The organism is Pseudomonas sp. CJQ_9, from assembly GCF_043106615.1.
GTDB lineage: Bacteria > Pseudomonadota > Gammaproteobacteria > Pseudomonadales > Pseudomonadaceae > Aquipseudomonas > Aquipseudomonas juntendi.
In genome coordinates, this window is the sequence record NZ_JBICMS010000062.1 from 1 (window position 1) to 57,671 (window position 57,671).

Genomic DNA, 57,671 nt, shown 5'->3' on the forward strand with positions numbered 1-57,671 from the left:
CTGTTCGGGGCTGTTTGCGGCGCAGGGCAGGTATTACTGCTGGCGCAGAATGCACGCCAGCAACCCCGGGAAGCGGGCCTCCAGCATTTCGCTGCGCAGCGAATTCATATGGGTAGTGCCCACATTGCGGGTATGCACCAATCCTGCATCACGCAAGACGCGAAAGTGGTGGGACATGCTCGACTTGGGCCGGCCGCCGTCCAGTTCGCCGCACGTGGCTTCGGCCACACCGGCCAGCTGGCGCACGATGCCCATGCGCACAGGGTCGCTCAGGGCGTACAGCAGGCGCTCCAGCACCAGGTCTTCAGGGTTGGGATGTTTATAGGCTCGCATGCTGCACATGATACCGGGGGTTTCCATTATTGCCATAGTTCGATTATGATCGAACAATCGTATCCATATAGCCCGGGAGTTTCCCATGTCCGCGTTGTTCCAACCTTACACCCTCAAGGACGTCACCCTGCGCAACCGCATTGCCATTCCGCCAATGTGCCAGTACATGGCCGAGGACGGCATGATCAACGACTGGCACCATGTGCACCTGGCCGGCATGGCCCGGGGCGGTGCCGGCTTGCTGGTGGTCGAAGCCACGGCGGTGGCACCGGAAGGCCGCATCACCCCCGGCTGCGCTGGCATCTGGAGCGACGCCCATGCCCAGGCGTTCGTACCGGTGGTACAGGCGATCAAGGCAGCAGGTTCCGTACCGGGCATTCAGATCGCCCACGCCGGGCGCAAGGCCAGCGCCAACCGGCCCTGGGAAGGTGACGACCATATTGCCGCCGACGATGCCCGCGGCTGGGAAACCATTGCCCCGTCGGCCATTGCCTTTGGTGCACACCTGCCCAAAGTGCCGCGTGCCATGACCCTGGACGACATCGCCCGGGTCAAGCAGGACTTCGTCGATGCCGCCCGCCGTGCACGCGATGCCGGCTTCGAGTGGATCGAGCTGCACTTTGCCCACGGCTACCTGGGGCAGAGCTTCTTTTCCGAGCATTCCAACAAGCGTACCGATGCCTACGGTGGCAGTTTCGACAACCGCAGCCGCTTCCTGCTGGAAACCCTGGCGGCAGTACGTGAAGTGTGGCCAGAAAACCTGCCGCTGACGGCGCGTTTTGGCGTGCTGGAATACGACGGCCGTGATGAGCAGACCCTGGAAGAGTCGATCGAGTTGGCGCGGCGGTTCAAGGCTGGTGGCCTGGACCTGCTGAGCGTGAGTGTCGGCTTTACCATCCCTGATACCAACATCCCATGGGGCCCGGCGTTCATGGGGCCGATTGCCGAACGTGTGCGCCGTGAGGCCAAGCTGCCGGTGACGTCGGCGTGGGGTTTCGGTACCCCGCAGCTGGCCGAAGCGGCATTGCAGGCCAACCAGCTGGACCTGGTGTCGGTAGGCCGCGCGCACTTGGCCGACCCGCACTGGGCCTACTTTGCGGCCAAGGAGTTGGGGGTGGAAAAAGCCTCCTGGACCTTGCCAGCGCCTTATGCGCACTGGCTTGAGCGTTATCGCTGAGACACGCTCTGTGCGGGCTGCGTGGCGGCTGGGCCGCCCAGCGGCCCGCTGGGCCTAAAAACGGCCCAGCCGGTAAGCCGCCAGCTCGGCCCCGCCAGCCCGCTCAGCCAAACGCCCCACCCATTGCGCCGTGACCGCCGCCTGGGTCAACCCCAGGTGTTGGTGCCCGAAGGCCAACAGCACCCGCCCGTCACACACACGGTCGATCACCGGCAGTGAATCCGGCAGCGAAGGCCGAAAGCCCATCCACGGCGTGGCGCCTTCAACACTCAGCTCCTGCTGAAACAAGCCTTTGCTCAAGCGGTGCAACTGCCACGCCCGCTGCATGCTCGGCGGCGCCTCCAGCCCGGCGAACTCTACCGTGCCAGCCAGGCGCAGGCCTTCGGCCATGGGGGTCATGATGAACTTGCGCTCCAGCGAAGTGACCGCAAAGGGCAGGCGCTGGTGTTCGCCAGGCAGCATCAGGTGGTAGCCACGCTCGGTGTCCAGCGGCACCCGTCTGCCGGTCAGGGCCGCGGTGAGCCGTGCCGAATGCGCACCGCAACTGAGCAGCACCTGGCGGGCGTTGAACGTGCCCTGGGCGCTGGCCAGGCTGACCCCGCCGCTGTGCAGGTGGCCACCCTCCACCTGCGCTTGTACAAAGCGCACGCCGCTGGCCTTGGCCGCCTCGAACAACGCGCAGACCACCCGGTAGGGGTCGATGAAATGCCCGGTGTTGGGGAAAAACAACCCGCCAAGCAACGCCTGGCTCAACTGGGGCGCGGCTGCGCGTACGGCGTGTGCCGACCAGTAGTCCACGGGCACGGCCTGCTGTTGCAGGCGCGCCTGCAACGCCGCCAGCGCCTGCCGTGACTCGGGGCGCTCGAACACCAGCAGCGAGCCTGCTTCGTGGAACAGCTCGCTGCGCCCGATCGAGCCCAGCAGCTGTTGCCAGGCCCCCAGGCTGGCTTCGTTCAACCGGCGAATGCCGGCCACGCTGCGCTGGAACGGCGCCGGGCGCAGGTTCAGCAGCAGCCGGGTAAACCACGGCATGGCCTTGGGCAGGTACTTCCAGTCCAGCCGCAGCGGGCCCATGGGGTCGAGCAGCATGCGTGGCAGGCGCTTGAGGATCGACAGGTCGGCAATCGGGAACACTTGCTCGGTCGCCAGGTGCCCGGCATTGCCGAACGAGGCGCCATGGCCGGGCGCCTGGCGGTCGAGCAAGGTGACCCGGCGGCCCTGACGGGCCAGTTGCAGGGCGCAGGCGACGCCGACGATGCCGGCGCCCACCACGGCGATATCGGTTTCAGCGGTTTCGTGCATGTTCAGCCTTCCCGTTTACCGTCCAGCAGGCGCCGCAGTTGCAGCGGGTTGGCCTGTTGCAGGGCCTGTGGCAGCAGCGCATCGGGGAAGTCCTGGTAGCACACTGGGCGCAGGAAACGCAGGATCGCCGCTGTACCCACCGAAGTGGTGCGCGCATCGGTGGTGGCCGGGAACGGGCCGCCATGCACCATTGCGTCACACACCTCGACACCGGTCGGCCAGCCGTTGACCAGGATGCGCCCGGCCTTGCGCTCAAGGGTTGGCAGCAGCGCGCGGGCGCTGGCGATGTCGGCCTCATCCAGTTGCAGGGTGGCGGTCAGCTGGCCTTCCAGGTGTTCGGCCACCTGGCGTACCTGCTCATCGCTGGCGCAGGCCACGACCAACGATGCCGCGCCGAACACTTCGGCTTGCAACGCAGGGTCGGCCAGGAACGCTTCGGCCTGGGTGACGAACAGATGCGCCTGGCACTGGTTGGGGCCCTGGCCGACCTGGCCGTTGGCGGCCGCCTGCGCGTTGGGGTTGTGTGCCAGGGCGTCGACACCGTTCTGGTAGGCGCTGAAGATGCCTGCTGTGAGCATGGTCTGCGCTGCGGCTTGGTGCACGTGCTCGCTGGCGGCGCTGATAAAACGCTGCAGTGCCGGCCCCTGGCGGGCGATCACCAGGCCGGGGTTGGTGCAGAACTGGCCTGCACCCTGGGTCAGCGAGGCGACGAAACCTTGCGCCAGTGCCTCGGCGCGCGCCTGCAGCGCGGCATCGAACAGGAATACCGGGTTGATCGAACTCATCTCGGCGTACACCGGGATGGGTTCCGGGCGCGCCTGTGCCGCCTGGCACAAGGCCACCCCACCGCTGCGCGAGCCGGTGAAGCCAACCGCCTTGATGCGCGGGTCGCTGACCAGTGCGATGCCGACTTCGCGGCCAGCACCGTACAGCAACGAGAACACCCCGGCCGGCAGGCCACACAACTTCACCGCTTGTGCCACCGCCTGGCCGACCAGCTCGCTGGTGCCGGGGTGAGCGCCGTGGGCCTTGACCACTACCGGGCAGCCAGCGGCCAGGGCCGAGGCGGTATCGCCACCGGCCACCGAGAACGCCAGCGGGAAATTGCTGGCGCCGAACACAGCCACCGGCCCCAGGGCCACCTGGCGCTGGCGCAGGTCGGCGCGTGGCAACGGCTGGCGTTCGGGCAGGGCGTTGTCGACCCGCACGTCCAGCCATTCGCCGGCCCGAACCACGCGGGCGAAGGTGCGCAGCTGGGTGCAGGTTCGGCCGCGTTCGCCCTGGATGCGAGCCTTGGGCAGGCCGGTTTCGGCCACGGCCCGGTCGATCAGGGCATCGCCCAGCGCTTCGATCTGCGCGGCGATGGTTTCGAGAAAGTGGGCCCGTTGTTCGAGCGAGGTTTCGCGGTAGGCATCGAACGCCGCCCAGGCCAGGGCACAGGCCTGGGCTACGTGTTCGCCGGTGCCGCCGAGGTAGGCGGGTTGCAGTACCTGGCCGGTGGCCGGGTTGACCGCCTGGATGGCTTCGCGGCTGCCGGTTACCGGCGTCTGGCCGATGAGCAGGTTGCCTGTCAGGGTCATGGAGCCTCCTTGGGAAATCACATGCAATAGCAAGGGTGTACTGCTTACCCTGTGGGAGCGGCCGCGCCCGCGAACACCGGCGAAGCCGGTGCCATGCACCGCGGCGTTTACTTCGCGGGCATGCCCGCTCCCACAGGGGCCGCTGGATCAGGCCAGGTTCTGCTCGGCCGACCAGCTGGCGTACCAGGTGCGGAACAGGGCGTACTGCTGCTCGGCATAGTTGCGCTGGGCGTCGGTCAGGGCGTCGGTCTCGTTGAAATGCAGGCTGTATTCGCGATCGCCGTTGAGCACCATCAAATGCTTGTAGTACAGCACCAGGTCGCAGCCTTCATCGAACGACGACAGCACCGCCAACGCCGCTTCCAGCTCACGCGCCAGGCGGCGGGCGCGGGCGTCGCCCTTGGCCGCCTGCTTGCTCAGGCTGACCAGTTGCAGCACTTCACGCGGCAGGGCGTTGCCGATGCCGGTGATGGCACCGGTGGCGTTGCAGTTGACGAAGCCATGCACCACCTGGGTATCGACGCCGACCATCAGGGTCACGTCGTCGTCCTTGGAGGTGATGTGTTCGGCGGCGTAGCGCAGGTCGGCGCCACCGCCGAACTCTTTGAAACCGATCAGGTTGGGGTATGCGCTGCGCAGTTCGAAGAACAGGTCGGCGCGGGTGGCAAAGCCGTAGTAGGGGCTGTTGTAGATCACGGCCGGCAGCTTCGGTGCCGCGGCGAGAATGGCCGAGAAGTGGTGTTTTTGCGCGATCAGCGAGGCGCCGCGGCTAAGCACGCGGGGGATGACCATCAGCCCGGCGGCGCCAACCTTGGCGGCGTGGGCGGCATGCGCCACCGCCTCGCGGGTGTTCACCGCGCCAGTGCCGACGATGGTCGGGATGCCGGCGCCCACAAGGCGAGCCACGCCTTCCTGGCGCTCGGCCTCGGTCAGCAGCGGCCAGTCGCCCATCGAGCCGCAGTACACCACGGCGCTCATGCCGGCCTCAATCAGTTCACGGCCTTTGCGCACCAGCGCGTCGAAGTCCGGCTTGCGCTCGGCGGTGCACGGGGTCATCAGGGCGGGCATGGTGCCGGTGAAGATGTTGTTGTTCATGCAAGTTACTCCTGGCGAAATTCGGGTGGGTCAAAAGCCGGGGGCTCAGATGCCCCAGGCGAATGGGTCCTGTTCGTCGATCAGCAGGATGCTGTCGGCGGTCATGTAGGCGCGGCCGGTGATGAACGGGCGAATCCGCTCGCCGTCGCGCTGGTAGCGGCCCTGGAACTGGCTGCCGGTGATGCTGGCCTGCACCCAGGTCTGGCCCTCGGCCAGCTTGCCGTCGGCCGCCAGGCAGGCCAGCTTGGCGCTGGTGCCGGTGCCGCAGGGCGAGCGGTCGTAGGCCTTGCCGGGGCACATCACGAAGTTGCGGCTGTCGGCGTTGGCGTCGTCGGCAAACAGCTCGACGTGGTCGATGGGCGCGCCATGCTCGCCGGTAATGCCTTGCGCTTGCAGGGCGTTGAGCATGGCCCAGGTGTACGCGGTCAGGGCCTCGCGGTTATCCAGTTCAATGCGCTGGCCGTGTTCGGCAACCAGGAAGAACCAGTTGCCACCCCAGGCGATGTCGCCATGCACCACGCCGTGCCCGGGCACGTCCACCGCCACGTGCTGGCGGTAGCGGTAGGCGGGCACGTTGGCGACAGTGACGGCGCCGTCTTCATGCAAGGTGGCGCTGACCTGGCCGACCGGGGTGTCGATCTTGTGCACGCCGGGTGCGATCAGGCCCAGGTGCTGCAGCGAAGCGACCAGGCCGATGGTGCCGTGGCCGCACATGTTCAGGTAACCGGCGTTGTTGAAGAAGATCACCCCGCAGGTGGCGTCGGCAGACACTGGCGGGCAGTACAGCGCGCCCACCAGCACATCGTTGCCGCGTGGCTCCAGCAGGCAGGCGCGGCGCCACGGGTCGTGCAGCTCGCGCAGTTCGTCGCGCTGCTCGGCCATGCTGCGGCCGTACAATTGCGGGAAACCTTTCATCACCAGGCGGGTAGGTTCGCCGCCGGTGTGGGAGTCGATGACGTGAATCTGTTTCATGGGCTCGTCCATTCTTTGATCTGCAGGGTCTTGTGCTGTATAGGCTGGCCTCATCGCCGGCAAGCCAGCTCCCACAGGTATTGCATTGGCCTCTGGGGTATTGCTATTGCATGCGCCTCAAGGGCAGCGCAGCCCCTGTGGGAGCTGGCTTGCCGGCGATAGGGCCAGTAGCCTTCACCGAGCCAGCGCGGCCGGGCGTTGGCCTGCCAGCGGCTCTTGGATGGCTTCGCTTTCGTCCTCGCCTTCCAGGCGTACCAGGTGGGCAGGCACACCGGTAGCGGCACCCCAGTAGTAGATGCCCAGCGCACTCACAGCCACCGCCACCGTGTCGAGTGGGTGGCCAAGCACGCCCAGGCCGCCGAAGCTGCCCAGCCAGGACAGCAGGATGGTCACCGCGTAGAAGCCGATCAGCCACGCCGAGCTGCGCACTTGCTGGGCCAGGGTCAGGTGCTGGGTCGGTACGAAGCGTTTGCACACCAGGTACAGCACGAACATCACGATTTGCAGGGCCAGCAGCCAGGACACGGTGTTCCAGCCCGACCAGTACACGATCAGTGCGGCGATGATGAACGACAGGGGGCCCAGCACCGCCATGCCCTTGACCCGGAACGGGCGCGGCATCGCGGGGGCGTTGCGGCGCAGCGCGGCGACACTGATCGGGGCCACGGCATAGCTCAGCACCAGGGCTGCGGACACCACGTTGATCAGCGCCTCCCACGACGGGAAGGGCAGGGTCCAGAACACCGACAGCGCGAAGGTCAGCCACAGCGCCGGGCGCGGGATGCCGGACTCGGCGTCGATACGGGTGAAGTAGCGGAAGAAGGTGCCGGTTTGCGCCCAGCCATAGATCACCCGTGGGGTGGCGTTCATGTAGATGTTGCCGCAGCCACTGGGCGAGATCACGGCGTCGGCCACCACCAGGTAGGCCAGCCAGCCCACCCCCAGTGCCAGGGCGATATCACGGTAGGGCAGGGCCAGTTCCTTGGTTACGCTGGCCCAGCCGTTGGCCAGCATTTCGGTGGGTACGCTGCCGAGGAAGGCCAGTTGCAGCAGGGCGTAGATGGCGGTGGACAGCAGCACCGACAGGATCAGCGCAATCGGAATGGTGCGCTGCGGGTTCTTCACTTCGCTGGCCACTGAAATGATCGGTGTCAGGCCCAGGTAGGCGAAGATGATGCCACCGGCCGACACAGCCATCTCCACACCAGACAACCCGAACGGGGCAAAGCCTTGCACGGTGAAGTTCTGCGGCTTGAAGAAGGTGAACAGCACGCCGATCACCAGCAGCGGCACGATGAACTTGAACACGCTGATCAGGTTGTTGGCCTTGGCAAAGGTTTTCACGCTGCGGTAGTTGAGGAAGAAGAACAGCCCCAGCAAGGCGAACTGCACCAGCCAGCCAAGCACGGTGGGGTCACTGGAGCCGGCCTTGGTCAGTTCGGGAAACCAGGCGGCAGCATATTGGCGCGAAGCGACCACCTCGATGGCGATCAGGCTGGAGAAGGCGATCAGGGTGATGAAGCCCATCAGGTAGCCCAGCAGCGGGCCGTGCGAGTACACCGGGTAGCGCACCACGCCACCGGCGCGGGGCAGGGCGGCGCCCAGTTCGCAGTACACGATGCCCAGCAGCAGCACGGCGAAGCCGCCGAGGAACCAGGAGAGGATGCCGGCCGGGCCGGCGATGGCCGAAACGTGGCTGGCGGCGAACAGCCAGCCGGAGCCGAAAATGGCGCCGAGGCCGATGAAGGTGAGGTCCAGCAGCGATAACTGTTTCTTGAATTTGCCTGACATGGGTTCGCCTTTTTGTTGGTTATTGGATAGGCAGGTCTGATGTCACCAGGTGCGGCTTTCGGGCCGCGTTCTTGTAGGGCTTGGGCGGCTTGCGTGGGGCATAGAGTGGACCGATCGGGGCGGCGGTTCTTGATGGTTTTCTGCAAGGGGTATGACGAAATCGGCACAGTTGGGAAAAAGCAGTGGTCAGCCACAAGGGTGGGGAATAGGCTGTAGGCCATACCGTATAAGGGCTGTATGTATGTGTGAGTAGTGCCGGCCTCTTCGCGGGCTCGCCCGCTCCCACAGGTACAGCACAGGATTCGGGATTTGTGAGGTACCTGTGGGAGCGGGCATGCCCGCGAAAGGGCCGACAAAGCCAACAGAGATCGAGCAGATGACCGACACCCCCCTGGCACCCCTCTACCACTCCCTGGGCCAGCACCGTCCCGCCTCCCTCGAGGCCCTGCTGGCTGGTGTCTCGCTGTTGCTGCCGATCCTCGACGCCATCCCCAACGCTGCGATCTTCATCAAGGACCCGGCTGCCCGCTACGTGCTGGCCAACAACACCTTGGTCCAGCGCTGTGGCCTGAAGCGCCTGCAACCGTTGCTGGGCAAGACCAGCGCCGAAGTGTTTCCGGCGCAGCTCGGCCCCGGCTACACCGAACAGGACCGCCGTGTGCTCAAGGAGGGCCTGGTGCTGGAAGACCAGCTGGAGCTGCACTTGTACGGCAGCCGCGAGCCAGGCTGGTGCCTGACCCACAAACGCCCGTTGTACAACCAGGCGGGCGAGATCATTGGCCTGGTCGGCATCTCGGTCGACCTGCAGTCAGCGGCCGACAGCCACCCTGCGTACCAGCGCCTGGCCGCGGTGGACGAACATATCCGCCAGCATTTTCACCAGCCCATAAGCATGCGCGAGCTGACCCGCATCGCGGGCATTTCGGTGGCCCAGCTGGAGCGCTATTGCAAACGGGTATTCCACCTCACGCCACGGCAGATGATCCACAAGGCGCGCCTGGAGCACGCGCATCGCCTACTGCATTCAGAATTGCCGATCACTGAGGTTGCCATGTGCTGCGGCTACACCGACCACAGCGCCTTCAGCCGCCAGTTCAAGCAACTGACCGGCTTCACGCCGCGCCAATACCGCCAGGCGACCAGCGATCAGCCCGCCTGAAACAGTGCCTGCGCCTCGGCAAAGCACTGCTCGGCAATGGCCGAACGTGGCTCGCTGCGGCGCAGCAGCAGGCCGACCGGGCTGTGGATGGCGGCGTCGGCCACCGGCAGGATGCGCAGGTGCTCGCTGAGGTCTTCCAGGCCGCAGTCCAGTGGCATGATCGCGCAGCACATGCCGGTGTTGATGGCCTGGATCAGTTGGAAGCTCGAATCGCTTTCCAGCACCGCGTTGGGCTCCAGGCCACGGCTGCGAAAGCTCAGGTCCAGTGACTGGCGGTAGTGCATGCCTTTGCTCAGCAGCCCCAGGGGGATGTCGCCCAGCTCGGCCCAGCGCAAGGTGTCGCTGGCGAAGCGGAAGTGCCGGGTGTCGTGCAAAAGGCCCATGGTGGTGGTGCCCAGTTCGATCACTTCGAAGAAGCGGGTGTTGACCTGGTCCAGGTAACAGATACCCAGGTCGAGCTGGTTCCGGCTAAGGCCGTCGATGACCTGTTCCGAGCTCAGCGAACTGAGCTGGAAGTGCAGCTCCGGGTATTTTTCCCGCAGCGGCAGCAGCAGGTGCATGGGGTTGAAGCTGGCCAGCGGTACCGTGCCCAGGCGCAGGCTGCCGACCACCTGGCCGCGGCAGCTGGCCGCCTCGGCCTGCAGGCCGTCGTGCGCGGCGAGCAGGGTGCGGGCCCAGGCCAGAATGCGCTCGCCGGCTTCGGTAAAGCCTTCAAAGCGCTGGCCACGTTTGACCAGCACCAGGTCCAGTTCGTCCTCCAGGTTGCGCAGGCGCATGGAAAGCGTCGGCTGGGTGATATGGCACAGCGCCGCCGCCTGGCCGAAATGGCGGGTCTGGTCGAGGGCGATGAGGAACTTGAGCTGCTTGATGTCCATGGAAATGCCTGGCGTGCGGGGTGTGTTGACCTTAACCAACTCTGCGGTGGCTGGCCATTGTTTGATGGTGCCTGTGCGGGCCCTGTCGCTGGCAAGCCAGCTTCCGCTGGGATCGCGTCAGGGCTGACAGGTGTTTGTTACAAGAAATGCAGGGCCTGTGAGATCGAGCGCCGCCCGCGCGGCGCTTCGCGGGTAAACCCGCTCCGTTTGTTTCGGGCCAGTATTGCCTGTGCCGGACGCGCGCGACCGCCTTGTTTTTACGACGCGATATCGTGGCGGGCGCCAAGGCGTTCGCGCGAAAATCCCCCAGGCATAATTGGCCCGAAACAAACGTAGGAGCGGGTTTACCCGCGAAGCGCCGCGTGGGCGGCGCTCGATCTCACAGGCGCTGAAGATGCTGCGGCTACCTCCAGGCAGCGATAGAGCCTGTCGATGGAACGGTTCGCCATATCGATTGGACGCCCTCGGAGCATCCCCTTAGCGTGGCGAAAAGGCCATTCAAGGAGTTCCTGTTGTGCGCGTCCAACCCGATGCGGTCTTCGTACCGCTGAACATCGCCGTGCTGACTGTCAGCGATACCCGCACCTTCGACAACGACACCTCCGGCGAACTGCTGGCCAGCCGTTCGGTAGAGGTCGGCCACCGCCTGGTGGCACGGGCGCTGCTCAAGGACGACCTGTACAAGATCCGCGCCCAGGTGGCCACCTGGATTGCCGATGACCAGGTGCAGGCGGTGCTGATCACCGGCGGTACCGGTTTTACCGGCCGCGACAGCACGCCAGAGGCGGTCGGGTGCCTGCTGGACAAACGCATCGATGGCTTTGGCGAGCTGTTCCGCGCGTTGTCGATTCTGGATATCGGCAGCTCGACCGTGCAGAGCCGGGCGCTGGCCGGGCTGGCCAACCGCACGCTGGTGTGCTGCCTGCCGGGGTCTACCGGGGCTTGCCGTACAGCGTGGGAGGGGATCCTGGCCGAGCAGCTGGATGCCCGGCACCGGCCGTGCAACTTCGTCAAGCACCTGCTGCCTATCGAGGCCTGTGCAAGCCGGGGCTGATCGTTCGCCTGTACCGGCCCTATCGCCGGCAAGCCGGCTCCCACAGGTATTGCACAGGTTCTGAAATCTGTGTGGTCCCTGTGGGAGCTGGCTTGCCGGCGATAGGGCCCTTAGCTCAGCACATGCCCCGCCGGCAACAACGCCGGCGGCAACTGCTGTTCCCCCAACCCCGCCAGTACATCCCGCTCCACGGTCCGCACCAGGGCATCGGTCGGCAGGTCGTTTTCATCCCGCCCGAACGGGTCTTCCAGTTCGTTGCCAATCGCATCCAGGCCAAAGAACGTGTAGCCGACGAGGGTGGTGAACAGCGGCGCCAGCCAGCCCAGCGGCTCGGCCAGGGCAAACGGCAACAACAGGCAGAAGATGTAGATGGTGCGGTGCAACAACAGCGTGTAGGGAAACGGCAGTGGCGTGCCCTTGATGCGCTCGCAGGTGGCCTGCACCTCGGTCAGCCCCACCAGCCGCTGCTCCAGCAGGCTGTAACGCCAGTCAGTGATCTGTTGTCGCTCGGCCAGCCGCGAGCATTGGCTGCCTACCTCACGCAGGATACCGTCGCACACATTGTGCGGGCTGATCGCCTCGGGCCGGGGCAACCATGGGCGGGCGGCAGCCAGGTCGTCTTCGTTGCGCAACCGCGCATTCAGCGCATGGGCAAACCCGCACAGGCTGCGCAGCAGCTCTTGGCGTAGTGCTTCATCGCCGATCACCACGCTCTCACGCACGAACGAGCGGGTTTCGATGATGAGCTTGCCCCAGGCCTTGCGCCCTTCCCACCAACGGTCATAGCAGGCGTTGTTGCGAAAGCTCATGAAGATCGACAGCGACAGGCCCAGCAAGGTGAATGGGGTGGCGCTGACCGGGTAGAAAAACGCCGGGTAATGCCGCTCGACCAGCACGATCAATGCGGCCAGCAGGGTGACCGTCAGGCAGCGCAGGGCAATGCGCTTGATGATCGAACCCTTGAGGGTGAACAACACGCGCAACACATCGGGTGCGGGGTGGACGATCATGGCAATCCAGAGGCAGCTGCTCAGCCGCCGGTCATGTTCATGAAACGCAGGATCTGTACGTCACCACCGACTTCGAAGTGATGGCGGTAGGGCTTGAGGTGCAGCGAGTCGCGGATGGCCTTTTCCAGGCGGTCGGGGTCGCCCGGGTGGGCGCGCAGCACGTGCTTGAGGTCTACCGAATGCTCGTTGCCCAGGCACAGCAGCAGCCGGCCCTCGACGGTCAGGCGCACGCGGTTGCAGGTGGCGCAGAAGTTGTGGCTGTGCGGCGAAATGAAGCCGACCCGGGTGTTGGCCGCTTCGGCCAGGCGCCAGTAACGGGCCGGCCCCTGCGACGTTTCGGTAGACTCGACCAGGGTGAACTGTTCAGCCAGCAGCGCCCGTACTTCATCGCTGGAGCAGAACGACTCGCCACGTTCATGCTCGCTGATAACCCCCAGGGGCATTTCTTCGATGAAGGTGATGTCCAGCTCGCGGTCGATGGCAAAGCGCACCAGGTCGACCAGTTCATGGTCGTTGCGGCCCTTGAGCACCACGCAGTTGAGTTTGGTGCGCTTGAAGCCGGCCTGCCGGGCTGCGTCGATGCCGGCAATGACCTGGTGCAGGTCGCCGGTGCGGGTCAGTTGTTTGAAGCGGTCGGCGTCCAGGCTGTCGAGGCTGATGTTCAGGCGTGTAACGCCGGCGTCGAACAGCGGCTGGGCCAGGCGGCCAAGCTGCGAGCCGTTGCTGGTCAGGCACAGTTCGCGCAGGCCGGGCAGGGCGGCGATGCGCCCGCATAAGTCGACGATGCCCTGGCGCACCAGGGGTTCGCCACCGGTCAGGCGGATTTTGCGGGTGCCGAGGGCGACGAAACGCTCGGCCACCTGGAACAGTTCCTCCAGGCTGAGAATCTGCTGGCGCGGCAGGAACTGCATGTCTTCGGCCATGCAGTACACGCAACGGAAGTCGCAGCGGTCGGTGACCGACATCCGCAGGTAGTCGATTTTCCGGTTGAAGCCGTCGATCAGGGCCCGGCTGTTCTGTTCCACGTTCGCGCTCGCGTCTGGGAAGGGGGGGCATTTCTGTCCAAGCTATAACCTGGGCGCAGGGCCGTCAAATTGCTTTGTCCGACTGCATGATCGACGGTCTCTATCATGCGGCCTGGCAGCTCGTCGCCTGCCTGCCGTGATCGAAAGCGCTTATCACGCCGTAAGATCTTTCGATTGGACGCCCCGCCCCACGCTCCATAGGCTGAAACAAAGCACCGAAGCGTGAGGATTCACCGCATGAGCCAGGACGAACACATCAGGGACTACAAAGGCGCCGCCGCCGGCTGGGGGGCGCTGAAAAGCGTGACCAAGAGCTGGCTGGGCAGTGACAACGCCTTCAAGAACCTGCGGGCCATGCTCAAGACCAACCAGAACGGCGGCTTCGACTGCCCAGGCTGTGCCTGGGGCGAGTCGCCGGAAAGCGACATGGTCAAGTTCTGCGAAAACGGCGCCAAGGCGGTCAACTGGGAAGCCACCGGCCGCTCGGTGGACCCGGTCTTCTTTGCCAAGTACAGCGTCAGCGCGTTGAAGCAACAGACCGACTATTGGCTTGAATACCAAGGCCGCCTGACGCACCCGATGCGCTATGACGCAGCCACCGACCATTACGTGGAAACCACCTGGGCAGAAGCGTTCGAGCTGGTTGCCCGGCACCTGCGCGCACTGCAATCGCCGGACGAAGCCGAATTCTACACCTCGGGCCGGGCCAGCAATGAAGCGGCGTTTCTCTACCAGCTGTTCGTGCGTGCCTATGGCACCAACAATTTCCCGGACTGCTCCAACATGTGCCACGAAGCCAGCGGCTCGGGCATGTCGGAAACCCTGGGGGTGGGCAAAGGCACCGTGGTGTTTCACGACCTGGAACTGGCCGATGCCATTTTCGTGATTGGCCAGAACCCCGGCACCAACCACCCGCGCATGCTCGAACCGCTGCGTGAAGCGGTCAAGCGCGGTGCCCAGGTGGTGTGCTTCAACCCGCTCAAAGAGCGTGGCCTGGAGCGCTTCCAGCACCCGCAGCACCCGTTCGAAATGCTCAGCAATGGCTCTGAGCCGACTTCCAGCGCGTACTTCCGCCCAGCCTTGGGGGGCGACATGGCGGCCATGCGCGGTATTGCCAAGTTCCTTTTGCAGTGGGAACGCGAGGCCCAGGCCAAGGGCGAACCGCCGGTGTTCGACCACGCCTTCATCGCCGAGCATACCAGCGGTATCGATGGCTACCTGGCGGCGGTCGACGCCACGGCGTGGGAACACATCGTTGAGCAGTCTGGCCTGACCCTGGCCGAGATCGAACTGGCCGCGCGTATGTACCGCAAGGCCGAGCGGGTCATCATGTGCTGGGCCATGGGCGTGACGCAGCACCGCCATTCGGTGGCAACCGTGCAGGAAATCGTCAACCTGCAGCTTCTGCGCGGCAACGTCGGCAAGCCCGGCGCTGGCCTGTCGCCGGTGCGCGGCCACAGCAACGTGCAGGGCGACCGCACCATGGGCATTGACGAGAAGCCCCGGGCAGCACTGCTCGACGCCCTGGAAAAACGCTTCCGCTTCCGTGTGCCGCGTGCCCACGGGCACAATGCGGTGCTGGCGATAAAGGCCATGGAGGAGGGGCGGGCCAAGGTGTTCGTCGCCCTGGGCGGCAACTTTGCCCAAGCCACCCCGGATACGCCGCGTACCCATGCCGCGCTGCAAAAGTGTGCGCTGACTGTGCAGATTTCCACCAAGCTCAACCGCTCGCACCTGGTCACCGGCCGCGACGCGCTGATCCTGCCATGCCTGGGCCGCACCGAAATCGACCTGCAGGCCGCAGGGCCGCAGGGCGTGACCGTGGAAGACACCTTCAGCATGGTGCACCTCTCCCATGGCCAGTTGCGCCCGCGCTCGCCGCACATGCGTTCGGAGCCATGGATCATCGCCGGCATGGCCAAGGCCACGCTGGGCAATCAGCCGATCGACTGGGCCTATGCGGTGGCCGACTACAACCGCATCCGCGACATGATTGCCGACGTCATCCCCGGCTTCGCGCGTTTCAATGAACGCCTGAACAGCCCTGGCGGGTTCCACCTGGGTAACCACGCTGCCGAGCGCAACTTCCGCACGGCCACCGGCAAGGCGCGCTTCATGCCCCACACGCTGCCCGAGGCATTGGTCAACGCCAAGGTGCTGGCCCGCGGGGACAAGCCCGACCTGATCTTGCAGACCCTGCGTTCGCACGACCAGTACAACACCACCCTGTATGGCCTGGACGACCGCTACCGTGGGGTGTTCGGCCTGCGCGAAGTGGTGTTCGTCAACGAGGCCGATATCAGCCGCCTGGGCTTCGAACCGGGTGAGCACGTGGACCTGGTGTCGCTGTGGGAGGATGGTGTGGAGCGGCGGGTGTCGGGGTTCCGCCTGGTGGCGTATGACGTGCCGCAAGGGCAGGCGGCGGCTTACTACCCCGAGACCAACCCGCTGGTGCCGCTGGAGAGTTATGGCGAGGGGACGTACACCCCGACCTCGAAGTTTGTGGCGATCAAGCTGGAGAAGGCCGAGGCCGGGAACCGGATTGCGGCGGTGCTGGCTTCGGATTGACGGGCGCCTGCAAGGGCCCTGCGGCGGGCCCCGGAAGGCGCAGCATCTTCAGCGCCTGCGAGATCGAGCGCCGCCCGCGCGGCGCTTCGCGGGTAAACCCGCTCCTACGCTTGTTTCGGGCCAATTATTCCCGTGGGATTTGCGCGCGAACGCCTTGGCGCCCACCTCAATATCGCGCCGTACAAACAAGGCGGTCGCGCGCGCCTGGCACAGGATGGACTGGCCCGAAACAAACGGAGCGGGTTTACCCGCGAAGCGCCGCGCGGGCGGCGCTCGATCTCACAGGCGCTGCATATCTTCTGGCAACCACCTGTCAGCCCTGATGCAATCCCTGTGCGCCTTGCCGGCAATATGCCCCACAGCCATCAGCCACGGTTCACCGGTAAAGCCGTGGTGTACTTCATCTGCTCCATGGCAAAACTGGAGGTAATGTTCGACAACCCCTCGGTGCTGGTAATCAGCTTTTTGTAAAACCGGTCATACGCCGCAATATCCCCCACCACCACCCGCAGCATGTAGTCCCAGTCGCCAGACATGCGGTAGCACTCCATCACCTCCTCGAACCCGGTCACGGTCGCGGCAAACTGTGCCAGCCAGGCGCTGTCGTGGCGCTGGGTCTTGAGCTGGACGAACACCGTCAGCCCCAGCCCTAGCCGTTCAGGGGCCAGCAGGGCGACACGGCCGAGTATGTAGCCTTCTTCTTCCAGGCGCTTGACCCGCTTCCAGCACGGGGTGGTGGACAGGTTGACGGCTTCGGCCAAGTCCTTGAGCGACATCGAGGCATCGCGCTGAAGCAGGGTAAGAATGTGCTGGTCGAAGCTGTCCATATCGCGCGCTGGCCGTGCCGGAAAATATTTCACAGGTTACCCCAAGGCCAGGCGATTTGGCTTGTGCCATAGTGGCAGCTTTCATTCTGCCAATGGGCCTGACCATGTCCGACAAGCCGCGCAATTTCGCCACCCGTGCCATTCACGCTGGCGAGCAGTTCAGTGTTGCCGACAATGCCATTTTCCCGGCCATCGTCACCGCCAGCTCGTTCACCAAACGCAGCCTCGACGACAAGCCGGAGTACTCCTACAGCCGCGTCGGCAACCCTACCCGGCATGCCTACGAAACCTGCGTAGCGGCGCTGGAAGAGGGCGTGGGTGCCGTGGCCTGCGCCTCGGGGGTGAATGCCACCGCCACGGTACTGGAGCTGCTGCCCAAGGATGCCCACGTGGTCGTGATGAACGGCGTGTACGGGGGCACCTTCCGCATCCTCGAAGACTACCGCAGCCATACTTCAGGCCTGACCACCACCTATGTCGACCTCAACGACCTGGGCGCGGTGGCCGCGGCGATCAAGCCCGAAACCCAGTTGATCTGGATCGAGTCGCCGACCAACCCGTTGTTGCACCTGGTCGACATCAAGGCGGTGTGCGACCTGGCGCGGGCCAAGGGCATCCTCACCTGCATCGACAACACCTTCTGCTCGCCGTGGAACCAGCGCCCGATCAACTTGGGGGTGGACCTGGTGATGCACTCGGCCAGCAAATACATTGGCGGCCACTCTGACCTGACTGGCGGTGTGGTGGTCGCGGCCAATGACGCGCTGCTGGCGCGCCTGCGCCGCATCAGCATGGCCATCGGCGCGGTGCAAGGGCCGTTCGACTGTTACCTGGCCCTGCGCGGCCTCAAGACCCTGGATGTGCGCATGGAGCGCCAGTGCGCCAATGCCCTGCAGGTGGCGCGCTTTCTGGAAACCCACGCGCAGGTCGAGCAGGTGTATTACCCCGGGCTGGAAAGCCACCCGCAGCATGAACTGTGCAAGCGCCAGATGCGCAGTGGCGGCGCGGTGGTGGCGATGAAGGTCAAGGGCGACCGCGCCGCGCTCAACCGCCTGGTCGAGGCGCTGCAGATCTTTGTATTGGCCGACTCGCTGGGCGGGGTGGAGAGCATGATCAACCACTCGTGGAGCATGTCGCACTGCTCGCTGAGCCCGGAGCAGAAGGGTGTGATGGGCATCAGCGAGAACCTGCTGCGGCTGTCGGTGGGGATCGAGGATTACCGCGACCTGATCGAAGACCTGGATGGGGCGTTGAAAGCGCTGGTTGCTGTGTAAGGGCTTGCGGCCCTATCGCCGGCAAGCCAGCTCCCACAGGTGCATCACAGGTTCGCAGTACTGTGGGGCCCCTGTGGGAGCTGGCTTGCCGGCGATAGGGCCGGTCAATTCAAAGAAAATGGTCAGTCAGGATTTGGGCGGATGAATGATCCGTTCGATCTTGTCCTTGATCAGCAACCGCTCCTTGCGCAGGCGGTTGACGGCGTCGTCGTTGGTGCCGTTGCCTTCGGCGGCCACCACCTCCTTGTCTTTGGCGTTGTATTCCTTGTGCAGTGCATGCAGCGCCTGGTCGTTGTCCATCAGTGCCTGGAACTTCTCAGCGGTAATGTGCAGGTCAGCGAGCAGATCATGCGGAACTGGCATTTCTTCACCTCTGTCAGGGATTGGCGATTGGTCTTGACCACTGAGGATAGTCGTCTTTGCGCAGGTAGGGGACTTGGGTAGTCTGTCGCCTCTCTCCAGTGACCCGGAACCTGCGCCATGCCTCATCTGAACCTGGAATACAGCGACAACCTGCGCGAGTTGAACGTCGATACTTTGCTGCTACGCCTGAACCATGCCCTGGTCGGCAGTGTCCAGTTCTCCGACGAGGCCGACATCAAGAGCCGCGCCCAGGCCTTCGGCCAGTTTCGCGTCGGTACTGCGCCTGATGAGCGCGCCTTTGCCCAGGTGCGTCTGGCCATCCTCAGCGGGCGCTCGCCGGAGGTGAAGTGAAGACGAACTGTCCGACAGTCTGCTGAACGTGCTGCGTGAAGCCATCCCCGAGCAGCCCGGGCTGGACATCCAGTTGTGCGTGGAAGTGCTGGGCATTGATCGTGAGCCGTACGCCAAGGCCAGAATTCTCCCGACCCAGGCCTGACTTTCAGCGAGCCGACCAGAATTCTGCCAGGTCCGGCCGTCCAACCCGATTGCATCCACATAGGTCAGAATTTCGTTATCTAGGGATGCTCCGATCAACTCGCCGTGCGGAGGCGGTAAGTTGATATTTCCCCCATCACGCAGAGCTATCTATCGAAAAAGCGCTCGATGCGTCATGTTTTCAGGGGCTTTTCGCCGAGATTTCCCTTTTAAGCGCGCAGTTCACCCATACTCATCAGCTGTTTTCGAGCCATCCACAGGTTCGACAGGGCGAACAGTGTGGTCAACTGAGCTGTGTTTTTCATCAGCCCACGAAAACGCACTTTCACGTAACCGAACTGGCGCTTGATCACCCGAAACGGATGCTCGACCTTGGCACGTGTCTGAGCTTTGCAGTACTCGATCTTGCGCCTGGCCTTGTAGAGCACGCTGCGTTTGCTCAGCCTGGAATACGTGCTGCGCCGCGCTGCAATTTGCCAGATTACGTTACGGTGCTCATGCTCTTCATGCTTTAGCGTCTGCATACACCGCGTTTTCTTCGCCATGGAGCAGTTCGGCGGCCTGCGTGACATCGGCCACATTGGCAGCGGTGCCATGGGCGTGGTGAACCAGGCCGGACTCGACATCGGCACCGATGTGAGCCTTCATCCCGAATAAAAACTGGCCACCTTCCTTGGTCTGGTGCATCTCGGGATCGCGCTTGCCTTCTTCAGTCTTCGTCGAACTGGGGGCATGAACAATGGTGGCGTCGACGATGGTGCCTTAGCGCAGTGACAGGCCTTTTTCCTGTAAATAACCGTTGATGACCGCAAGGATCGCAGGTACCAACTGATGCTTTTCCAGCAAGTGCCGGATGTTCATGATCGTGGTGTCTTCGGGGATTGGAGCGCTCAGTGTCAGGCGTGCGAACTGGCGCATGGGCGTGATTTCGTAGAGTGCTTCTTCCATGGCTGGATCGCTCAGAGAGAACCAGTTCTGCAGCAGGTGGATGCGCAGCATGGTTTCCAGAGGATAGGGTTTTCTACCGCCTTCGGCCTTGGGGTAGACCGGCTCGATCAGCCCCAGCAGGCCCGCCCAGGGCACGACCTGATCCATTTCCAGCAAGGACGCGTTCGCGGCGGGTTTGCTTACGCTTGCTTGCGTACTCGAAGTCGGTATAGCTCATCTGGCTCATAGGCGGCTCGGATCAGGTGGTGCGGCGATTTTCGCATAACCTGGGGCAAATTCGGAGATTCCCTAAAGTGCATTTACTAATTGCTGTGATCATCGGCGGGCCTTTCTTAATTTTCCTCGAATATGTGTTTTAAGGGACGAGCTGCTAGCCGGGCCGGAGGCGTGGCTGCGAGCTGGGCTAAAGATAAATTCGGCGATTAGCTTTCCCCACCACGGGCCACTCGATTTTTTGTCTATCCAAAATTCAACAAGCTTTTGATGTTCGATAAACGAATAAAAATTGGCCTGGAATTATTTCTTGCTTATATGGCAAGAAAATTCTTACGTCGTATGGTGGGTGCTTCCTACAGGCGCTTCCCAAATATAAGTGTCTAGAGATAAATGTGTTGATCTATCGCATCGCTCGACGGTTACATAGGGGTATGGCGTTCCGGTGTGTGCGAGTGCGGAGTGATGTCAATGGCTCTGATTGCTCATTAAGTTAATTTTCGTGTTTCTGATGATTGGGCGGTGGTCAGGCTATTTCGGCGATCGTCATCTCGGGAAGCAGTTTCTGCGGAGTCATGGATGCAAAGCTTTTTTGAAACGCTTTATAGACGAGCTCACGATAGCCCTGATGCAGTCGCTTTTCGCTTTTTTGAGGGGGGGCAAGACATTTGTACGGAATTGACTTTTGGGCAGGTATACAGTCGGGTGTTGTTCCTGGCTGCACGCTTGGAACATCTGCAGCTACAAGGTGAGCGTATATTGCTTACCTGCAAATCGCAGCATTTCTTTGTGCTTGGTTTTTTGGCTTGCTTATTGGCAGGAAGCGTGGCTGTTCCAGCACCGCCCCCCACTCGTAAAGGGCACGCAGCGCGGCTCATGATGCTTATGGATGCTGCGGGTGTGCGAGCAGTTATCGGTGATATTGATCACTGTAATTTCAATCGGAATATTATTTATATTGATATTCAAGATGTGGTATTTTTTGATCATGTTGAGTGCGATGGCTTCGCTAGTTTGGGAGGTGATAAGGAAGCTATCGCGCTTTTACAGTTTACATCTGGATCTACATCGGATCCCAAAGGTGTGATGGTTACAGTTGGAGGTTTGATTCATAATTGTGAGGCTATTGCTGGCTCTATGGGTATCACCCCTGAGTCTTCAGTTCTTACAGCACTTCCCTTGTTTCATGATATGGGGTTGATAGGAGGAGTGCTGGTGCCAGTGTTCATCGGATGTGTAGGTAATTTTATGCAGCCTATGGAGTTTGTTCAGTTTCCAGAGCGGTGGCTACAGTATATATCTGACTATGGCATCACTATTAGTGGTGGCCCTAACTTTATCTACGAATTGGCCGTGCGCGGCATTTCCAATGAAAAATTTGTGCGCTGTGATTTGTCGCGCTGGCGTGTTGCATTCTGTGGTGCTGAACCCATACGACCAGGCACCATTGACCGCTTCTCCGCACGATTTGCCAGCGTCGGCTTTCGACCAGAGGCATTTTATCCCTGCTATGGAATGGCTGAGTCCACGTTGTTTGTCACTGGAAAACCTCTCGGTGCACTACCTGAGGTTTGCAATCTGCAAGGTCGGGTGTTGGTTAATTGTGGCGTGGCAAGAGGGGACACGCAGATTCGAATCGTCGATCCGCAAACGCAATTGTGTCTGCCGGACCAGCAGGTGGGCGAAATCTGGGTATCAAGTCCAAGTGTGGCAGCTGGATATTGGCAGCTGCCAGACTTGAGTGCGGAGGTTTTTCATGCGCGGCTTCGCGGGGACTCGCACAAATACCTGCGCACTGGCGATTTGGGGTTTTTGAAGGATCAAGCGCTATACCTGGTTGGGCGGCTGAAGGATCAACTGGTCGTGTACGGTAAGAAGTACGCGCCGAATGATCTTGAGGCAGAAGCACAGGCTAGCCATGAAGCACTTCGCGCAGATGGGGGGGCGGCCTTCGTGCTCAACGAAGAAGATGGCGACAAGGTGTTGCTTGTCTTCGAGCTTAAACGTGCCTGGCTGCGGCGTCCCGATGAGTGGCCGAAAGTTGACCGTGCCGTACGGCATGTAATCAGCAATGTTTTCGGATTGGCGCTGGAGGAACTGGTGCTGATCAGGCCTGGCAGTTTACCACGTACATCCAGTGGCAAAGTTCGGCGGCATCAATGCCGTCACGATTACAAGATAGGAGCACTGGAACGCGTTATCTAAGCAGGTCGTACAGACGGCCATCAATCCATCGGTCAACAGGGAATGTCATGAGTGCACTTGAGTTACTTCTGCGCGATGCGCTGGCCTCGCTGCTGGAAACAGAGCCAGCCAGCATCGGTTTTTCCAAACCATTCGACGAGCTCGGCGTGGACTCGCTCATCGCTCTGCGACTAGTGCGCCAGGTGGTTGAGCTTACGGGTATTGATATAGACATCGAATGCATTCTTGACTACTCATCAATCGAACAGTTGGCGCGTCACTTGACCGCGTGCCGTGGTGTCGACGGGATCGAACCGGTCTGACTGAGAGGCATAAGCTGTGAACGCACTGCCCGTTGCTGAAAACTGGTTTCCTCTTTCCTGTGCCCAGCGCAGTCGCTGGTTCATTTATCGCTTGGATCCCGGCATGAGGGGATGCCAGAACAATGGGCTCTCCGCTCGGGTGGAGGGCCACTTAGCGCTCGATGCCTTGCGTGAGGCCGTTATGCAACTGGTGGCTCGCCATCCCGCACTGCGGACTTGCTACCGAGAGCGTAATGGCGAGCCTCAGCAATGTGTTGCGCAAGACCTGCCAGTGACTGTGAGCGAACGATGGTTTGGAGCCGGGGACACTGCTGCGCTCGAACGTGAGATCGCCGCCGAGTTCGTCAAGCCGTTCGAGCTTGGCAGTGAGGCGTTGATACGCGCTACGCTCTATCACACTGATATGTGTTATTCGGTTTTGACCGTGGTATACGACCATATTGCGGTGGACGGCTGGTCCTACTGGCAACTTTTCGAGGAGCTGGGGCAACTATTGCAAGCTGGTGGTAAGGCGCAGCTGGCCCCTGTGTCCGCAAGCTACCGAGATTACGTGCATTGGCAGCGCAATTGGCTCACAAGCGACGAGGCGCAGGCTCAGTTCCGTTATTGGCAAGCGCAGTTAGTTGCACCGCTACCAACTTTGACGTTTCCTAGTGGGTACCATAAAGCCCGGAAGCACGGTAGCCAGCAGCAACGAACAAGCATTGAACTCCCCGGTGAGCTCAGCGAGTCGCTACGATCATTCTCGGTAGCTCATGCGTGCACCTTGCATGTTACCTTGTTGGCGGCCTATGCGCTTTTACTGCAACGTTATTTCGGCGCGGACGATCTAGTGATTGGTTGTCCCATGCCCGGTAGAACCGAGCCGACTTGGGATAAGGTGGTGGGTGATTTCGTAAACCCGCTGCCTTTACGCATTTGCCCAGTGCCTCATGCCACTGTCAGCCAGTTCATGAGTCAGGTACGTCGTACGGCGATGGGAGCGTTGGCCAACCAGGACTATCCGTTCTCGAGTTTGGTCGATCATTTTTGTTCTGAGCGTATTACGGGGCAACATCCGCTCTTTCAAACCACGTTCACGTTTCAGAAAGCCCGCCATGGACAAGCCGCGGCCGCCCTGATGACTTTGGGAAGCGGCAAGAGAGCAGAGCCGTGGGGAGGCGTTGCATTATCGTCTTTCCCGGTACAGCAGTCGGGCATAGGCGTAGCCTTTCCCCTGGCCTTGGAGACGCTCGAAGTCCCCTTCGGTATCCGTTTTGATTTCAAGTATTCGTCAGGGCATTTCGATAGCGAAGCCATGACCCGCTTGGCGGCGCACTTCGTTTGCTTGCTGCAGTCGCTGGTCAATTGCCCTGATCGGCCTATTGGTGAACTCGACATGTTGACGGAGGCTCAGTTCCAGCGCTTGCGTGACGGATGGATCGGCGTTAGAACGGCGCCGGCAAATGCATCTATCGCCCAGTTGTTCGACGCTCAGGCCAAGCGCACCCCTGACCGGCTGGCGCTGCGGTATGGGGACAATGGGTTGACTTACGCACAGCTCGACTGTCAGGCCAATCAATTGGCTCATCATCTCACTGAGTTGGGAGTGGTATCCGAGGATCTGGTTGGGTTATGCATTGACCGAGGGCTGTCAATGCTCGTGAGTGTGTTTGGCATCCTCAAAGCCGGAGCAGCCTATTTGCCATTGGATCCGGCCTATCCTGCAGATCGACTTGCATACATGATCGAGGATGGGCGCCCCCGGGTGGTGCTGACCTCCGCGCTGCTGCGCAAAACCTTGGCCACGCTCGAGGGATGTCCCGCGCTAGTGTGTCTTGACACGCTGGCCGATACTTTGCGCCGTTACCCGGCGCACGCTCCGCAATCTATTCAAGCACCAGCCAGTCTTGCCTATGTGATCTACACATCTGGATCCACGGGTAAACCGAAGGGCGTTGCGATCCCCCAAGCTGGCGCCGTGAACCTGATGGAAGCATTGCATGAGTATGTAGCCGACGTGGTGGGGCATACGGACGAACTACGTGTCGGCATGAATGCCTCGATCTCATTCGATGCATCCGTGCAGCAGTGGCTCATGCTGCTCAAGGGCGCTACCGTACATATGCTTCCTGCGGACATTCGTCACGACCCAGAGCAAATGGCATCGGTCGTCAATCCTATGGAGCTCGATGTATTGGACTGCACGCCGGCACAGTTGCCAGTGATCCTGGCTGCCATCGACCGTATGCCGCTCGCCCGCTGCCTATTCATTGGCGGTGAGGCGATTAATCAACGAAACTGGTCTCACCTGCGCGCTCGCAGCATGTTACGCAGTTTCAACCTCTATGGACTGACCGAGTCTACGGTCGATACGTTGATCTGCGACATTCAGGCTGCCAGTGAATCGCCCACTCTGGGGCGACCGATTCGAAATACTCGTGTATACGTGCTGGATCAAACTTTGAATCCGGTACCGGTCGGTGTTATTGGGGAGCTCTACATCGGTGGCGTAGGGCTGGCGCGCGGTTACGTGAGGCGTCCAGGGCTGAGTGCCGAACGTTTCATTGCCGACCCATTCAGTGAAGTCGCTGGAGCGAGAATGTACCGCACCGGTGACCTCGGCCGTTACCGTATCGATGGCGAGCTTGAGTACCTAGGGCGTATCGACCATCAAGTGAAGTTGCGTGGTCATCGTCTTGAGCTCGGCGAGATAGAGGCTGCATTGGCAGCGTTGCCGGAAATGAGTCAGGTCTGTGTGGCTGTCAGAGAAGACCAGCGGTGATCCTCAATTGGTTGCTTACTTGGTACCGGTTGCCGGTCGCACCTTGCCATCTCTAGTAGAGCTGCGTGCATCGCTTCTGAGCAAGCTCCCTGCGTTCATGGTTCCGGCCCGTTTCGTCGAGCTCTCGACCTTGCCCTTGTCGACCAACGGCAAGGTCAACAAGAAGGCTTTGCCTGCCCCAATACTGTGCGAGCTGCAGACTTGCCACGTAGAGCCGTCGACTGCAACCGAGAAGCTATTGGCGGCTATCTGGGAGGAGGTACTCAATCGCGAGCGCGTTGGCCGCGACGACGATTTTTTCGAGTTGGGCGGGCACTCACTGCATACAACCCAGGTGGCTGCGAGGGTGCATGAGGTACTCGGCATTGAGCCTACGTTGCGTGCATTGTTCGAGAATTCACGTCTCTGTGTCCAAGCTGCTGTTCTCGACAAGCTTGTTGACCCTAGTCTGCAGGCTTCAACACCAGAGCTGCAGGCGGGGCCGCGCCCCGCCAGGTTGCCATTGTCGTACGCGCAAGAGCGCTTATGGCTGCTGGAACAGATCGAAAATCTGGGGGCTGCTTACAATATCAGTGGTGCGCTACGGATTGCGGGGGCGTTGGACTTTCACGCCTTTGAACGAGCTATCAATGAGATCGTTCGGCGGCATGAGTCATTGCGCACTCTCATCATTGCCGATGATGAGACGATCAGGCAAGTCATCGCGCCAGCTCAAAGGTTCACCTTGGGTTACCAGAACCTGACAGGCTTGCCGGAGGCATTGCTTCGTGAGGAGGTTACCAAGCGAATACGGGAAGTGGCGCAACGAAGTTTCGATCTGGAGCATGGGCTGCCATTTCGTGTAGAACTGATCCAGTCACACGTTGATGAATATATCGCCGTAGTCAGCATGCACCATATCGTTTCGGACGGCTGGTCGCTGAGGATACTGTTCCGCGAGCTGGCTGTTCTGTATACGGCATTCGATCAAGGGCGTCCCTCCCCCTTGGCCGAGTTGTCCGTACAGTACGCGGATTTCGCGTTATGGCAACGCTCGAGGATGCGCGATCAGCACCTTGTTGGTCAGCTCGACTTCTGGAAGTCAAAGCTGTGTGGTATGCCCGCCACGCTGAATCTACCTCTGGACAGGCCCAGGCCGGCAATGCAGAGCTTTCGGGGGGCCAAGCATGTTTTCCAGATTGGTACGGAACTGACTCAGCGTTTAACAGTACTGGCACATGCGCACAATGCCACGCTGTTCATGCTCCTGCTGGCTGGGTTCCAGCATGTCCTGGCACGTTGGAGCGGCCAGGAAGATATTGTGGTTGGTACTCCGATGGCGGGTCGTACCCATCGCAGGATCGAAGCGTTGGTTGGTTTCTTCGTCAATGTTGTGGTGCTGCGCACGGATTTGTCTGGTGCACCGAGTCTGCGACAGTTGCTCCTGCGTACGAAGGAGACGGCCTTGCAGGCATACAGCCATCAGGATGTGCCATTCGAGCGACTTGTCGAGGAACTTAACCCCCGTCGCGACCTGTCGCGGCCACCGCTCGTCCAGGTCATGATCAACTCGATTCCAGCCACTGACAGCGCAGAGAGCATGAGTCTACCTGGCTTGAGCATCGAAGTGCTGCCTGCGGGTGAGGTCAGCGCCCGCTACGAGTTGATGTTACGCATTCAGGAGAAGAGCGATCAGGTTGAATGCTCCTTTGAATATGCAACCGATTTGTTCGATGCCTCTACCGTCGATTGGTTGGCCAAGCACTACTGCTCGATCCTCGAGCAGGGTGTAGCAGAGCCGGATCGCCCGTTGAGCGACTTAGAGCTGCCAGGCAGTGATCTCCAGTGCATGATCTTGTCCACTTCATGCCATGAGCCTGTGCAGAGTCTTGTCGAAGTTTTTTCCAGGCAGGTCAGGCGTGACCCGGCGGCTATTGCCTGTGAGCACCGCCAGGGCGGGGTGCGCTACGACAATCTGGATGCATGGGCCAGACGAATTACTCATAGCCTGCGGCGCAGTGGCGTTGCTCCTACGCAGGTAGTCGGCCTGCTGATGCATCCCGACCCGCTTGTGATCGCCGCGCTGCTGGGCATTTTCAGGTTGGGTGCGATATGCCTGCCTCTGGACCCTGGCCACACCAACGAACATCTGATGCAGCTCGCCGGTCAAGGCAAAGCGGTATTACTGATGGGTATTGATGAACGCGTGGTGGACCTCGCGCAGGAAGAGCGTCCAGCATCAGTGCTCAAGCAGGTGATCTTGCAAGCAGGCCTGGAAACGTTCGATCGGTTCCCTGCTCCGGATGTCGATGCGGTGTGTTTCCTGCTGCCAACCTGGAGCGAGCAGGGCCATCTCCGGTTACTGACCTTGACTCAGAGGATGATGATGCAGCGGCTGGTGGCAATGGCGCAGGCAGGCGCTCAGCGCGATGGTATGTCCTGCGTCGACGGCATCGCCTCGCTGTGCGACATGCTGATGCCACTACTTTCAGGAGGGTGCCTGTACCTGCATGAGCGGCACCAACGAGACTCAGCGAGGCAGGTCGTGTCCCTTGGCCTAGTTCGCCAGTTCGATCCGGCACTTTCTCCTGCAGACACGACGGTGCCCACCAGTGGGATTAATGGCGGACGGATCTATGTGCTGGACCATCAGATGGCTCCTCTGCCGCCCTACTTGGTGGGTGACCTCTACGCCGATACCACCTCTTGGACTCAGGGGTATCACGGGGACGACGACCGCGAGCTTTTGACCAGCCCGGCATTGCCGGGAGTACTCCTTCTGAGCATGGGCGTGCGTGGTCGTTGGCGGGCTGACGGTCAATTGGAAAGTCTCGACAAGTCGGGTCCGGCATGGCTGGATGGGGGCCCTTTTGACCCCGCACAGGTCGAAATGGCGCTGTGCGCTCAACCACAGATCCAAGAGGCCATGGTCCTCCTTGGTGAAAACACGGGGGGGTTGCGTCTAGTAGCTTACGTGACGCTTCGCGACAGGGCGGTGAACTGGCAGGTTGAGCTGGCATGGCGGGAATCAATCAAGCATCTCCTTCCTGCAGATCTGATGTCTGCCGAGTTGATAGTGGTAGAGCAACTGCCGCATAGGATGGATGAATCCCTCGAGATACTGGGGTCTACGAACCCAGAGCAAAGCAGGGCGACAATTACGCCTCCCCAGACCTCCGTTGAACGTAAGCTGGCCAAGTTGTGGAGTGATGTACTTGGCATTGATCAGGTAGGAGGCGAGGACAACTTCTTCAACCTGGGAGGCCATTCATTATTGGCAACGGTGGTCTTGTCGCGCATCCGCCAAGTATTCGGGGTCGAGTTGCCACTGCGTGCGCTTTTCGAGTCGGCCAGCCTGAGCGCGCTGGCCTTGCTTCTTACGCAGTCCCTAGAAGGCCTGGAGCGGGTCATTGAGGACAACGCCGACGAAGAAGTGGGCACCTTATAAGGAGCCCTCTTGCCACGCACCTGGTTTGAAATGGAGGAATCGCGAGATGGACACCCTTCGATCGACTGTCCCCACGGTTCGGTTGCATACCGAAGCTCGTAGGTATCTTGCAGTAAATTCAAGTCAAAGGCTTATTGCCCGCACGACCTTGTCACAAGTTCTGGCCAATATGAAAGACATGGATTTGGCGAAGGCTGCGTTGACCGTCTATGAAGGCGAAGTCTTGATCCGGTCATACAGCTATGCCGAGCTGCTCCAGCAGATCAGCCTCCTAGCTTGCTGGTTCGTTCGGGAGCAAGGAGTGACGCGCGGTGATCGGGTCATGGTGATGTCAAGCAATAGCGACCAGTCCTACGTCGCTCATTTGGCATTGATGTCCATAGGCGCGATAACTGTTCCGGTGAGTAATACCGAATCACCCGAGGTATTGCAGATCATCATCGATAAAGTCCGCCCATGTTTGTTGGTCACGGGGCGTGATGTTCGATCTGAGCTGACGCAGTTGGACGGAGACTTGACGCACGCCTTGCCCATGTTGCCGTTGGCAGTAGTAGAGAGCTGGGCGAGCGTTAACTGGCCTTTGATGGCAATCCAGCCTGATGACCCTGCAGTGATTCTGTTTACCTCCGGAACGACTTCATCGCCCAAAGGGGTATGCCTTAGCCACTACAACCTGCTGCTGAACGCTGAAGGCCTGAGCCGTGTTCACAACCTTGCCGACCGGTCCGTGCACATGTGCGTGTTGCCATTGTTTCACGCCAACGCATTTGGCTTCTCGATGGTTGCCTCGCTCTATGCTGCCAGTCACGTGGTGCTATGCGCCGGTCTGCCGGGGGCTGCGGTGTGGTCGATCCTGCGCGAGCACCGCGTCAATGTCATTTCGCTGGTGCCGGAGATCATCCGTGTACTGGCAAGCTGCCCTGAACCCCGGACCTCGCTACCTGACTTGCAATACGTGGTATCGGCAGCGGCGCCGCTTCCCCAGACGGTAGCCCACAGTTTTATGGGTAACACTGGCATAGACATCCATCAAGGCTATGGCATGAGCGAATGTGTGAACTTCGCGGCTTCGGTACCTTGGCATGTCAGTCCGGAAGATTTTTCCCGGGCCTGCAGACATTGGCAGGTGCTGAGCATCGGACCGGCAGTTTTCGGTTGCGAGATCAGGATCGTGCGAGCCGATGGCAGTCCGGCGAATGAAGAAGAGGAAGGAGAGATCGTCGTTAACGGCCATACGGTCATGCTTGGCTATTGGGGCGAGCCGGCCGCCACAGAAGCAGCCATGGGTGACGGTTACCTGCGTACAGGCGACTTGGGTTTTTTCGCCGCCTTGGACGGGCAGCGCTACATGTTCATCACCGGGCGTAAAAAGGAAATCATCATTCGCTACGGCGAGAATCTGTCGCCGTTGGTTATCGAAGCACAGCTCAATGCCTTGCGACACTTTGGGCGCTACGCGGTGACTGGGTTTGCCAATGAAATGGCAGGCGAAGAAATCGGCCTGTACCTGCACTGCGAGCCAACGGCTCAATTACAGCAGAGGGTCTTGGAATGCGTGCGCGCCTGTTCCCCTCGCTACCGGCCGAGGGTTGTCCTGTTGGGACGCGAGGCGATTCCCGCGACGCCCACCGGCAAGGTCAAGCGAGCGTTGTTGGCGGCAAGGTTTGCCGCCTATGAAAAACGTGTCTGCGCCAACGAGCCGAATGTTGTGATGATGGCATGAGCGCGATGAGTTTACCCACCGAGGAAGATGAAATGGAAAACAATCCCGGCTTTATTCCCTATCCGCTGGCTCATGGCTTGCTGTCGAGCATGGAGGATGATGAGTACCCCACGCAGCTATGGGGATGTACTTATGATCGTCTGCAGTTGCCTGACAGCGGAACACATTTTGGCTATGTCTACGAAGGAAAATTGACACTGCAGCATGCTTCCGGCACGTTCGGCATTCAGGCAGGCATGTATTTCGCCGCTCCCGGTCATGCGCAACTGCACGGTGAGGGGTCGGGGATTGCGATTACCCGGCTTGGCTTCAACGGGTTCTTCAATATCGGTGGTCCGGTCGAGGCACAAGGACGATTGAAGTACATCGATGGCTGTACCGACTCGCTTCTGTTACCGCCTGTAATGATGGGCGATAGCTGTTTGAATTTGCTGTATTTCCCTGCGGGTATCGACCAAACGCTGCACACTCATCCCTCTATGAGGGTTGGCATGGTCATACGCGGAAAAGGTGAGTGCATCACGCCCGATCGCGTCATCGCCCTGGAGCCTGGGCGAGTTTTCGTCATCCCGGCCGAGGGCAAGCATGGGTTTCGTACTCGTGAGAGCGAAATGTCGGTTATTGCTTACCACCCAGACAGCGACTTCGGCCCCACCCATGAATTTCATCCAATGATCAATCGCACCATTGTAGATGGTGTATCAGCAAACGCCATCGAAGCGATCAAGACCAAATAGACCAGTTATTAAACAGGTGTGTCTGTTCGACAGGCTGGCGAGCCTGTCGTTTCGGAGTGATGAGCAATGAAAGTAACCCCGTTACGTAACGACTTTGGCGTCATGATCAAACCGCAGCCAATGAGTGAGCGATGGCGCGATCTGGATCAGGCCCACCTCCAACAGTTGATCAAGACCAAAGGTGTTGTCCTGTTGCGAGGTTTTGATTTCGAGATCGCCGATTACGAGGCCTTCACTTTGAGGTTCGCGCAGAAGATGATTCCCAACCGAGAGACATTCGCGATACCCAACGGTAGCTACCGGGATCGCGAGGATGTGAGTGGAGATAGCCTCACCGCAACCGTAAACCTGCACAAGGGACCTATTGGATGGCACAGCGAAGACTGCCACTTGCCCACTAGTCCCCATTTGCTATTTCTGTATTGCGAAAGTCCGCCTCTGCGTGGTGGAGCTACATTGCTCACAGATGGAATTGAAATTTTTTCTCAATGTGACGAGAACATTCGCGACTTTTTAACCCGTCATGCTCATTTGCACACTTGGACACTGCCGTCCGCCTCGGTTGCCAGGATGTTGGGCGTTGCGCTGCAGAACGTGGAGGAAGCGATCTGTCGCCTGGTTGAAAGTCTTCCGACGGGGCAGAAACTGGAAATCGAGTTCACCACCGAGCACATCATCGCCAGGTTCACCGAGCCCTTGGCGCGGATCACGCGATGGTCGCAGCACAAAGCTTTTTGCAATCGCCTATTGCTTTATCGTGTATTGCGTCAGGCCAAGTTGCGTGAGGGTGCGGCATCGAGTGTGGTCGACCCGACGCCAAGCGAAGATTTCGAGGACGTGTTGCGCGTCATCGATAGCCTGGCTTACCTCAGTGCTTACCATGTGCACTGGCAGTCTAGGGATTTGGTGGTATTTGATAACACACGGATCATGCATGCCCGCGCGCCGATTCTGGATGAGCAGCGCAGGATTCTTATACGTAGTTGCATTGCGAACTTTTAGGAGTGTTGCAGCATGATCATCCGGGAAACTGAAACTCAGGATTGGGAAATACTGAGGTCCATTCGACTGCAGGCATTATCAGCCTCGCCCACTGCATTCGGTGTCCGCTATGAGGATGCCGCCAACAATAGCGACGAGCGCTGGAAGGTTCTGGCCTCATCACAACATCCCCCCTATTTCTGGTTGGCGCTTGAGCAGGAAATGCCTGTCGGCATGGTAGGTGCCAGCCTTGATGAGCAGCGGCGTTTCACTCTGATCGGCATGTGGGTAAACCCTCAATGGCGGGGCACTGATATTGCGCAGCGCCTGGTGCAGCAAGTCAAGGCGCGGGCGACGAAGCTTGGCTTTGCGCACATCGTCCTAGGCGTTTCTCCCGAGAACGCTCGCGCAGTGCGCTTCTACCAGCGTCAAGGATTTGCCTTCATTGAGGAATACGAGTGGCTGAACAGCCATCCGTACATAAGGCTGCAACTGATGAAATGTGCAGACAGGGGAATGCTCTGAATCAGTGTGGACACGCCTCTAGTGGGTAAGGAATGTCCTCTTAATCGAACATAAACGCTTGGATGCAGTTTACCGATGATCAACACAATATTTGCGTTGCTGGCTGAACGAGGTATTCGCCTGTGGTTGAACAATGATGATCTCAACTACAAAGCCCCCAAAGGGGCGCTGACCGACTCGCTGAAAACGCTGATCGTCCAGCACAAGGCCGATCTGATCCAGTTTCTCAAGCAACAGGATGACGATGGGCCCCGGAGGTATTTGCCTGTTGGCAGGCGCGGCGTCAACAGCACCCATCCGCTGTCTTTCGGTCAACAGCGGTTATGGTTGCTGGATCGAATGAACAACGGCAGCGCGCACTACAACATGCCGTGCGCATTGCGCCTAACCGGCAAGTTGGATATTGACGCGCTCGGCCATGCCTTCACACGCATTCTTGAGCGTCATGAAAGCCTGCGCACCTGCTTCGTGGCCGATAGCGACGATGAGCCTCGCCAGGTCTTCATGCCGGCGACGACGTTTCAGGTGCGCCAGCGTGACCTATGCTGCGTTGCCGTCAACGACGTTGCGGCTGTCGTCGATGAAATGATGTTGGATGAGGCCAGCAAGCCTTTCGACCTGAGCACGGATATCATGCTTCGCGTCATGTTGCTCGTTTTAGGCAATGACGAACATGTGTTGCTTGTCACGCTGCACCATATTGCGTGCGATGGATGGTCGATAAGACTGTTGGTCAAGGAGTTCTGTACGCTTTACAGTGCCCGTGTGCAAGAGTTCGACGATTTGCTCGAGTCGCTGCCGATCCAGTATGCCGACTATGCCGATTGGCAACGAAGCGGATTGCAGGCGGTTGTTCTGGATCAACAACTTGAATACTGGAAGCATAAGCTGGCGGGACTGCCTGCTGTGCACAACCTGCCGCTCGACCATCCGCGGCCGGTCAGCCAGACCTTCCTCGGCAGTACCTGTGAGTGCCATCTCAACTCTATTGCGTTGGCGCGTCTGCGCGATTTCTGCCGATTATCTGGCGCAACCCTGTTCATGGGGCTGCATGCGGCGTTTGCTGCTTTGTTGTCTCGCTATAGCAACGAAACGGATATCGTGATCGGCACGCCCATCGCCAATCGTGAACAGCCCGAAGTGGCGAACCTGATAGGTTTTTTCGTCAATACCTTAGTATTGCGTAGCGACCTGTCCGGTGAAATGTCGTTTGCTGCGTTGATGGAACAGAGTAAGCGCTTGTTGCTGGAAGCCTATGAGCATCAGCAAGTACCGTTCGAACGGATTGTGGAATGTCTTCAACCCGAGCGCAGTCTCAGTCACTCGACATTGTTCCAGGTCATGCTGGTACTGCACAACGATGAACAAGCCGCATTGGGGTTGCCGGAACTGCAGCTTGAAATCATGCCGCCATCACAAGTGACCACCAAGTACGATCTCACGCTGAAGGTGGGGGAAGATGTCCGCGGGCTCTCGTTGACCTGGGAGTACAACACCGATTTGTTCGAAGATGCAACCATTGGCCGAATGGCGCGGCATTTTGAACATCTGCTGGACAGCATGCTGGAATGTCCGACTGCGCCGGTGTTCAGCCTGGACCTGCTTGATGAGTGCGAGCGACGGCAACTACTGCTCGATTGGAACTGCACAACCGTGCCGATGAACATGGGTGAGCAATTGCATCGTCTATTCGAGGCACAAGTGGTCAAACATCCTGAGCGCAGAGCGATATTCGATGCCTGCAATAGCCTTGGGTATGCGGCATTGAACAGGGCAGCCAATGGCTTGGCCCACATCTTGATCGAGTCGGGCATCCGTCCTGGCGATCCGGTGCCGCTGATGATGACCGGCGGTTGTGTCGTTCCCTTGGCGATGCTGGCAGTGATGAAAGCAGGTGGAATGTTCGCACCGATCGATATGCGCTGGCCCGAGCAGCGGGTTCGTTCTGTGATGCAGCAACTATCTCCCCGTGTCGTGCTGCAGGACGCACTGGTGGGGAATCGCTTCGGTACAACCTGGCCCGTCATTGTGGTCGATCTGCAGCGGCTGCCCGATCGAGCTGACAATCCGTGCGTGAACCTGTCCCCTGACGCTCCAATCTATGTGATTCACACCTCCGGTTCGACCGGGGAACCTAAAGGTGCCATCAATCGGCATGTCGGTATTGTCAACCGTCTGCGTTTCATGAACCGCTACTTCGCTGCCTGTGATGAGGTAGTGATGCAAACCACTCACCACTGTTTCGACTCCAGTGTCTGGCAGTTTTTCTGGCCTCTGTTGAGTGGTGGCAGCTGCTTTATTCCTGACCCTGACGAGGATTTTGACGCTGTAGGCTTGCAGACTGCCATTGCTCGGCATCAGGTGACGGTAACGGACTTCACTCCTTCGTTGTTTGCAGCATTTGTCGAGGGTCTTGAAGCAGAAAACTGGCCACGAGCGCCGCTGGCAACGCTAAAGGCTCTCGTGGTGGGTGGTGAAGCTATTGTCGTTGAGCCCGCCAGGCGCTTTGGGCAAGCCTACCCCGATGTCGATCTGATCAATGCGTACGGCCCGACCGAAACTGCCATAGGTGTCGTGTTCTACAGGATTCCGGCCCAGGCCCCTGAGCGGATCCCCATTGGCAAACCTATCGACAACGTCCAGGTTTATGTTCTCGACCGCAACTGCTCACCGGTTCCGGTGGGTGTTCCCGGCGAGCTTTACATTGCGGGGGCGTGCATGGGGGCAGGTTACTGGAATGCAGCCGAACAGACAGAATTCGCATTCGTGGCGAATCCGTTCCACATTTCGGCAGACCCTTCGAGCAGTTCACGCATGTATCGTACGGGCGATCTCGTCCGTTGGCTGGCCGATGGCAATCTGGACTATCTCGGGCGAATGGATAAGCAGGTCAAGATACGAGGGATGCGTATCGAACCGGCTGAGATCGAGAAGCAGCTTGTTGCGCAGCCTGGCGTCGTTCAGACCGTGGTCACGGTCCGCCAGTCGAGTGACAAGCTCCTGGTTGCTTTCATCGTGCTCGATGATAGGGGCCCGTTGACGAAGGCGAACGCATCGCAAGTGTTACGTCAGCAGCTACAGAGAGTCTTGCCCGACTACATGGTGCCAGCCGCTATCACAGTGGTAGAAAGCCTGCCGCTGTCAGCCAGTGGCAAAGTCGATCACAAAGCATTGGCGTTGATAGACGACTATACATCGCAGCTTGAACATGTTGCGCCACGTACTTACCTCGAGCGGATCATATGCGACATCTGGCAGGAGCTGCTGGGGGCGGAGAGGGTGGGGGTATACGACAACTTCTTCGAGCTGGGCGGGCACTCTCTGACTGCCACGCGTTTGGTGTCCCGTCTGGGTAAGACGCTTGGTGTCAAATTGCCGCTCAGGACAGTGTTCAGCGACCAGACACCCGAAGCGTTAGCACACACATTGAGCATGCTTGATGGGGGAGCACGCCAGCCGTCCTTGCGCGCCGTAGTGACGGGTGACAGGGTTCCGTTGTCGTTTGCGCAGCAACGTCTTTGGTTGCTGGACCATATCGATGGTGGCAGCGAACACTACAACATGCCCTGCGCGCTCAGGTTATCGGGGAAGCCCGATTTCGATGCGCTTACATGCGCGTTTCATGCGTTGATCGAACGCCATGAAAGCCTGCGCACCTGTTTTCATGCCGATGCACTAGGGCAGCCATACCAAGTCGTACAGCCAATAACCGAATTCTCGGTATGCCAGACTGACCTGAGTTCCTTCGATGAGTCGACCATGCAAAGCTGCGTCGATGAACTGATCCGGGATGAAGCGAGCAGTTCATTCGCCTTGGATCGCGATCTGATGATTCGGGCTCATCTGATCACCCTGGCCACTGACCAGTTCATTCTGTTGGTCACCCTGCATCACATCGCGTCCGATGGTTGGTCAACTGCGATCCTGGTTCAGGATTTGGCGCGACTGTACAGTGCTTTTGCTCAAGGTCTCGACAACCCTCTACTGCCACTGCAGGTGCAATACAGCGATTATGCGCAGTGGCAGCGCAACTACCTGCAAGGGGAGGTACTTGATGCGCAACTGAACTATTGGCGCCGGCAACTGGCCAATCTACCGATTGCCCACAGCGTGGCGCTCGACCATCCACGCCCCCATGTTCAGAGCTTTAAAGGTGCGACCCTGCGTACGCGCATTAGTGCTTCGGTTGCAAAGGCAATCAGCCGCCTTTGTCATGCCCAAGGTGCGACGCTGTTCATGGGGTTGCATTCGATATTCTCGGTGCTGCTATCGCGCTACAGTGGGGAAACCGACGTCATCGTCGGAACGCCGATCGCAAACCGTGAGCAAGTGGAGATCGCCTCGCTGATTGGTTGTTTCGTCAATACATTGGTATTGCGTAGCGACTTGTCCGGGGACCCGACGTTCTCCGAGTTGCTGAGGCGGAACAGAGAAATGCTGCTGGATTCCTACACCCATCAGCAGCTGCCATTCGAGCAGATCGTTGAAGCACTCCAACCTGATCGGCATATGAATCATGCAACCTTATTCCAGTTCATGCTGGTCTTGCAGAACAATGATGGTGCTCGCCTAGATTTGCCTGGCATGACGCTTGAGACGCTGGAACAGGATACCGGTATCGCCAAATACGATCTGACGCTCTTCGTGACTGAACGCCTCGGTGGGTTGGATCTCGCTTGGGAATACAACATCGATATATTCAACTCTCGGACAATTGACGGTTTTGCGCGTCATTTTGCGGTGCTTCTGGAATCGTTCAGCCATGACCCGCACCAATCGATAGCGAACGTGCCGCTGATGAGCGAGAACGAGCGACAGGAGCTGTGGAATCTGGGAGCGACTGGAATTCCTCTGGATGTGGCTTTCACTCCCCGGTTGCTGCCGTCGCGGTTTATTGAGCAGGCGAAGCGCCAAGGTGACAGGATCGCAGTCAAGATGGCGGATAAGGCACTGAGCTATCAGTCACTGGAAGTGCTCAGCGCGTGTTTGGGGCGACGCCTTATAGCGGCAGGTTGTAGGCCGAACGCACTGGTTGCGATCGTCATGGAAAAAGGCTGGGAGCAAATAGTGGGAGTGCTCGGTATCTTGCGCTCCGGCGCTGCTTACTTGCCTGTGGACGCGAAATTGCCGGTCGAACGTATACATTTGTTGCTGGAACTGGGGGAAATCCGTCATGTTGTCGCGACCCATGAGCAGGCTCGCAGATTGTTCAGAAACTGCGACCGGTCTGTCATTTGCGTCGATGAGGATTTGTCAGAGCACGATATCCTTGGCAGCGGGGATGAGTTGGACCGCCGTGCCGGTGTGGATGATCTTGCCTATGTGATTTTTACCTCAGGGTCGACGGGCGCTCCCAAAGGCGTGATGATTACGCACCGCGGAGCATCCAATACCATTGATGATCTTTGTGTGCGTTTTGCTATCAATGACAGTGACAGTGTGCTGGCGCTATCGAACTTGAGTTTTGACCTTTCGGTTTTCGATATCTTCGGGTTGTTATCGGTGGGCGGTACAGTGGTGCTACCGCAAGTGCACGAGGCCAAGGATGCTGTTGCCTGGAGCCGTTACCTGGAACAGGAGTCGATCACGATCTGGAATACCGTTCCAGCTTACATGCAGCTGCTGACAAAGATCGAGTCGTCTGCGCTCAATCCATCATTACGACTGATCATGATGGCAGGAGATCGGATTGCCATTGATTTGCCGGCACGCATCGCCGAACGCTTTCCCAACGCCCGTCAGATCAACCTGGGGGGCAATACCGAGGCTTCGATTTTCTCTTGCGTCTATTACATCGACGATGTCAACTACTTTGGCAAGAGCGTGCCCTACGGCAAGGCGCTGACCAATCAGCACATTTTCGTTTTCGGTAGTGACTTGCTTCCGGCTCCCTACGGCGTAGCAGGTGAAATCTACATCGGTGGAGCAGGGGTTTCGCCTGGCTATTGGCGGGATGCGGCGAAAACCGTCAGCAGCTTCATCGAACATCCGTTGACGGGAGAGCGGATGTACAAGACGGGGGATATGGGGCGTCTGTTACGCGACGGCAACATAGAGTTCATTGGCCGTAAGGATTTCCAAGTCAAAGTGCGCGGATACCGTATCGAGCTGGGGGAGATCGATAATGCTCTGCTCGAGCACGCATGTATCAAGGACGCAGTGACAGCAACCTACCAACGTGCAGACGATGACTGCCGGTTGGTAATTTATGTCGTACCGCATGCCCATATCGCCGGGACATGGACCGCAGAGCAACTGATCAACGAATTGCGTCTGCATCTGAGCAGAAGTTTGCCCGATTACATGCAGCCTTCTGCGTTCATGCTTCTGGCAGGATTGCCGTTATCAGCCAATGGCAAGGTTGACCGCAAGGCATTACCAGACCCTGACCTTGGGCTTGTACGGCAGCAGCTATCGGCACCTAGTACGAGCATGGAGAAACGGCTTTGTGAAATATGGCAAACCGTACTGGGTATTGACCATATTGGTACGAACGAAAACTTCTTTGAGCTGGGAGGACACTCTTTACTGGTGATGCAGGTGATCGCCAGCCTGCAGCAACATGGTATCACCGCTACAGCTCGGCAAGTCTTTACTGCACATACGCTGGCACATCTGGCCGCATTGCTCCAGGAATCTGAAATGACGCGCGGATTCGTAGCACCAATCAATGCGATTCCTGTGGGGTGCACTCAACTGACCCCCGCGATGCTGCCTTTGGTTGAACTGGACAACGAAGCGCTTGGGCGTCTGATGGCGCAGGTGCCGGGCGGAGCGATGAACATCCAGGATATCTACCCGCTGGGGCCGTTGCAGGAAGGCATGCTTTTCCATAACCAGTTGAGCCCTGAGTCAGATCCTTATGTTGTTACCACGCTGATCAAGCTGGCGGGTAGCGCAAATCTCGAGATGTTCATCGAAGCGGTTCAGCAGTTGGTCGATCGTCATGATGTACTGCGCTCGGCATTTTTGTGGAAAAGCTTGCCGCAACCTGTACAGGTCGTGTTGCGTCAGGTCACGCTGCCCGTATTCGCCGTCGAACTGGACAGTGAGCAAGAGACGCTGGAATACATGTACCAGCTGGCTGGGCCACAAAATCAGAGAATGAACCTGGAGGCTGCTCCGCTGCTTACATTGCATGTGGCGCCCCAAGAGAACAGTTATCTGATATTGGTTCGCCTGCATCACATCATTTTCGATCATGTGGGCATGGAAATCCTCCTGCGAGAGCTGCAGTTGTTACGCGAAGGTCACGCGGATCGGCTCGCTCCGACGCTCCCCTATCGCGAGTTCATCGCCCATTTGGGTCATCATGATCATGATCAAGCCTTGGCTTATTTCCGGCGTACGCTGGGCGACGTTCGCAGCCCGACGATTGCTTTTGGCCTGAGCGATACGCATGGTGATGGAAGCACGATTGTAGAACTGCGAGAGTCCGTTGCGCAGGGCATGGATGAGCGTCTGCGTAGCCTGGCCAGACAGATGCAAGTTACCCCTGCAACACTTTTCCATGTCGCCTGGGCCTTGGTACTGGCGGATGCGTGCGAACAAGAGGATGTGGTGTTCGGCTCAGTGGTATCCGGACGCTTGCAAGGAACCTGTGGAGTGGACGGTACGCTTGGGTTGTTCATCAACAGCTTGCCGGTTCGCATCGGCTTGGTTGGCCTAGATGCATCGCAACTGGTCAGGCACACCCATCAGGTTCTGCTCGACTTGTTCCCCCATGAGCATGCCTCGCTTGCCCAGGTTCAGCAGTGCGCTGTGCTGGCCAATGCAGGCCCGCTATTCAACACCTTGCTCAATTGCCGCCATTCCAACAGAGATCCGTCATTCGAGGTGCTGGCAGGGCAGGAGCGCACCAGCTATCCCGTGTATCTGGGCGTCGATGATTATGCTGATGAGTTCGTTTTGGACTTGCAGATTGATGGGTCGATCGATGGCCAGCATTTGATGGATTGTATGCAGTGCGCCCTACTCAGGCTTGTGGAAGCACTGGAAACTCGCTCGTGCAAGCCTGTGGCGCAGATGAAATTCATTGATGAGTCCAGGCGTGCCAGTTGGCCAACGCCCCACTCGCCTGCTGTTCAGCCGTCGGCTCCCGATCTGCCTGCCTTGGTGGATCCATCGTTGATGGCAAGTTTAGCAGGGATCTGGGCTCAGTTACTGGAAATCGAACCGCCAAAAGCTGATGACGACTTTTTCGAGTTGGGTGGTAATTCGCTTCTTGTCATGCGTCTGGTGGCGCGGGTGGCAATGGTTTGGGGCGTCGAGCTACCCATGCCGCAGGTTTTCGCTACACCGACCTTGGCTGCGCTTGCCCAGCATGTCGTCTTTCTGCGCCGCCAGGCATGAGGTGCCCGCCCCATTCTGTAACCGAGGCCAATATGCGTGCTACGCAATTACACTTGAAAGGCGTCGTATCAAATTCCAAGGAGAAGGAAGCCAGATGATAGCAAGCCGCAATACCCTCGAGCTCTCACTGCGACTAGGCTGTGCCAACGATCAGTTGGACGCCTGGATCGCCTTCTGCTGGAGACGATACTGACATCATGAATTTTCTGTCTTATTTATACGGACGTTCATGGTCACTTCTGCTGGCATCCTGCGTTGCAAGTCTGATCGCCGGTGCAAGCGGCGTGGCACTCGTCGCCTTGATGACCCGAACCCATGCGAGTGCGGCGGCACAAGTGGCCGAACTGTTTTTCAGCGTCTGTGTGCTGCATCTGTTCGCTCGCACGCTTACCCAGATCATCCTGCTCAAGCTGACCCAGAGTTCGATCCTGAACATCCGTCTGGACATGAGTGGCAAGCTATTGTCCGCGCGTCTCGCTCAACTCAACCAACAAGGCAAGGCGGAATTGCTGACGATCCTGACCCGGGATATCGAATCACTGATCGCGGCCATGACCTTGATTCCGATGGTCTTGACGTATTCGGCAATTCTTATCGGGTGTCTGGCTTATATGGCCTGGCTGGCTTGGGATCTGTTTCTGGTATTTCTAGCGTCCCTCTTGCTCGGCGCTATAACTTATTACTATCTTAAACTTCCTGTGTTGAACCGTCTGGTAAATCTGCGTAGGGAAGTGGGGCGGCTATATGGTCACTTTCATGACCTGGTCGAAGGACGGCGCGAGCTGCAACTCAATATCAATCGTGGGCGTCGCTTCATTGAAGAAGTGTTGCAGGCCGATGCCATAAGTCTCAAGAAGTCGCATGTCGATACTTATTCCAGGTTGGCATTGGTTGCTAATTTTGGTGATGTTCTATTCTATTTGGTGATTGGCGGGCTGTTATTCATTGTTCCGCAATTTCTTGAGTATGAAGCTTCAGTGCTTACAGCGTTCTCAATAGTTGTGCTGTATCTGATGGGCCCGTTGAGCACGATCATGAACGCGATACCTGTGATTACTGAGGGCACGGTTGCTTACCACCAGTTGTACAAGCTCAATGCCACTCTGTGCAGTGATGTACAGCCGGAAAGCACACTCACCAATCCATTCCCAGGCCCAGGCTTCGTTTCACTTGTTCTGCAGGGGGTTACCCATCATTATCCCAGCGATAGTGAGGATGAGCGTTTCCCTCTCGGGCCGCTGAACCTCAAAATCGAGGCAGGCGAGATCCTCTTCATTGTGGGTGGCAACGGCAGTGGAAAAACGACACTGGCGATGTTACTGCTTGGCCTGTATCAGCCCGAACAAGGCAGTATGTGGCTTAATGGGATGTCTGTTACAAGTCACAATCTACAGGCTTATCGTCAGCACTTCTCCGTTGTGTTTGCAGACTTTCATCTGCTTCGCCATCTGTTGCTGGAACCCAACGACAAACTCAACGCGCGCGCTCAGCACTACCTGCGCAGACTTGGACTGGAGAACAAGGTAAGGCTATCCAACGGCCGGTTCTCCACTGTGGCTTTGTCCTCGGGGCAACGTAAGCGACTGGCATTGGTATGCGCCTATCTGGAAGATCGAGATGTCTATCTCTTCGATGAATGGGCTTCTGACCAAGACCCTGTATTCAAACGCGTGTTCTATTATGAGCTGCTTCCCGAGCTGCGCGCCACCGGTAAGACTGTCATCGTTATCAGTCATGATGATGCCTATTTCGCCCTAGCTGATCGAATCGTTCAGCTACAAGATGGGTGCCTGACAAATTCATATACGGATTGCCAAGGCGCCATTGCTAAGGAGCAAAGACAATGACCCCTATCTTCGATCGGGACGACATCCTTTTTGAGGTCTTGATAAATCACCACGGTCAATATTCCCTTTGGCCCGCTTACAAGACCCTTCCAGTGGGTTGGTGTGCCGTCGGTAAAGGTGGCCCGAAATCGGAGTGCCTTGCTTATGTGGAAGCGGTCTGCAGTGACGTGCAGTCAGCTACGTTGCGCATAATGTCAGACTGACGTGTGATGGGATTTTTAACTTCATAATGTGTTCTGTTTAAGTGAGCATTGGCATGACCCTCTTGAACCTGCTTTGCCTGCCATATTCCGGTGCCAGTGCCATGGTATACACCCGCTGGCGTAGCGGGTTACCTGCTTGGATACGCGTCTGTCCTGTTGAGCTGCCAGGTCACGGTGCTCGCATGGGGGAGGTATTGCAAACCGAGTTATGCCCATTGGTGCGGCAGTTGGCCCTCGAGCAATGTCAGGCTGCCACCGTTCCCTATGCGCTGTTCGGGCATAGTGTGGGAGCGTTGCTGGCTTTCGAACTGGTTCATGAGCTTCGGCATCTTGGGTGCCCTGAACCCTTGGCTCTGTTCGTTTCCGGTATGGCGGCACCAACCCGGCGCGAGGACTACCACGCAGACGCGTGGCGTGAGCCGCGCAGCGATTGTGAACTGATCGCAGATTTGCGATCACTCGACGGTACCGCAGATGATCTGCTGGCCAATCAGGACTTGATGAATCTAATGCTACCGATCGTCCGAGCTGATTTTTTGCTGTGCGGACGCTATGTCTATCTCGAACGCAAGCCACTGGCTTGTGCCTTGCATGTATTGGCCGGTCAAGATGATCGTGCCACCGGAGACCAATTGCAGGCTTGGCGTCAAGAGACAACCGGCGATTTTTCAATGCGTACATTCCCTGGGAAGCATTTCTTCATCCATCACTACGAACGGTCGATATTGGATCATATCAGCGAGGTGCTGGCATCTGAGCGGGTGGAGGAGAGGGCGGGTAACTGAACGTAAGCTGAAAAAATTGCACGTGATTGATGAAAGCCTCTCCATCACTAAATCGTTACCGACTTTTTCACAAAAAATTGATGGTGCGCTTTCTAGAGTTCGTCCAACTTTCCCACGGTGCCGTCGGGCCGTGGGGTTGATAACCACTCTTGATTGCGAACACTGATGCTCAATTTCAAATCCCTGCGGACTGAATGGGTCACGCTGCTGGCCAGCCTGTACCTGCTGATCGGCTTCAACATGTTCCTTTGGGAGCATCTGCAAGCGGTCGTGCCCCCCGGCATGTCGGGGTTGTGGTTGATTCTGGCGTTCGCCGTGCTGATGCTGTTCGCGTTCAACCTGGTACTCACTTTATTTGCCTTCCGTTATGTGTTGAAGCCGTTACTTGTGGTCTTGTTCATCAGTGGCGCCGGCGTGGCTTACTTCATGAACCAGTACGGCGTACTTATCGATGCGGGCATGTTCCGCAACATGGCCGAAACCAATGTGGCGGAAGTGCGCGACCTGATGTCGTTCAAGTTTGCCGCTTACATCCTGCTGCTGGGTGTGTTGCCTTCGGTGCTGGTGTGCAAGGCGCAGATCGCCTACCGCCGCTGGCACCGCGAACTGCTTGGCAAGCTGCTGGTCAGTGGTGCCTGCGTGGTGGCGCTGGGTTCGGTGGCGCTGGTCAACTACCAAGGGCTGTCGTCGCTGTTTCGCAACCACCACGAACTGCGCCTGATGCTGACCCCAAGCAATATCGTGGGCGCCTCCATTGGTTATGTCGGCGAACGCGTTGGTACCGCAGCGCGGCCGTTCCAGCATTACGGCGAAGATGCCAAGCGTGATGTGGCCTGGCAGAAGCATGAGCGCAAATCGCTGACCGTGCTGGTGGTCGGGGAAAGTGCCCGGGCAGACCACTTCGGTGTCTTGGGCTATGGCCGCGATACCACGCCGAACCTGGCCAAGGAACAGGGCCTGCTGGCGTTCTCCGACGTGCATTCGTGCGGCACGGAAACGGCGGTTTCGGTACCGTGCATGTTCTCTGGCATGCAGCGCAAGGACTACGACGCCAGTGTCGCCAAGAACCGCGAAGGGTTGCTGGACATCCTCCAGCGTGCCGGCCTTGCCGTGCAGTGGCGGGACAACCAGTCAGGTTGCAAGGGCACTTGCGATCGCGTGCAGTTCATCGATGTCAGCAACCTCAAGGACCCGCAACTGTGCGCAGGCGGTGAATGCCATGATCAGATCCTGCTGCAAGGCCTGGACGCGCTGATCGACAACCTCGACAAGGACACCGTGCTGGTGATGCACCAGATGGGCAGCCATGGCCCCGAGTACTTCAAGCGCTACCCCGAAGGCGGCGAGCGTTTCAGCCCGGTGTGCCAGAGCAATGCCCTGAACCAGTGCAGCGAACAGCAAATCATCAACGGCTACGACAACACCCTGGCCTATACCGACAAGGTGCTGGCCTCGTTGATCGACACCCTGCGCAGCAAGCAGGACAAGGTGGACACGGCGATGATCTACCTGTCCGACCATGGCGAGTCGCTGGGTGAGTACAACCTGTTCCTGCACGGCACACCGTACGCCATCGCCCCCGAGCAGCAGAAGCACGTTCCGCTGCTGACCTGGTTCTCCGACAGCTACAAGGAGGACTTCGGCCTCGATACCGATTGCCTGGCCAAGCTCAGCGACGCCCCGCTGTCGCAAGACAACCTGTTCCACTCGATGCTTGGCCTGCTGCAGGTGCACACCGAGGTCTACCAACGGTCGCTGGACATGTTCGCCAGTTGCCGCCCGTGGCTGACGGCCAAGCGCTGATGCCTGCACCCTGCGTGCAAACGCACCATTGATCGATATCAAGGATGGCCCGGGTTTCACCAGCAGTGCCCGCGCCGTATATACTGCGCGCCAATGTTAGTGGGAGAGCCTTGTGGCCATCGAAATTCACTGGATATGTGACGACCAGAGCCTGGCTGAACACTGCCGCGACTGGCAGCAACTGCCGTTTGTCGCCGTCGATACCGAGTTCATGCGGGTCGATACCTTTTACCCGAAGGCCGGGCTGATCCAGATTGGCGACGGCCAACGGGCCTTTCTGATCGACCCGCTGCTGATCGGCAACTGGCAACCCCTGGCCGACCTGCTGGAAAACAGCGGTGTGGTCAAGGTGCTGCATGCCTGCAGCGAAGACCTCGAAGTGCTGTTGCGCCTGACCGGCAAGTTGCCACAACCGTTGTTCGACACCCAGCTGGCCGCCGGTTACCTGAACCTTGGCTTTTCCATGGGCTACTCGCGCCTGGTGCAGGAAGTGCTGGGCATCGACCTGCCCAAGGGCGAAACCCGCTCCGACTGGCTGCAGCGCCCATTGTCGGACACCCAGGTCAGCTACGCGGCCGAAGATGCCGTGCACCTGGCCGAGCTGTTCAATGTGCTGCGCCCGCGCCTGAGCGACGACAAGTATGCCTGGGTGCTGGAGGATGGCGCCGAGCTGGTCGCCGCCTTGCGTCGCGAAGTCGAGCCAGCCACCTTGTACCGTGACGTCAAGCTGGCCTGGAAGCTGGCGCCCCAGCAGTTGGCCGTGCTGCGTGAGCTGTGCGCCTGGCGCGAGCGTACTGCCCGCAGCCGCGATGTGCCCCGCAACCGCGTGCTCAAGGAGCACTCGCTGTGGCCCATTGCCAAGAACCAGCCGAGCAACCTGTCGGCACTGGCCAAGGTTGAAGAGATGCACCCGCGCACCATTCGTCAGGACGGTGAGTTTCTCATCCAACTGATCAAGCGCGCCGCCAGCCTGCCTGCCGAGCAGTGGCCAGCGCCCTTGCCCGAGCCGCTGCCGATCGAAGCCAGCGGCATCCTCAAGCAGCTGCGCGCCATCGGCCAGGCCGAAGGCGAGCGCCTGGGCATTGCCCCTGAGCTGATGCTGCGTAAAAAAGCCCTGGAGGCACTGCTCAAGAGCGGTTACCCCAATGGCCCTTATCAATTGCCCGATTCGCTGCGCGGCTGGCGCCGTGAGCGCATGGGCCAGGCCCTGCTGGACAGCCTTGCAGGCGTCGGAGAGACCCGATGAAACGCATTTGCTCCATCTACAAGAGCCCCCGCAAGAACGAAATGTACCTGTACGTGCTCAAGGCTGACGGCCTTGAGCGCGTGCCAGAAGGCCTGCTGCCGTTCTTCGGCACCCCCGTGCATGCCTTCGACCTGGTGCTCAGCCCGGAACGCAAGCTGGCCCGCGAAGACATCACCAAGGTCTTGGAGAACCTCGACAACCAAGGCTACCACCTGCAGATGCCACCGCCGGATGACGAGTACATCGAGCACCTGCCCGAAGAGCTGCTGCGCCGCAACGACCCGGCCTGAACATGCGCGTACTGATTGCCGAGCATGACCATGCCCGCTACGCCGCGCTTTTGCGCGCAGCCGCGTCTGAAGTGGAAATCCTGACCAGTGGCGACTCGGCCGAACTGGCCCGCCAGGCACCGCGTTGCCCGGTGTGGCTGGGCCAGCCCGACCTGCTGGCGAGCTTGCTGCGCCAGGGCCACCAACCGCGCTGGCTGCAGTCGACCTGGGCCGGCATCACACCGTTGCTGGCCGACGGCTTGCCGCGTGACTATCGCCTGACCCGAGCGGTGGGCATTTTCGGCCAGGTAATGGCCGAGTACATGCTCACCTACATGCTTGGCCATGAGCGCGAGGTGCTGTCGCGCCTGGTCAGCCAGGTCGAGCGGCGCTGGGACGACCGCCCGGGGCGCACGCTGGAAGGGCGCAGGGTGCTGATCGTGGGCACCGGCGACATCGGCCAGCGCGTGGCCGAGTTCCTGCAGCCGTTTGGCGTGGTGCTGTACGGCGTTGCCAGCAGCGCCCGCGAGCAGGCACCGTTCGTCGAAGTGGCGGCGCTGGCCGACCTGCCGCGCATGGTTGGCCAGGTCGACTACGTGCTCAACCTGCTGCCGGATACCCCGGCTACCCACGACTTGTACAACGCTGCACTGTTCAAGTGCTTCCAGCCCACGGCGCTGTTCATCAATGCCGGGCGGGGTGCAGCGGTGGTCGATGCCGACCTGGTAGCGGCGTTGAAAGAGGGGCATCTGGCCGGGGCGGTGATCGATGTGTGCCGCCAGGAGCCGTTGCCCAGGCAGCACCCGTTCTGGACGGCCTGGGGCTTGTTGTTGACCGGGCACAGCTCGGCGCCCACCTCGCCGGCGGCGATGGTGCGGTTGTTTGTCGAGAATATGCGGGCGTATGAAGCCGGGCAGGGGTTGCGCGGTGAAGTGGACTTCGCCAGGGGCTACTGACTGCTTTGGCCTGTGCCGGCCTGTTCGCGGGTGAACCCGCTCCTACAACGGGTGGCGTAGGAGCGGGTTTACCCGCGAATGGGCCAGTACTGCCAACCCAAAACTTACAGGCTGAAATCCCCCTCAGCCGCCAGCTCGCTCAGCGGCTTGCGCGGGCTAGGCATTTCACGCGCCTGCAGCGCTTCGTCCAGGCTGGCCTTGTCGCCGAGCTTGCCGATCGCCACCATGGCATGCAGCTCGTAGCCTTCAGGGATCTTCAGCTCCTGACGCGCCAGGGCCTGGTCGAAACCGGCCATGCCGTGGGTATGCCAACCACTGATGCTGGCCTGCAGGGCCAGGTGGCCCCAGGCGGAGCCGGTGTCGAAGGTATGCCACAGCGCCGGTTTTTCTTCGGTGGCACCCGGGGCGGCGAAAGTGGTTTTGGACATCACCAGCACCAGCGCCGACGCCTGTTGCGCCCAGCTACGGTTGAACGGTACCAGCAGGCTCAGGTAGCGCTCCCAGTTCGGGGTGTCACGGCGGGCATACAGGAAGCGCCAAGGCTGCGAGTTGTACGCCGACGGTGCCCAGCGGGCAGCTTCGAGGAAGCTCAGCAGGGTTTCTTCGCTGATCGGTTCGGCGGTGAAGGCGCGGGGCGACCAGCGGTTGATGAACTGCTCGTTGATGGCGTAATCGGCAACGCGGGGGGTGGCGCTCATGGCGGCTCCTGCAAACGGACGGAAAACGCGCACGCTACTGCTTCGCGTTGCGACTGACAAGCGGCCTGGCTTTGCTCAAGGCCAGGCTCTAGACTGGCGCCGCTGCGCGCCGCGACCACAAGATGAATGCAGGTAACCGTGTAATGATCGCTGACAACGCGCCGTTCTGGCGGCGCAAGACCCTCGAACAACTCAATGCCCAGGAGTGGGAGTCGCTGTGCGACGGGTGCGGCCTGTGCTGCCTGCAAAAGCTCGAGGACGAGGACGACAACAGCGTCTATTACACGCGTATCGCGTGCAAGCTGTTGGACCTGCAAACCTGCCAGTGCAGCGACTACCCCAACCGCTTCGCCCAGGTGCCGGATTGCATCCAGCTCACCCCGGGCAAGGCCGACCAGTTCACCTGGCTGCCCAGTACCTGTGGTTACCGCCTGGTCAGCGAGGGCAAGGACTTGCCCGCTTGGCACCACCTGGTCTGTGGCGACCGCCAACAGGTCCATGAACAGCGCATTTCCCAGGCGGGGCGTATGCTCAGGGAACAGGATGTGCACGAAGACGACTGGGAAGACCACCTGATTTTCCGCGCCAGCTGAGCAGCGCGGCCCGCTGCCACGGGGAACAAGGAGTTTCTGTATGCGTTGCCAGCTGTTGTTGCTGTTGGGCCTGATGGCCAGTGCGCCCGCCTGGGCGAAAAAGGTCAATCTCGATTACGAAGTGCGCCTGTTGCCCGCCAGCGGCCAGGCAGAAGTTCGCCTGACCCTGGCGGACGGCAGCGCGGTGCGCAGCCTTGACTTCGACCTGGGCAAGGCCGGTGCCTACAGCGGCTTCCAGGCCGATGGCCAATGGCAACTGAACGGGCAGCGGGGGGTATGGCAGCCTGCGGCCGGCAAGACCAGCCTCAGCTACCGCGTGCTGCTGGACCAGAAGCTTGCCAGCGGCGCGTTTTCGTCACGTATAACCCCGCACTGGGCGCTGTTCCTGGGCGACCAGTTGGTGCCGCCTGCGCGCCTCGACCAGCAGGATGGGACCGAGCTGGTGGCGCGCCTGGCCTTCGACCTGCCAGCGGGCTGGAAGAGCATCGAAACGCCCTGGCCGCGCGTCGGCCAGGACAAGTTCCGCATCGACAATGTATCGCGCCTGTTCGACCGCCCTACTGGCTGGATGCTCGCCGGTGACCTGGGCAGCCGCCGTGCCCGTCTAGGTGATACCGACGTGACCGTGGCCGCGCCGGTGGGGCAGGGCATGCGGCGGATGGACAGCCTGACCTTGCTCACCTTCGTCTGGCCGCAACTGCAGGCAGTGTTCCCGCGTAACCCGCCGAAGCTGCTGCTGGTGGGCGCGCGCGACGGTATGTGGCGTGGGGCGCTGGCGGCGCAGGGGTCGGTGTACCTGCACAGTGGCAGGCCGATGGTCAGCGAGAACGGCAGCAGCCCGTTGCTGCGTGAAGTGGTGCAGTTGTTTGCGCAGATCCGTGGGCGTGACGGCAATGACTGGCTGGTCGAAAGCTTGACCGATTACTACGCCAGCGAGTTGCTGCGCCGCTCTGGCGGGGTGAGCGACGACCGCTACCAGGCCTGGCAGGCGCGCCTGAGCAAGCAGGGCGCGAAGGTGACCCGGCTGCGTGGCGAACAGGCCACCCCGGCGCAGGTCGCCCGTGGTGTGATGCTGCTGCAGGCGCTGGACAAGGAAATCCGCATCCATACCCAGGCCAAGCGTTCGCTGGATGATGTGGTGCGCGGGTTGATGCGCTTGCCGAGCGTAAGTACCGAAGAGTTCGTGCAGATCAGCGAGAATGTGCTGGGGCGGCGGTCTGAGGTGTTGCAGAGCAAGGCGTTGCGCTAGATATTCTTATTGCCTGTGCCGGCTTCTTCGCGGGCTCGCCCGCTCCCACAAGGACAGCACTGCTCTCCAGGCATGCGCAACACCTGTGGGAGCGGGCAAGCCCGCGAAGAGGCCGGCACAGGCAATGCAGGAATCAACCGCCAGCCAACGGATCTTTCCCGGTCACCGTCACTCCGCGCGTCGCCGCCTCGGCGCTGGCTTTCAACGCCTCCAGGTCCGCCGCGCTACGCTCGATATCCGACCGCAAGCGCTGATACTCCTGCCGGTGCCGCTGCCACCAGGCTTTGGTGGCGCAGTGCCCGCTGACCCCACGCGCCACGGCCAGGCCACCCACCGCCATCTGCAGCAAGCCAACCAGGCCGCCACGGCGCAGCCCTTTGCTGAACATCAGCGCCCCACCGGCCAGTGAGCTGGCACGTTCCAGGCCATGAACATTGTGCTGCGACGGCGCAGCGGAATGGCTATCGAGCATGGCAAACCCTCCTTGTGGAATGTAAGCAGCTGACCTGCACGGCAACGCCTGCGTTCAGTTGCATCGCTCGGCGGCGAGCCCTGGGTGGGGTTGAAACGGTGAAAAGCAGCGGGCTGTGTCGTATATGGCGAATACCCTGTCCGGTTTGGCAATGCAGCTTCAAGGGTGTTTAATCACCGCTGTCGAAACCGCTGGAAGCCTTGAAAACAAAGGCTCAGACAGATTCAGCCGTTTATCTGAAATGCTGTAGACACATTGTCTAACAGTGCCCTATAGTCGTTATACAAATAGTAGACACAGCGCGATGACCACAAAAAAGGCCGCCATGAAAGCCACCGTTCAACCCCTCGAAGCGCAAGTGCCACCGGACCGCAAGGCCGTATTGGCCGAGGCGCTGCGCCGCCGGATCCTGAGCATGGAACTGGCCCCGGGGGCGGTAGTGGACGAATTGGCCCTGTGCGACGAATTCGGCCTGTCGCGCCCACCCGTGCGTGAACTGCTGCGCCAGATCGCCGCCGAGGGCTACATCGAACTGGAAGCCAACCGCGCACCGCGGGTGGCGGCCATGAACCACGAGTCGCTGCACAGTTTTTTCGTTGCCGCGCCACTGATCTACATCGCCACCACGCAGCTGGCCGCCACCTATGCCAGTTCCGATGAAATCGACGCGCTCAAGGCCATCCAGGCCCAGTTCCGCCAGGCGATCGAAGACCGTGATGTGGAAAACCGCGTGCTCTACAACGACGCCTTCCACCTGGAAATCGGCAAGATGGCGCACAACGACTACCTGCTGCCGAGCCTGCGTCGCTTGCTGATCGACCACACCCGGCTGGGCAAGATCTTCTATCGCCACCCAACCACCGATGACATGCAACGTGACCTGGAAACCGCTTGCGCGCAGCACGACCAGATGATCGATGCGATCGAGCGCCGTGACCCGCAAATGGCTGGGCAACTGGTGCGTGAGCACTTCGAGCTGTCGCGCCGGCGCATGGCCGAATACGCCGCACCACAAGGGCTGGATGTACCGTTACAGATATGAATGACCCGGTCAGGCCGGCGCTGGCTGACCGCTCGACGACGACAAGCACCAGGTTAGTCCAATGACAAGAATAAGTTCGTTACCTGCCGATGATGCCACCTGTGGCTGGTATCACCTGAGCAAGCCCCGCACGCCAAGGCCGGCCCACAGCGGCAACACCCAGGCCCGCTGGGTGATCGTCGGCGCCGGTTTCACCGGCCTGGCTGCTGCGCGCCAACTGGCAACGAACTTTCCGCATGACGAAGTGGTGTTGGTCGAAGCCCAGGAGGTCGGCTTTGGCACCTCCGGGCGTAACGCCGGTTTTGCCATCGACCTGCCGCACGACATCGGTGCCGAGGACTACATTGGCGACATCGATATCGCCAAAACCGTGCTCAAGCTCAACCTGGGCGGGCAGTCGTACCTCAAGGAGCTGATCGAGCGCTACGCCATCGAGTGCCAGTTCCGCCACTGCGGCAAGTACCAGGCGGCCGTCGAGGACCGCGGTATTGCCGTGCTGGACGCCTACCGCCGCGGCCTGGACAAGCTGGGCCAGCCTTATGAGGTGATCGAGGCCCGTGACTTGCCCGGGCACATTGGCACGCATTTCTACCGCAAAGGCCTGTTCACCCCGGGCACTGCCCTGCTGCAGCCCTCGGCCCTGGTCAAGGGCCTGGCCGACAGCTTGCCGAGCAATGTTTCGCTGTACGAGCACACGCCCATCACCGATGTGGAATATGGCGACAAGGTCGTGCTGCGCCACGCCAAGGGCTCGATCACAGCCGACAAGCTGGTGCTGACCACCAATGCCTTCGGCATGAGTTTCGGCTTCCTCAAGGGCCGCATGCTGCCGGTGTTCACCTACGGCAGCATCACCCGCCCACTGACCGCTGAAGAGCAGGCGCGGCTGGGCGGCAACCCGTACTGGGGCGTGATCCCTGCCGACCCGTTCGGCACCACCCTGCGCCGTACCGTCGACAACCGCCTGCTGATCCGCAACAGCTTCAGTTACAACCCCGACGGGCGCAGCAACCGCAAGTATCTGCAGCGCTTCGCCGAGCGCCACCGTGAATCGTTCGCCCGGCGCTTTCCAATGTTGCCCGGGGTGGACTTCGAGTACACCTGGGGCGGTGCCCTGGCGCTGTCGCGCAACCACATGGGGTTCTTCGGCAAGTTGGCGCCCAATGTGGTCGGCGCACTGTGCTGCAACGGCCTCGGTGTTACCCGTGGCACGGTCACCGGCAAGTTGCTGGCTGACTGGCTGGCGGGCGACAAGAACGAACTTATAGAGTTTTTGCTAAATGCCCCCGGGCCTTCCGCGAACCCGCCGCAACCCCTGGTTTCGCTGGGTTTGAACGCCAACTTGATGTGGGGGCAGTTCCGCGCTGGCAAAGAAAGCTGATCGCTGACAGGCATCAGGCATAGCACAGACAGGTCGGCACCCAGTTAGCCGGCACGGGCTCACTCGGCCCGAAATTGACCACCGGTGGTTATTACCGGGTCCCCGGGGCTGAACAGTCTTTTCAGTTTCGCGGGCGCGTTCGCCTTGAAAACACGTAGTAAGCAGAAATGGTAGGAACAATAATGACAAGTCCGAATGTTTCGATTGAAGAAGTACCGATCAACAACTTTCACCAGTTGCTGACTTTGCGTTCCGGCGGCGGCTCGTTCGTTGACGGCTATGTACTAAGCATCATTGGCGTGGCCATGGTGCAGATGTCCGCAGGCTTGAGCCTGAGCAGCTTCTGGCAAGGCATGATTGCCGCATCGGCGCTGATCGGCATTTTCTTCGGTGGCTTCTTCGGCGGCTGGCTCACCGACCGCTTTGGCCGCAAAAGGGTGTTCTTCGTCGGCCCGACCTTGTTCATCCTGGCCTCGCTGGCGCAGTTCTGGGTGGAGTCGGCCCTGGCGTTGTTCCTGCTGCGGTTTGCCATCGGCATTGCCGTAGGCATTGAATACCCGGTGGCCACCTCGTTGCTGGTGGAGTTCCTGCCGAAGAAAAACCGCGGGCCGCGCCTGGCCACCCTGACCGTGCTGTGGTTCGCCGGTGCGGCCACCGCCTACATGGTCGGTGAGGCCATTCTGCGCCACGGCGGTGAAGACGCCTGGCGGCTGGTGCTGGCCAGTGCCGCGGTGATCGGTGCACTGCTGTTTGCCCTGCGCCTGGGTACCCCGGAATCGCCACGCTGGCTGATCAGCAAGGGCCGTTCGGCCGAAGCCGAGCAGGTGATCAAGCGTGTGTACGGCCCTGGCTTCTCGCTGAACAACCTGCCGGAAGAGCCCAAGACCCGCAAGCTGTCGTTCCTCAGCCTGCTGCACTCCGGTTACGGCAAGCGCATGTTGTTCGTCAGCCTGTTCTGGACGTGCTCGGTGATCCCGGTGTTCGCCGTGTATGCCTTCGCGCCCAAGGTGCTGGGCGCACTGAACCTGAAAGGGGACTGGGCTGCCATTGGTTCGGTGGCGATCACCTGCCTGTTCGTGGTGGGCTGCATTATCGGTACCCGCCTGCTGAATACCATTGGCCGGCGCACCACGCTGCTGCACAGCTTCTTCTGGTCGGGGCTGGCGCTGCTGGGCCTCGGTGCCTTCAGCAACGCCAGCGAGATGCTCATCCTGGCGCTGTTCGGTGCCTACGCGCTGTTCATCGGCGGCGCCCAGGTGCTGCAACTGGTCTACCCCAACGAACTGTTCCCCACCGAGATCCGCGCAGGCGCGGTGGGCGTGGGCACCTCGCTGTCGCGCGTTGGCGCCGCGATAGGCACTTGGCTGGTGCCCATCGCCCTGGACAGCTATGGCATCGGCGCAACCATGTACGCCGCTGCAGCGGTGACGTTCATTGGCCTGGCGATTTCCGTCGCGCTGGCCCCGGAAACCCGCTCGCTGAACCTGCAACAAGCGGCTTCGCTGAGCTGAATGCGCATGACCCGCCGCAGCCACCTGTGCTGCGGCCTTCAAAACACTGAGCAACGCACTGGAGAATCTACCGTGAAATTCGAAGGCATCTACACCCCGGCAATCACCCCGCTGGCTGCGGACGGCTCGATCGACAAGGCGGCGTTCGCCGAGGTCCTCGAATACCTGGTCGAAGCGAAGATCCACGGCGTCATCATTGGTGGCTCCACCGGTGAGTACTACGCCCACACCGCCCAGGAGCGTGTCGAGTTGGCCGCCCAGGCCAAGGACGTGCTCAACGGCCGCCTGCCGCTGATCGTTGGCACCGGTGGCATCCGCACCGAAGACGCCGTGGCCTTCGCCCAGCATGCCAAGGAAATCAAGGCCGATGCGCTGCTGGTCGGTACCCCGCCGTACGCGCTGCCGACCCAGCAGGAAATCGCCCTGCACGTCAAAGCCGTGGACGCTGCCGCCGGCCTGCCGATCATGCTCTACAACTACCCAGGCCGCATGAGCGTGAGCATGGGCGAGGCGTTTTTCGACGCCGTGGCCGACGTGCAGAACATCGTCGCCATCAAGGAAAGCTCCGGCGATATGGGCCAACTGCACCGCCTGGCCATCCAGCGGCCGAACATCCAGCTGTCCTGCGGCTGGGACGACCAGGCCCTGGAATTCTTTGCCTGGGGCGCCCAGAGCTGGGTCTGTGCCGGCTCCAACTTCATCCCGCGCGAGCACGTGGCCCTGTACGAGGCCTGCGTGATCGAGAAGAACTTCGACAAAGGCCGCAAGATCATGGCCGCCATGATGCCGCTGATGGACTTCCTCGAAGGTGGCAAGTTCGTTCAGGCGATCAAGCACGGCGTTGCCCTCAACGGCCTGAAGACCGGTGGTGTGCGCAAGCCGCTGTATGACCTGGATGACGCCGAGAAGCAAGAACTCAAGCGCGTGGTCACCGAGCTGAAGGCCACCATCGCCCAGATCAAATAAGGAGGCCGGAAAAATGGCTGAATTGCTAAGCAAGGAACAATACGCGGCCATCGCCGCCGACCTGCAATTGCGCACCCAGGCGTTCATCGACGGTGAGTTCCGCGATGCAATCTCTGGCCGCACCTTCGTCACCACCAACCCGGCCACCGGCAAGCAGCTGGCCGAAGTCGCCGCCTGCGACGTCAACGACGTGAACGTCGCCGTGGCGGCGGCCAAGCGGGTGTTCGAGGCAGGCACCTGGTCGAAGATGCAGCCGAACGACCGCAAGCACGTGCTGCAGAAATTCGCCCAGTTGCTGGAAGACAACGCCCACGAACTGGCAGTGCTGGAAGCGCTGGACAGCGGCAAGCCGGTCAGTGAATGCCAGACCGTCGACGTGCCGGAGACCATCCACACTATCCGCTGGCACGCCGAGCTGATCGACAAGATCTACGACGCCACCGCCCCGACCGGCAACGCTGCCGTGACCATGGTGGTGCGTGAAGCCATTGGCGTGGTCGGCCTGGTGCTGCCGTGGAACTTCCCGCTGCTGATGCTGGCCTGGAAGATCGCCCCGTCGCTGGCCGCCGGTTGCTCGATCGTGGTCAAGCCGGCCAAGGAAACCACCCTCAGCGCCCTGCGTGTGGCCGAGCTGGCCCATGAAGCCGGTATCCCGGCCGGTGTGTTCAACCTGGTGCCCGGTGGTGGCCGTGAAGTGGGCGAGGCCATTGGCCGCCACATGGACATCCCGATGGTCAGCTTCACCGGCTCCACCGACACCGGCCGCCTGTTCCTGAAATATGCTGCCGAGTCCAACCTCAAGCGCATCGTTCTGGAGCTGGGCGGCAAGAACCCGGCCGTGGTCATGAACGACTGCGAAGACCTCGACGAAGTGGCGCAGTTCGTCACCGCCGGTGCGTTCTGGAACATGGGTGAGAACTGCTCGGCCTCCTCGCGCCTGATCGTGCACAAGGACGTGAAAGACGAACTGCTGGGCCTGATCGCCAAGCACTTGAAGGACTGGAAGCTGGGCGACCCGCTGGACCCGGACAACCGCCTGGGCGCGATGGTCAGCAAGTCGCATTTCGAGAAGGTCAAGTCGTACCTGGAATACGCTGCCGGGCAAAAACTCAGCATCGTTCAGGGCGGCGAAACCGAGAACGGCGTGTATGTGCAGCCGACCATTGTTGACAACGTTGGCCGTGACAGCAAGCTGTTCGTCGAGGAAGTCTTTGGCCCGGTGCTGAGCGTGACCAGCTTCGAAACGATTGATGAAGCCATCGAGCTGGCCAACGACACCGTCTACGGCCTGGCCGCCTCGGCCTACACCGGCAGCTTGCGCAATGCGCTGCGCCTGTCGCGTGAAATCCGCGCCGGAGTGGTCACGGTCAACTGCTTCGGTGAAGGTGACGTGACCACGCCGTTCGGTGGCTACAAGGAGTCTGGCTTTGGTGGGCGCGACAAGTCCATCTGGGCCCATGACCAATACACGGAGCTGAAGACCATCTGGATCAACGCTTCGTGAGCTGAGCAAGACCGGTGCTGTTCTGACGGAGTTCGGCACCTGGCCGCTTTTGTGGTGCCTGTACCGGCG

The 57,671-nt window shown here is 60.2% G+C and carries 41 protein-coding genes and 2 pseudogenes; 29 read left to right on the top strand and 14 right to left on the bottom strand.

Features of this window, described 5'->3' with window-relative positions:
- Positions 1–33: 33 nt before the first annotated feature.
- A complete protein-coding gene (locus ACF8SD_RS11410) occupies positions 34–369 on the bottom strand; it encodes a helix-turn-helix transcriptional regulator (protein ID WP_029886571.1) in 336 nt (111 codons plus the stop codon).
- 49 nt (positions 370–418) lie between these two features.
- Between ACF8SD_RS11410 and xenA the strand changes: the two genes are divergently transcribed.
- A complete protein-coding gene (gene xenA / locus ACF8SD_RS11415; RefSeq protein WP_029886570.1) occupies positions 419–1,510 on the top strand; it encodes a xenobiotic reductase XenA in 1,092 nt (363 codons plus the stop codon).
- A gap of 54 nt (positions 1,511–1,564) precedes the next feature.
- Here the strand turns inward: xenA and ACF8SD_RS11420 are convergent, their stop codons facing one another.
- The 5 genes from ACF8SD_RS11420 to ACF8SD_RS11440 all read right to left on the bottom strand — a co-directional run bounded on the left by ACF8SD_RS11420 (position 1,565) and on the right by ACF8SD_RS11440 (position 8,250).
- The gene (locus ACF8SD_RS11420) at positions 1,565–2,812 is read right to left on the bottom strand and encodes an NAD(P)/FAD-dependent oxidoreductase (RefSeq protein WP_392484374.1); all 1,248 of its coding nucleotides are present in this window, start codon (positions 2,810–2,812) and stop codon (positions 1,565–1,567) included.
- A 2-nt stretch (positions 2,813–2,814) separates the two neighbouring features.
- Entirely contained in the window at positions 2,815–4,392 is a 1,578-nt protein-coding gene (locus tag ACF8SD_RS11425) for an aldehyde dehydrogenase (NADP(+)) (RefSeq protein ID WP_173887931.1), read from the bottom strand.
- A 147-nt stretch (positions 4,393–4,539) separates the two neighbouring features.
- Complete coding sequence (locus tag ACF8SD_RS11430; RefSeq protein WP_173887932.1) at positions 4,540–5,487, bottom strand: dihydrodipicolinate synthase family protein; 948 nt, start codon at positions 5,485–5,487, stop codon at positions 4,540–4,542.
- A gap of 45 nt (positions 5,488–5,532) precedes the next feature.
- The gene (locus ACF8SD_RS11435; protein ID WP_173887933.1) at positions 5,533–6,459 is read right to left on the bottom strand and encodes a 4-hydroxyproline epimerase; all 927 of its coding nucleotides are present in this window, start codon (positions 6,457–6,459) and stop codon (positions 5,533–5,535) included.
- 174 nt (positions 6,460–6,633) lie between these two features.
- Positions 6,634–8,250 carry an APC family permease gene (locus ACF8SD_RS11440; RefSeq protein ID WP_392484375.1) on the bottom strand — a complete coding sequence of 539 codons (1,617 nt, stop codon included), beginning with the start codon at positions 8,248–8,250 and terminating at the stop codon, positions 6,634–6,636.
- 376 nt (positions 8,251–8,626) lie between these two features.
- Between ACF8SD_RS11440 and ACF8SD_RS11445 the strand changes: the two genes are divergently transcribed.
- On the top strand, positions 8,627–9,409 hold the full coding sequence (locus ACF8SD_RS11445; RefSeq protein ID WP_392484376.1) for a helix-turn-helix domain-containing protein: 783 nt from the start codon (positions 8,627–8,629) through the stop codon (positions 9,407–9,409).
- Here ACF8SD_RS11445 and ACF8SD_RS11450 read toward each other — a convergent pair.
- Complete coding sequence (locus ACF8SD_RS11450; protein ID WP_173887936.1) at positions 9,397–10,284, bottom strand: LysR family transcriptional regulator; 888 nt, start codon at positions 10,282–10,284, stop codon at positions 9,397–9,399. The two genes, ACF8SD_RS11445 and ACF8SD_RS11450, sit on opposite strands and share 13 nt — an antisense overlap.
- 514 nt (positions 10,285–10,798) lie before the next feature.
- On the opposite strand from ACF8SD_RS11450, the gene moaB reads away from it, so the two are divergent.
- On the top strand, positions 10,799–11,338 hold the full coding sequence (moaB, locus tag ACF8SD_RS11455; protein WP_173887937.1) for a molybdenum cofactor biosynthesis protein B: 540 nt from the start codon (positions 10,799–10,801) through the stop codon (positions 11,336–11,338).
- Positions 11,339–11,448: 110 nt separating this feature from the next.
- Here moaB and ACF8SD_RS11460 read toward each other — a convergent pair whose 3' ends face one another.
- Both ACF8SD_RS11460 and moaA read right to left on the bottom strand, forming a co-directional pair.
- The gene (locus ACF8SD_RS11460) at positions 11,449–12,348 is read right to left on the bottom strand and encodes a bestrophin family protein (RefSeq protein ID WP_173887938.1); all 900 of its coding nucleotides are present in this window, start codon (positions 12,346–12,348) and stop codon (positions 11,449–11,451) included.
- Positions 12,349–12,368: 20 nt separating this feature from the next.
- A complete protein-coding gene (gene moaA / locus ACF8SD_RS11465; RefSeq protein WP_009686815.1) occupies positions 12,369–13,373 on the bottom strand; it encodes a GTP 3',8-cyclase MoaA in 1,005 nt (334 codons plus the stop codon).
- 237 nt (positions 13,374–13,610) lie between these two features.
- Between moaA and ACF8SD_RS11470 the strand changes: the two genes are divergently transcribed.
- Positions 13,611–15,941, top strand: coding sequence for an FdhF/YdeP family oxidoreductase (locus tag ACF8SD_RS11470; RefSeq protein ID WP_392484377.1), 2,331 nt, complete (start codon positions 13,611–13,613; stop codon positions 15,939–15,941).
- A 365-nt stretch (positions 15,942–16,306) separates the two neighbouring features.
- On the opposite strand, the gene ACF8SD_RS11475 is transcribed toward ACF8SD_RS11470, so the two are convergent.
- Positions 16,307–16,768 carry an Lrp/AsnC family transcriptional regulator gene (locus ACF8SD_RS11475; RefSeq protein ID WP_173891660.1) on the bottom strand — a complete coding sequence of 154 codons (462 nt, stop codon included), beginning with the start codon at positions 16,766–16,768 and terminating at the stop codon, positions 16,307–16,309.
- 92 nt (positions 16,769–16,860) lie between these two features.
- On the opposite strand from ACF8SD_RS11475, the gene ACF8SD_RS11480 reads away from it, so the two are divergent.
- The gene (locus tag ACF8SD_RS11480) at positions 16,861–18,042 is read left to right on the top strand and encodes a trans-sulfuration enzyme family protein (RefSeq protein WP_392484398.1); all 1,182 of its coding nucleotides are present in this window, start codon (positions 16,861–16,863) and stop codon (positions 18,040–18,042) included.
- 126 nt (positions 18,043–18,168) lie between these two features.
- On the opposite strand, the gene ACF8SD_RS11485 is transcribed toward ACF8SD_RS11480, so the two are convergent.
- Entirely contained in the window at positions 18,169–18,405 is a 237-nt protein-coding gene (locus tag ACF8SD_RS11485; protein WP_029886178.1) for a YdcH family protein, read from the bottom strand.
- 117 nt (positions 18,406–18,522) lie between these two features.
- Here ACF8SD_RS11485 and ACF8SD_RS11490 point away from each other — a divergent pair.
- Positions 18,523–18,901, top strand: a pseudogene (locus ACF8SD_RS11490) (5-carboxymethyl-2-hydroxymuconate Delta-isomerase).
- Positions 18,902–19,109: 208 nt separating this feature from the next.
- Here the strand turns inward: ACF8SD_RS11490 and ACF8SD_RS11495 are convergent.
- Positions 19,110–20,074, bottom strand: a pseudogene (locus ACF8SD_RS11495) (IS5 family transposase).
- A 566-nt stretch (positions 20,075–20,640) separates the two neighbouring features.
- Here ACF8SD_RS11495 and ACF8SD_RS11500 point away from each other — a divergent pair.
- The 16 genes from ACF8SD_RS11500 (at position 20,641) to ACF8SD_RS11575 (ending at position 48,186) form a co-directional block, all read left to right on the top strand.
- Complete coding sequence (locus ACF8SD_RS11500) at positions 20,641–22,266, top strand: fatty acyl-AMP ligase (protein WP_392484378.1); 1,626 nt, start codon at positions 20,641–20,643, stop codon at positions 22,264–22,266.
- A 47-nt stretch (positions 22,267–22,313) separates the two neighbouring features.
- Complete coding sequence (locus ACF8SD_RS11505; protein WP_392484379.1) at positions 22,314–22,568, top strand: acyl carrier protein; 255 nt, start codon at positions 22,314–22,316, stop codon at positions 22,566–22,568.
- 16 nt (positions 22,569–22,584) lie between these two features.
- Entirely contained in the window at positions 22,585–25,332 is a 2,748-nt protein-coding gene (locus ACF8SD_RS11510) for an amino acid adenylation domain-containing protein (RefSeq protein WP_392484380.1), read from the top strand.
- The gene (locus ACF8SD_RS11515) at positions 25,304–28,759 is read left to right on the top strand and encodes a condensation domain-containing protein (RefSeq protein WP_392484381.1); all 3,456 of its coding nucleotides are present in this window, start codon (positions 25,304–25,306) and stop codon (positions 28,757–28,759) included. Before ACF8SD_RS11510 ends, ACF8SD_RS11515 begins: the two co-directional genes overlap by 29 nt.
- A gap of 46 nt (positions 28,760–28,805) precedes the next feature.
- Positions 28,806–30,482 carry a class I adenylate-forming enzyme family protein gene (locus ACF8SD_RS11520; protein WP_392484382.1) on the top strand — a complete coding sequence of 559 codons (1,677 nt, stop codon included), beginning with the start codon at positions 28,806–28,808 and terminating at the stop codon, positions 30,480–30,482.
- Positions 30,479–31,219 (top strand): cupin domain-containing protein, encoded by a 741-nt coding sequence (locus ACF8SD_RS11525; RefSeq protein ID WP_392484383.1) that lies wholly within the window; start codon positions 30,479–30,481, stop codon positions 31,217–31,219. The genes ACF8SD_RS11520 and ACF8SD_RS11525 overlap by 4 nt, the downstream gene beginning before the upstream one ends.
- A gap of 66 nt (positions 31,220–31,285) precedes the next feature.
- On the top strand, positions 31,286–32,221 hold the full coding sequence (locus tag ACF8SD_RS11530; protein ID WP_392484384.1) for a TauD/TfdA family dioxygenase: 936 nt from the start codon (positions 31,286–31,288) through the stop codon (positions 32,219–32,221).
- 12 nt (positions 32,222–32,233) lie between these two features.
- On the top strand, positions 32,234–32,725 hold the full coding sequence (locus ACF8SD_RS11535) for a GNAT family N-acetyltransferase (RefSeq protein WP_392484385.1): 492 nt from the start codon (positions 32,234–32,236) through the stop codon (positions 32,723–32,725).
- 75 nt (positions 32,726–32,800) lie between these two features.
- Positions 32,801–41,077, top strand: a complete 8,277-nt coding sequence (locus ACF8SD_RS11540; RefSeq protein ID WP_392484386.1) for an amino acid adenylation domain-containing protein — start codon at positions 32,801–32,803, stop codon at positions 41,075–41,077.
- A 197-nt stretch (positions 41,078–41,274) separates the two neighbouring features.
- Complete coding sequence (locus ACF8SD_RS11545) at positions 41,275–42,924, top strand: cyclic peptide export ABC transporter (RefSeq protein WP_392484387.1); 1,650 nt, start codon at positions 41,275–41,277, stop codon at positions 42,922–42,924.
- Positions 42,921–43,127 carry an MbtH family protein gene (locus ACF8SD_RS11550; protein ID WP_392484388.1) on the top strand — a complete coding sequence of 69 codons (207 nt, stop codon included), beginning with the start codon at positions 42,921–42,923 and terminating at the stop codon, positions 43,125–43,127. The genes ACF8SD_RS11545 and ACF8SD_RS11550 overlap by 4 nt, the downstream gene beginning before the upstream one ends.
- A gap of 53 nt (positions 43,128–43,180) precedes the next feature.
- Positions 43,181–43,912, top strand: coding sequence for a thioesterase II family protein (locus ACF8SD_RS11555; protein ID WP_392484389.1), 732 nt, complete (start codon positions 43,181–43,183; stop codon positions 43,910–43,912).
- A gap of 165 nt (positions 43,913–44,077) precedes the next feature.
- On the top strand, positions 44,078–45,715 hold the full coding sequence (locus ACF8SD_RS11560) for a phosphoethanolamine transferase (protein ID WP_392484390.1): 1,638 nt from the start codon (positions 44,078–44,080) through the stop codon (positions 45,713–45,715).
- Between the two features lie 112 nt (positions 45,716–45,827).
- Positions 45,828–46,961 (top strand): ribonuclease D, encoded by a 1,134-nt coding sequence (rnd, locus tag ACF8SD_RS11565; protein WP_392484391.1) that lies wholly within the window; start codon positions 45,828–45,830, stop codon positions 46,959–46,961.
- Positions 46,958–47,251 (top strand): YcgL domain-containing protein, encoded by a 294-nt coding sequence (locus tag ACF8SD_RS11570; RefSeq protein ID WP_009686808.1) that lies wholly within the window; start codon positions 46,958–46,960, stop codon positions 47,249–47,251. The genes rnd and ACF8SD_RS11570 overlap by 4 nt, the downstream gene beginning before the upstream one ends.
- 2 nt (positions 47,252–47,253) lie before the next feature.
- Positions 47,254–48,186, top strand: coding sequence for a D-2-hydroxyacid dehydrogenase (locus ACF8SD_RS11575; protein ID WP_173887942.1), 933 nt, complete (start codon positions 47,254–47,256; stop codon positions 48,184–48,186).
- A gap of 104 nt (positions 48,187–48,290) precedes the next feature.
- Here ACF8SD_RS11575 and ACF8SD_RS11580 read toward each other — a convergent pair whose 3' ends face one another.
- On the bottom strand, positions 48,291–48,884 hold the full coding sequence (locus ACF8SD_RS11580) for a nitroreductase family protein (protein WP_392484392.1): 594 nt from the start codon (positions 48,882–48,884) through the stop codon (positions 48,291–48,293).
- 143 nt (positions 48,885–49,027) lie between these two features.
- On the opposite strand from ACF8SD_RS11580, the gene ACF8SD_RS11585 reads away from it, so the two are divergent.
- Both ACF8SD_RS11585 and ACF8SD_RS11590 read left to right on the top strand, forming a co-directional pair.
- The gene (locus ACF8SD_RS11585; RefSeq protein WP_009686804.1) at positions 49,028–49,477 is read left to right on the top strand and encodes a YcgN family cysteine cluster protein; all 450 of its coding nucleotides are present in this window, start codon (positions 49,028–49,030) and stop codon (positions 49,475–49,477) included.
- A 40-nt stretch (positions 49,478–49,517) separates the two neighbouring features.
- Positions 49,518–50,726, top strand: coding sequence for a hypothetical protein (locus ACF8SD_RS11590; protein WP_392484393.1), 1,209 nt, complete (start codon positions 49,518–49,520; stop codon positions 50,724–50,726).
- A 133-nt stretch (positions 50,727–50,859) separates the two neighbouring features.
- Here ACF8SD_RS11590 and ACF8SD_RS11595 read toward each other — a convergent pair whose 3' ends face one another.
- A complete protein-coding gene (locus ACF8SD_RS11595) occupies positions 50,860–51,198 on the bottom strand; it encodes a DUF2892 domain-containing protein (RefSeq protein ID WP_392484394.1) in 339 nt (112 codons plus the stop codon).
- A gap of 325 nt (positions 51,199–51,523) precedes the next feature.
- Here ACF8SD_RS11595 and ACF8SD_RS11600 point away from each other — a divergent pair, with 325 nt between their 5' ends.
- The 5 genes from ACF8SD_RS11600 to ACF8SD_RS11620 all read left to right on the top strand — a co-directional run bounded on the left by ACF8SD_RS11600 (position 51,524) and on the right by ACF8SD_RS11620 (position 57,602).
- On the top strand, positions 51,524–52,240 hold the full coding sequence (locus tag ACF8SD_RS11600; protein WP_392484395.1) for a GntR family transcriptional regulator: 717 nt from the start codon (positions 51,524–51,526) through the stop codon (positions 52,238–52,240).
- 61 nt (positions 52,241–52,301) lie between these two features.
- On the top strand, positions 52,302–53,621 hold the full coding sequence (locus tag ACF8SD_RS11605; RefSeq protein WP_173887947.1) for an FAD-binding oxidoreductase: 1,320 nt from the start codon (positions 52,302–52,304) through the stop codon (positions 53,619–53,621).
- Between the two features lie 182 nt (positions 53,622–53,803).
- Positions 53,804–55,132 (top strand): MFS transporter, encoded by a 1,329-nt coding sequence (locus tag ACF8SD_RS11610; protein ID WP_173887948.1) that lies wholly within the window; start codon positions 53,804–53,806, stop codon positions 55,130–55,132.
- A gap of 72 nt (positions 55,133–55,204) precedes the next feature.
- Positions 55,205–56,098 carry a dihydrodipicolinate synthase family protein gene (locus ACF8SD_RS11615; protein ID WP_392484396.1) on the top strand — a complete coding sequence of 298 codons (894 nt, stop codon included), beginning with the start codon at positions 55,205–55,207 and terminating at the stop codon, positions 56,096–56,098.
- Positions 56,099–56,111: 13 nt separating this feature from the next.
- On the top strand, positions 56,112–57,602 hold the full coding sequence (locus ACF8SD_RS11620; RefSeq protein ID WP_392484397.1) for an aldehyde dehydrogenase: 1,491 nt from the start codon (positions 56,112–56,114) through the stop codon (positions 57,600–57,602).
- Positions 57,603–57,671: the final 69 nt, after the last annotated feature.

Excerpts from the sequence above, each read along its gene's own strand:
- ACF8SD_RS11410 (WP_029886571.1), bottom strand. The coding sequence starts at position 369 with ATGGCAATAATGGAAACCCCCGGTATCATGTGCAGCATGCGAGCCTAT.
- xenA (WP_029886570.1), top strand. The coding sequence starts at position 419 with ATGTCCGCGTTGTTCCAACCTTACACCCTCAAGGACGTCACCCTGCGC.
- ACF8SD_RS11420 (WP_392484374.1), bottom strand. The coding sequence starts at position 2,812 with ATGCACGAAACCGCTGAAACCGATATCGCCGTGGTGGGCGCCGGCATC.
- ACF8SD_RS11425 (WP_173887931.1), bottom strand. The coding sequence starts at position 4,392 with ATGACCCTGACAGGCAACCTGCTCATCGGCCAGACGCCGGTAACCGGC.
- ACF8SD_RS11430 (WP_173887932.1), bottom strand. The coding sequence starts at position 5,487 with ATGAACAACAACATCTTCACCGGCACCATGCCCGCCCTGATGACCCCG.
- ACF8SD_RS11435 (WP_173887933.1), bottom strand. The coding sequence starts at position 6,459 with ATGAAACAGATTCACGTCATCGACTCCCACACCGGCGGCGAACCTACC.
- ACF8SD_RS11440 (WP_392484375.1), bottom strand. The coding sequence starts at position 8,250 with ATGTCAGGCAAATTCAAGAAACAGTTATCGCTGCTGGACCTCACCTTC.
- ACF8SD_RS11445 (WP_392484376.1), top strand. The coding sequence starts at position 8,627 with ATGACCGACACCCCCCTGGCACCCCTCTACCACTCCCTGGGCCAGCAC.
- ACF8SD_RS11450 (WP_173887936.1), bottom strand. The coding sequence starts at position 10,284 with ATGGACATCAAGCAGCTCAAGTTCCTCATCGCCCTCGACCAGACCCGC.
- ACF8SD_RS11460 (WP_173887938.1), bottom strand. The coding sequence starts at position 12,348 with ATGATCGTCCACCCCGCACCCGATGTGTTGCGCGTGTTGTTCACCCTC.
- ACF8SD_RS11470 (WP_392484377.1), top strand. The coding sequence starts at position 13,611 with ATGAGCCAGGACGAACACATCAGGGACTACAAAGGCGCCGCCGCCGGC.
- ACF8SD_RS11475 (WP_173891660.1), bottom strand. The coding sequence starts at position 16,768 with ATGGACAGCTTCGACCAGCACATTCTTACCCTGCTTCAGCGCGATGCC.
- ACF8SD_RS11480 (WP_392484398.1), top strand. The coding sequence starts at position 16,861 with ATGGGCCTGACCATGTCCGACAAGCCGCGCAATTTCGCCACCCGTGCC.
- ACF8SD_RS11485 (WP_029886178.1), bottom strand. The coding sequence starts at position 18,405 with ATGCCAGTTCCGCATGATCTGCTCGCTGACCTGCACATTACCGCTGAG.
- ACF8SD_RS11500 (WP_392484378.1), top strand. The coding sequence starts at position 20,641 with ATGCAAAGCTTTTTTGAAACGCTTTATAGACGAGCTCACGATAGCCCT.
- ACF8SD_RS11505 (WP_392484379.1), top strand. The coding sequence starts at position 22,314 with ATGAGTGCACTTGAGTTACTTCTGCGCGATGCGCTGGCCTCGCTGCTG.
- ACF8SD_RS11520 (WP_392484382.1), top strand. The coding sequence starts at position 28,806 with ATGGACACCCTTCGATCGACTGTCCCCACGGTTCGGTTGCATACCGAA.
- ACF8SD_RS11525 (WP_392484383.1), top strand. The coding sequence starts at position 30,479 with ATGAGCGCGATGAGTTTACCCACCGAGGAAGATGAAATGGAAAACAAT.
- ACF8SD_RS11530 (WP_392484384.1), top strand. The coding sequence starts at position 31,286 with ATGAAAGTAACCCCGTTACGTAACGACTTTGGCGTCATGATCAAACCG.
- ACF8SD_RS11535 (WP_392484385.1), top strand. The coding sequence starts at position 32,234 with ATGATCATCCGGGAAACTGAAACTCAGGATTGGGAAATACTGAGGTCC.
- ACF8SD_RS11540 (WP_392484386.1), top strand. The coding sequence starts at position 32,801 with ATGATCAACACAATATTTGCGTTGCTGGCTGAACGAGGTATTCGCCTG.
- ACF8SD_RS11545 (WP_392484387.1), top strand. The coding sequence starts at position 41,275 with ATGAATTTTCTGTCTTATTTATACGGACGTTCATGGTCACTTCTGCTG.
- ACF8SD_RS11550 (WP_392484388.1), top strand. The coding sequence starts at position 42,921 with ATGACCCCTATCTTCGATCGGGACGACATCCTTTTTGAGGTCTTGATA.
- ACF8SD_RS11555 (WP_392484389.1), top strand. The coding sequence starts at position 43,181 with ATGACCCTCTTGAACCTGCTTTGCCTGCCATATTCCGGTGCCAGTGCC.
- ACF8SD_RS11560 (WP_392484390.1), top strand. The coding sequence starts at position 44,078 with ATGCTCAATTTCAAATCCCTGCGGACTGAATGGGTCACGCTGCTGGCC.
- ACF8SD_RS11570 (WP_009686808.1), top strand. The coding sequence starts at position 46,958 with ATGAAACGCATTTGCTCCATCTACAAGAGCCCCCGCAAGAACGAAATG.
- ACF8SD_RS11575 (WP_173887942.1), top strand. The coding sequence starts at position 47,254 with ATGCGCGTACTGATTGCCGAGCATGACCATGCCCGCTACGCCGCGCTT.
- ACF8SD_RS11580 (WP_392484392.1), bottom strand. The coding sequence starts at position 48,884 with ATGAGCGCCACCCCCCGCGTTGCCGATTACGCCATCAACGAGCAGTTC.
- ACF8SD_RS11585 (WP_009686804.1), top strand. The coding sequence starts at position 49,028 with ATGATCGCTGACAACGCGCCGTTCTGGCGGCGCAAGACCCTCGAACAA.
- ACF8SD_RS11590 (WP_392484393.1), top strand. The coding sequence starts at position 49,518 with ATGCGTTGCCAGCTGTTGTTGCTGTTGGGCCTGATGGCCAGTGCGCCC.
- ACF8SD_RS11595 (WP_392484394.1), bottom strand. The coding sequence starts at position 51,198 with ATGCTCGATAGCCATTCCGCTGCGCCGTCGCAGCACAATGTTCATGGC.
- ACF8SD_RS11600 (WP_392484395.1), top strand. The coding sequence starts at position 51,524 with ATGAAAGCCACCGTTCAACCCCTCGAAGCGCAAGTGCCACCGGACCGC.
- ACF8SD_RS11605 (WP_173887947.1), top strand. The coding sequence starts at position 52,302 with ATGACAAGAATAAGTTCGTTACCTGCCGATGATGCCACCTGTGGCTGG.
- ACF8SD_RS11610 (WP_173887948.1), top strand. The coding sequence starts at position 53,804 with ATGACAAGTCCGAATGTTTCGATTGAAGAAGTACCGATCAACAACTTT.
- ACF8SD_RS11620 (WP_392484397.1), top strand. The coding sequence starts at position 56,112 with ATGGCTGAATTGCTAAGCAAGGAACAATACGCGGCCATCGCCGCCGAC.